This window comes from Caldanaerobius fijiensis DSM 17918 (assembly GCF_900129075.1).
GTDB lineage: Bacteria > Bacillota > Thermoanaerobacteria > Thermoanaerobacterales > Caldanaerobiaceae > Caldanaerobius > Caldanaerobius fijiensis.
Map to the genome: position 1 here is coordinate 57,672 of NZ_FQVH01000005.1, position 57,521 is coordinate 115,192.

The 57,521-nt window shown below is 38.4% G+C and carries 57 protein-coding genes and 3 tRNA genes (1 of these 60 only partly in view); 57 read left to right on the top strand and 3 right to left on the bottom strand.

Annotation, left to right across the window (positions count from 1 at the left end; translation table 11 throughout):
• From BUB87_RS03705 to adhE, 36 genes are all read left to right on the top strand, one after another.
• A protein-coding gene (locus BUB87_RS03705; RefSeq protein WP_073341877.1) for an NADH-quinone oxidoreductase subunit C crosses the window boundary here: on the top strand, positions 1–326 show its 3' portion. It extends 115 nt beyond the left edge of the window; the window shows 326 of its 441 coding nt (coding positions 116–441); its start codon lies beyond the left edge, outside the window; the stop codon is at positions 324–326.
• An 18-nt stretch (positions 327–344) separates the two neighbouring features.
• Positions 345–1,424 carry a hydrogenase large subunit gene (locus BUB87_RS03710; protein ID WP_073341879.1) on the top strand — a complete coding sequence of 360 codons (1,080 nt, stop codon included), beginning with the start codon at positions 345–347 and terminating at the stop codon, positions 1,422–1,424.
• A 10-nt stretch (positions 1,425–1,434) separates the two neighbouring features.
• On the top strand, positions 1,435–1,863 hold the full coding sequence (locus BUB87_RS03715; protein WP_234945944.1) for an NADH-quinone oxidoreductase subunit I: 429 nt from the start codon (positions 1,435–1,437) through the stop codon (positions 1,861–1,863).
• Positions 1,863–2,237 (top strand): hydrogenase maturation nickel metallochaperone HypA, encoded by a 375-nt coding sequence (hypA, locus tag BUB87_RS03720; protein ID WP_073341880.1) that lies wholly within the window; start codon positions 1,863–1,865, stop codon positions 2,235–2,237. The genes BUB87_RS03715 and hypA overlap by 1 nt, the downstream gene beginning before the upstream one ends.
• Entirely contained in the window at positions 2,206–2,850 is a 645-nt protein-coding gene (hypB, locus tag BUB87_RS03725; protein WP_073341882.1) for a hydrogenase nickel incorporation protein HypB, read from the top strand. Before hypA ends, hypB begins: the two co-directional genes overlap by 32 nt.
• Positions 2,851–2,890: 40 nt before the next feature.
• Positions 2,891–3,118: a HypC/HybG/HupF family hydrogenase formation chaperone gene (locus BUB87_RS03730; RefSeq protein WP_234945945.1), complete on the top strand. Its 228-nt coding sequence runs from the start codon at positions 2,891–2,893 to the stop codon at positions 3,116–3,118.
• 23 nt (positions 3,119–3,141) lie between these two features.
• A complete protein-coding gene (gene hypD, locus BUB87_RS03735; RefSeq protein ID WP_407641816.1) occupies positions 3,142–4,236 on the top strand; it encodes a hydrogenase formation protein HypD in 1,095 nt (364 codons plus the stop codon).
• A complete protein-coding gene (gene hypF / locus BUB87_RS03740) occupies positions 4,233–6,497 on the top strand; it encodes a carbamoyltransferase HypF (protein ID WP_073341883.1) in 2,265 nt (754 codons plus the stop codon). The genes hypD and hypF overlap by 4 nt, the downstream gene beginning before the upstream one ends.
• Positions 6,498–6,614: 117 nt before the next feature.
• On the top strand, positions 6,615–7,607 hold the full coding sequence (gene hypE, locus BUB87_RS03745; protein ID WP_073341885.1) for a hydrogenase expression/formation protein HypE: 993 nt from the start codon (positions 6,615–6,617) through the stop codon (positions 7,605–7,607).
• A gap of 51 nt (positions 7,608–7,658) precedes the next feature.
• Positions 7,659–9,338 carry a transcription termination factor Rho gene (gene rho / locus BUB87_RS03750; RefSeq protein WP_073341886.1) on the top strand — a complete coding sequence of 560 codons (1,680 nt, stop codon included), beginning with the start codon at positions 7,659–7,661 and terminating at the stop codon, positions 9,336–9,338.
• Positions 9,339–9,455: 117 nt separating this feature from the next.
• The gene (rpmE, locus tag BUB87_RS03755; protein ID WP_026486848.1) at positions 9,456–9,668 is read left to right on the top strand and encodes a 50S ribosomal protein L31; all 213 of its coding nucleotides are present in this window, start codon (positions 9,456–9,458) and stop codon (positions 9,666–9,668) included.
• A 66-nt stretch (positions 9,669–9,734) separates the two neighbouring features.
• A complete protein-coding gene (locus BUB87_RS03760) occupies positions 9,735–10,634 on the top strand; it encodes a DUF1385 domain-containing protein (RefSeq protein WP_073341888.1) in 900 nt (299 codons plus the stop codon).
• The gene (gene prmC / locus BUB87_RS03765) at positions 10,606–11,466 is read left to right on the top strand and encodes a peptide chain release factor N(5)-glutamine methyltransferase (RefSeq protein ID WP_200792754.1); all 861 of its coding nucleotides are present in this window, start codon (positions 10,606–10,608) and stop codon (positions 11,464–11,466) included. The genes BUB87_RS03760 and prmC overlap by 29 nt, the downstream gene beginning before the upstream one ends.
• Complete coding sequence (locus BUB87_RS03770; RefSeq protein WP_234945946.1) at positions 11,463–12,023, top strand: chromate transporter; 561 nt, start codon at positions 11,463–11,465, stop codon at positions 12,021–12,023. The genes prmC and BUB87_RS03770 overlap by 4 nt, the downstream gene beginning before the upstream one ends.
• Positions 12,007–12,555, top strand: coding sequence for a chromate transporter (locus BUB87_RS03775; protein WP_073341890.1), 549 nt, complete (start codon positions 12,007–12,009; stop codon positions 12,553–12,555). Before BUB87_RS03770 ends, BUB87_RS03775 begins: the two co-directional genes overlap by 17 nt.
• Positions 12,556–12,628: 73 nt before the next feature.
• Positions 12,629–12,970: a hypothetical protein gene (locus BUB87_RS14860; protein ID WP_073341892.1), complete on the top strand. Its 342-nt coding sequence runs from the start codon at positions 12,629–12,631 to the stop codon at positions 12,968–12,970.
• Positions 12,971–13,136: 166 nt separating this feature from the next.
• Positions 13,137–14,078 (top strand): G5 domain-containing protein, encoded by a 942-nt coding sequence (locus BUB87_RS03785; protein ID WP_073341893.1) that lies wholly within the window; start codon positions 13,137–13,139, stop codon positions 14,076–14,078.
• Between the two features lie 140 nt (positions 14,079–14,218).
• Complete coding sequence (gene rnmV / locus BUB87_RS03790) at positions 14,219–14,752, top strand: ribonuclease M5 (protein WP_073341895.1); 534 nt, start codon at positions 14,219–14,221, stop codon at positions 14,750–14,752.
• An 11-nt stretch (positions 14,753–14,763) separates the two neighbouring features.
• Positions 14,764–15,564 (top strand): 16S rRNA (adenine(1518)-N(6)/adenine(1519)-N(6))-dimethyltransferase RsmA, encoded by an 801-nt coding sequence (gene rsmA / locus BUB87_RS03795; protein ID WP_073341896.1) that lies wholly within the window; start codon positions 14,764–14,766, stop codon positions 15,562–15,564.
• Between the two features lie 66 nt (positions 15,565–15,630).
• Positions 15,631–16,758, top strand: a complete 1,128-nt coding sequence (locus BUB87_RS03800; protein ID WP_073341898.1) for a DUF7922 domain-containing protein — start codon at positions 15,631–15,633, stop codon at positions 16,756–16,758.
• Positions 16,759–16,830: 72 nt separating this feature from the next.
• A complete protein-coding gene (gene yabN / locus BUB87_RS03805; RefSeq protein ID WP_073341899.1) occupies positions 16,831–18,303 on the top strand; it encodes a bifunctional methyltransferase/pyrophosphohydrolase YabN in 1,473 nt (490 codons plus the stop codon).
• An 89-nt stretch (positions 18,304–18,392) separates the two neighbouring features.
• Positions 18,393–18,665 (top strand): HU family DNA-binding protein, encoded by a 273-nt coding sequence (locus BUB87_RS03810; RefSeq protein ID WP_073341976.1) that lies wholly within the window; start codon positions 18,393–18,395, stop codon positions 18,663–18,665.
• A gap of 58 nt (positions 18,666–18,723) precedes the next feature.
• The gene (locus tag BUB87_RS03815; RefSeq protein WP_073341901.1) at positions 18,724–18,963 is read left to right on the top strand and encodes an RNA-binding S4 domain-containing protein; all 240 of its coding nucleotides are present in this window, start codon (positions 18,724–18,726) and stop codon (positions 18,961–18,963) included.
• 60 nt (positions 18,964–19,023) lie between these two features.
• Positions 19,024–19,293 carry a sporulation protein YabP gene (gene yabP, locus BUB87_RS03820; protein ID WP_234945947.1) on the top strand — a complete coding sequence of 90 codons (270 nt, stop codon included), beginning with the start codon at positions 19,024–19,026 and terminating at the stop codon, positions 19,291–19,293.
• 66 nt (positions 19,294–19,359) lie between these two features.
• A complete protein-coding gene (gene yabQ, locus BUB87_RS15040; protein ID WP_407641817.1) occupies positions 19,360–19,788 on the top strand; it encodes a spore cortex biosynthesis protein YabQ in 429 nt (142 codons plus the stop codon).
• A gap of 82 nt (positions 19,789–19,870) precedes the next feature.
• Positions 19,871–20,134 (top strand): FtsB family cell division protein, encoded by a 264-nt coding sequence (locus tag BUB87_RS03830; protein WP_073341905.1) that lies wholly within the window; start codon positions 19,871–19,873, stop codon positions 20,132–20,134.
• 106 nt (positions 20,135–20,240) lie between these two features.
• Positions 20,241–20,678, top strand: coding sequence for a S1 domain-containing RNA-binding protein (locus BUB87_RS03835; protein ID WP_073341907.1), 438 nt, complete (start codon positions 20,241–20,243; stop codon positions 20,676–20,678).
• 33 nt (positions 20,679–20,711) lie between these two features.
• Positions 20,712–21,641, top strand: a complete 930-nt coding sequence (locus BUB87_RS03840) for a Ppx/GppA phosphatase family protein (RefSeq protein WP_073341908.1) — start codon at positions 20,712–20,714, stop codon at positions 21,639–21,641.
• Between the two features lie 45 nt (positions 21,642–21,686).
• A tRNA-Leu gene (locus BUB87_RS03845) sits at positions 21,687–21,777 on the top strand.
• Positions 21,778–21,792: 15 nt separating this feature from the next.
• Positions 21,793–21,865, top strand: a tRNA-Met gene (locus BUB87_RS03850).
• 42 nt (positions 21,866–21,907) lie between these two features.
• Positions 21,908–21,981 (top strand) — tRNA-Met (locus BUB87_RS03855).
• 183 nt (positions 21,982–22,164) lie between these two features.
• Positions 22,165–23,922, top strand: a complete 1,758-nt coding sequence (locus BUB87_RS03860) for an ABC transporter ATP-binding protein (RefSeq protein WP_073341910.1) — start codon at positions 22,165–22,167, stop codon at positions 23,920–23,922.
• Between the two features lie 59 nt (positions 23,923–23,981).
• Positions 23,982–25,016, top strand: a complete 1,035-nt coding sequence (locus BUB87_RS03865; protein WP_073341911.1) for a TRM11 family SAM-dependent methyltransferase — start codon at positions 23,982–23,984, stop codon at positions 25,014–25,016.
• Between the two features lie 27 nt (positions 25,017–25,043).
• Complete coding sequence (locus tag BUB87_RS03870; protein ID WP_073341913.1) at positions 25,044–27,662, top strand: calcium-transporting P-type ATPase, PMR1-type; 2,619 nt, start codon at positions 25,044–25,046, stop codon at positions 27,660–27,662.
• A 155-nt stretch (positions 27,663–27,817) separates the two neighbouring features.
• Positions 27,818–28,021 carry a 4Fe-4S binding protein gene (locus BUB87_RS03875; protein WP_073341914.1) on the top strand — a complete coding sequence of 68 codons (204 nt, stop codon included), beginning with the start codon at positions 27,818–27,820 and terminating at the stop codon, positions 28,019–28,021.
• Positions 28,022–28,263: 242 nt separating this feature from the next.
• Entirely contained in the window at positions 28,264–30,831 is a 2,568-nt protein-coding gene (gene adhE, locus BUB87_RS03880) for a bifunctional acetaldehyde-CoA/alcohol dehydrogenase (protein WP_073341916.1), read from the top strand.
• 142 nt (positions 30,832–30,973) lie between these two features.
• Here adhE and BUB87_RS03885 read toward each other — a convergent pair whose 3' ends face one another.
• Both BUB87_RS03885 and BUB87_RS03890 read right to left on the bottom strand, forming a co-directional pair.
• Positions 30,974–31,225, bottom strand: coding sequence for a hypothetical protein (locus tag BUB87_RS03885; protein ID WP_073341917.1), 252 nt, complete (start codon positions 31,223–31,225; stop codon positions 30,974–30,976).
• Positions 31,226–31,296: 71 nt separating this feature from the next.
• A complete protein-coding gene (locus tag BUB87_RS03890; protein ID WP_073341919.1) occupies positions 31,297–32,322 on the bottom strand; it encodes a YeiH family protein in 1,026 nt (341 codons plus the stop codon).
• Positions 32,323–32,468: 146 nt separating this feature from the next.
• Between BUB87_RS03890 and BUB87_RS03895 the strand changes: the two genes are divergently transcribed.
• The 5 genes from BUB87_RS03895 (at position 32,469) to BUB87_RS03915 (ending at position 39,802) form a co-directional block, all read left to right on the top strand.
• Entirely contained in the window at positions 32,469–33,287 is an 819-nt protein-coding gene (locus BUB87_RS03895) for a 5'-methylthioadenosine/S-adenosylhomocysteine nucleosidase family protein (protein WP_073341920.1), read from the top strand.
• Positions 33,235–34,260, top strand: coding sequence for an SPL family radical SAM protein (locus BUB87_RS03900; protein ID WP_073341922.1), 1,026 nt, complete (start codon positions 33,235–33,237; stop codon positions 34,258–34,260). Before BUB87_RS03895 ends, BUB87_RS03900 begins: the two co-directional genes overlap by 53 nt.
• Positions 34,261–34,406: 146 nt before the next feature.
• Positions 34,407–37,937 carry a pyruvate:ferredoxin (flavodoxin) oxidoreductase gene (gene nifJ / locus BUB87_RS03905; RefSeq protein ID WP_073341923.1) on the top strand — a complete coding sequence of 1,177 codons (3,531 nt, stop codon included), beginning with the start codon at positions 34,407–34,409 and terminating at the stop codon, positions 37,935–37,937.
• Between the two features lie 133 nt (positions 37,938–38,070).
• The gene (ku, locus tag BUB87_RS03910; protein WP_073341925.1) at positions 38,071–38,892 is read left to right on the top strand and encodes a non-homologous end joining protein Ku; all 822 of its coding nucleotides are present in this window, start codon (positions 38,071–38,073) and stop codon (positions 38,890–38,892) included.
• 4 nt (positions 38,893–38,896) lie between these two features.
• On the top strand, positions 38,897–39,802 hold the full coding sequence (locus BUB87_RS03915; protein ID WP_073341926.1) for an ATP-dependent DNA ligase: 906 nt from the start codon (positions 38,897–38,899) through the stop codon (positions 39,800–39,802).
• 524 nt (positions 39,803–40,326) lie between these two features.
• Here the strand turns inward: BUB87_RS03915 and BUB87_RS03920 are convergent.
• Complete coding sequence (locus BUB87_RS03920) at positions 40,327–40,677, bottom strand: phenylpyruvate tautomerase MIF-related protein (RefSeq protein WP_073341928.1); 351 nt, start codon at positions 40,675–40,677, stop codon at positions 40,327–40,329.
• 308 nt (positions 40,678–40,985) lie between these two features.
• Between BUB87_RS03920 and BUB87_RS03925 the strand changes: the two genes are divergently transcribed.
• The 16 genes from BUB87_RS03925 to BUB87_RS04000 all read left to right on the top strand — a co-directional run bounded on the left by BUB87_RS03925 (position 40,986) and on the right by BUB87_RS04000 (position 57,284).
• Positions 40,986–41,876: a beta-1,2-mannobiose phosphorylase gene (locus BUB87_RS03925; RefSeq protein WP_073341929.1), complete on the top strand. Its 891-nt coding sequence runs from the start codon at positions 40,986–40,988 to the stop codon at positions 41,874–41,876.
• A 12-nt stretch (positions 41,877–41,888) separates the two neighbouring features.
• On the top strand, positions 41,889–43,583 hold the full coding sequence (locus BUB87_RS03930) for a phospho-sugar mutase (protein WP_073341931.1): 1,695 nt from the start codon (positions 41,889–41,891) through the stop codon (positions 43,581–43,583).
• Between the two features lie 98 nt (positions 43,584–43,681).
• Positions 43,682–43,996, top strand: coding sequence for a hypothetical protein (locus BUB87_RS03935; protein ID WP_073341932.1), 315 nt, complete (start codon positions 43,682–43,684; stop codon positions 43,994–43,996).
• Between the two features lie 6 nt (positions 43,997–44,002).
• Positions 44,003–45,046 (top strand): V-type ATPase subunit, encoded by a 1,044-nt coding sequence (locus BUB87_RS03940; protein ID WP_073341934.1) that lies wholly within the window; start codon positions 44,003–44,005, stop codon positions 45,044–45,046.
• Between the two features lie 30 nt (positions 45,047–45,076).
• Positions 45,077–47,032 carry a V-type ATP synthase subunit I gene (locus BUB87_RS03945; protein WP_073341936.1) on the top strand — a complete coding sequence of 652 codons (1,956 nt, stop codon included), beginning with the start codon at positions 45,077–45,079 and terminating at the stop codon, positions 47,030–47,032.
• Positions 47,033–47,072: 40 nt separating this feature from the next.
• Positions 47,073–47,489, top strand: coding sequence for an ATP synthase subunit C (locus BUB87_RS03950; RefSeq protein ID WP_073341937.1), 417 nt, complete (start codon positions 47,073–47,075; stop codon positions 47,487–47,489).
• A gap of 10 nt (positions 47,490–47,499) precedes the next feature.
• The gene (locus BUB87_RS03955) at positions 47,500–47,808 is read left to right on the top strand and encodes a V-type ATP synthase subunit F (protein WP_073341939.1); all 309 of its coding nucleotides are present in this window, start codon (positions 47,500–47,502) and stop codon (positions 47,806–47,808) included.
• 10 nt (positions 47,809–47,818) lie between these two features.
• Positions 47,819–48,442 (top strand): V-type ATP synthase subunit E family protein, encoded by a 624-nt coding sequence (locus tag BUB87_RS03960; RefSeq protein WP_073341940.1) that lies wholly within the window; start codon positions 47,819–47,821, stop codon positions 48,440–48,442.
• A gap of 5 nt (positions 48,443–48,447) precedes the next feature.
• Positions 48,448–50,247 (top strand): V-type ATP synthase subunit A, encoded by a 1,800-nt coding sequence (locus tag BUB87_RS03965; protein WP_073341942.1) that lies wholly within the window; start codon positions 48,448–48,450, stop codon positions 50,245–50,247.
• Positions 50,177–51,601 carry a V-type ATP synthase subunit B gene (locus tag BUB87_RS03970; protein ID WP_200792756.1) on the top strand — a complete coding sequence of 475 codons (1,425 nt, stop codon included), beginning with the start codon at positions 50,177–50,179 and terminating at the stop codon, positions 51,599–51,601. The genes BUB87_RS03965 and BUB87_RS03970 overlap by 71 nt, the downstream gene beginning before the upstream one ends.
• Positions 51,602–51,606: 5 nt before the next feature.
• Complete coding sequence (locus BUB87_RS03975; RefSeq protein ID WP_073341945.1) at positions 51,607–52,233, top strand: V-type ATP synthase subunit D; 627 nt, start codon at positions 51,607–51,609, stop codon at positions 52,231–52,233.
• A 48-nt stretch (positions 52,234–52,281) separates the two neighbouring features.
• Complete coding sequence (locus tag BUB87_RS03980) at positions 52,282–53,991, top strand: B12-binding domain-containing radical SAM protein (RefSeq protein ID WP_073341946.1); 1,710 nt, start codon at positions 52,282–52,284, stop codon at positions 53,989–53,991.
• Between the two features lies 1 nt (position 53,992).
• Positions 53,993–54,895, top strand: coding sequence for a radical SAM protein (locus BUB87_RS03985; protein WP_073341948.1), 903 nt, complete (start codon positions 53,993–53,995; stop codon positions 54,893–54,895).
• Complete coding sequence (locus tag BUB87_RS03990; RefSeq protein WP_073341949.1) at positions 54,892–55,767, top strand: RluA family pseudouridine synthase; 876 nt, start codon at positions 54,892–54,894, stop codon at positions 55,765–55,767. The genes BUB87_RS03985 and BUB87_RS03990 overlap by 4 nt, the downstream gene beginning before the upstream one ends.
• 71 nt (positions 55,768–55,838) lie before the next feature.
• Positions 55,839–56,579: a glycerophosphodiester phosphodiesterase gene (locus tag BUB87_RS03995; protein ID WP_073341951.1), complete on the top strand. Its 741-nt coding sequence runs from the start codon at positions 55,839–55,841 to the stop codon at positions 56,577–56,579.
• A 186-nt stretch (positions 56,580–56,765) separates the two neighbouring features.
• On the top strand, positions 56,766–57,284 hold the full coding sequence (locus tag BUB87_RS04000; RefSeq protein ID WP_073341952.1) for an ABC transporter permease: 519 nt from the start codon (positions 56,766–56,768) through the stop codon (positions 57,282–57,284).
• The last annotated feature ends 237 nt before the right edge of the window (positions 57,285–57,521 follow it).

Genomic DNA, 57,521 nt, shown 5'->3' on the forward strand with positions numbered 1-57,521 from the left:
AGATTTATTATCATTTTGATAAAGATATGAAATTAGAAAACCTAAAGCTGATTGTGGATAAGAATACCAGGGTTCCCAGCATATCTTCGATTTATTTCTGCAGCATATTGTCGGAAAATGAAATGCAAGATATGTTTGGAATAGAATTCGATGGATTAGTAGTAGATTATGGTGGAAAATTCTTGCTGGGGGAAGACTCACCGTTGACTCCACAGGCCCATATTCAGGTAATAAAAAAGCCGTCTGCAGAAACAGCTGAGGATAAAAAAGGAGAAACAGATAAATCCAGTAAGGAATCAGATAACAAAAAAAGCGATTCATTATGAAGTAAAGGTGGTGGAAAAATGAGTGATAGGAGCATTATTCCCTTTGGGCCACAGCATCCGGTGCTTCCCGAGCCTATACATCTGAGACTAGTGGTAGAAGACGAGAAAGTGGTGGAAGCACTTCCTGCTGTAGGTTATGTTCACAGAGGTTTGGAAAAACTGGTGGATATAAAGAGCACTGATCAAATGGTTTATGTGGTTGAGCGAATTTGTGGTATTTGCAGTTGTATGCATGGACAGGCTTATTGTCAGGGTATTGAGCAGTTAATGGGCATTGAAATACCTGAAAGAGCAAAGTATTTAAGAGTAATATGGGCAGAATTGCACCGTATGCACAGTCATCTTTTGTGGTTAGGGCTGTTGGCAGATGCATTTGGGTATGAGAGTCTTTTTATGCAGACCTGGAGAGTAAGAGAAAAAATAATGGATATACTGGATAGGACATCGGGGAATAGAGTAATAATATCTGTAAATATAGTAGGTGGTGTCAAAAAAGATATCGATGCAGAGCTGCAAAAATGGACTTTGGAAAGCTTGAATGATGTTGAGAGGGAATTAAGAGAGATATACGACATAATGAAAGACGATTACACCATAAAAAAGAGAACGGTTGGAGTAGGCGTTATAAAAGCAGAGGAAGCTTATGAGCTGGGACTGGTAGGACCTATGCTGAGAGCTAGTGGTATTGCTCAGGATGTAAGGATGACAGGCTATGCAGCCTATAAAGACCTTGATTTTGAACCTGTTGTAGAAAAAGACGGTGACAGTTATGCCAGAATGATGGTAAGGATGAGAGAGCTGTTTCAATCCATTGATCTTATAAGAAAGGCTTTTGAAAAAATGCCAGGTGGAGAGATAAATGTAAAGGTAAAGGGTAGTCCTGATGGAGAAGTAATATCGCGTGTAGAACAGTCCAGGGGCGAGGTACTGTATTATATTAAAGCTAACGGCAGCAAAAATCTAGAAAGATTGAGAGTCAGAACACCAACTTTTGCCAATGTAGCTGCTCTTTTAAAGATCGTGCCTGGCTGTCAGTTAGCTGATGTGCCCGTATTGGTGCTTACGATAGATCCTTGCATTAGCTGTACTGAAAGATAGGGGGTGAGCTGTGGTGTTAAAGATGGGAATAAGGTTATTTAAAAATTTATTTACAGGGCCTGCTACAAGGCTTAAAATGAGGGAACCGTTTGAAAAACAAAGAGGTCATATTGACATAGATATCGAAAAATGTATATTCTGTGGCAGGTGTTCCAGAGAATGTCCATCGGGGTGTATAAAGGTTGATAGGAAAGCGGCAACGTGGGAACTAAATCCTTTTGAATGCATAATATGCGGAGTATGTGTCGATGTATGTCCTACAAAGGCCCTATCTATGCTAAAAGAGTTTAGGGATCCGTCAGATAAAAAAAGCTTGAAGGGCTATAAAGGAACACCACCTACAAGGCCTACAAAAGGTTCGAATAGCGATGATGCAGAAAAATCAGTAAAATCACCCGAAAAAAAAGCTTCTGACAGTAAAAAAAATGAGGTGGCCTGATGCACGAGTTATCAGTTACGCAAGCTCTTGTAGATATGGCTGTTTCGGAGGCTGCAAAGGCAGGGGCAACCTCTATTGATAAGATAAATATCGTCGTAGGAGAATTAACGGGTATTGTCGGTGAGAGCGTGCAATTTTATTTTGAGCTCATAAGCGCCGGTACACTGGCAGAGGGTGCACAACTCTCTTTTAGATATGTGCCGGCGGAATTCCACTGTGATAAGTGTGGTTACAATTATAATAGAAATGGCTTTTCTTTCAGGTGTCCAAAATGTGGCAATGCGGGCGTTATAACAAAGAGAGGTAATGAACTTTATATTGAAAATATTGAGGTGAGTTTTGATGGAGATAAAGGTTCTAAAAAACATACTTGATGCCAACGATAGGCTTGCCAATGAGAACCACCGTATTTTTGATGAAAAAGGAGTTACAGCTATAAATATCATAGGTTCGCCTGGTTCAGGTAAAACCAGCTTAATATTGAAGACCATAGAGTTGACAAAAGGTATATTGAATATACAGGTAATTGAAGGCGATATCGAGTCATCTATAGATGCAGAGAAAATAAATGCCACTGGTTCAAAAGCGGTACAGATAAATACCGGGGGGGCGTGCCATCTTGATGCAAACATGATAAAGATGTCCCTTGACGAGATGGAATTGAAAGAGGGAATTCTTTTTATCGAAAATGTCGGCAATTTGGTTTGTCCTGCAGAGTTTGAGATAGGCGAGGATCACAAAGTAGCAGTGATAAGTGTACCGGAGGGACACGATAAGCCATACAAATATCCATTGATTTTTTCAAAAGCTAGTGCTGTAGTACTGACTAAAGCCGACTTACTTCCATATATTGAGTTTGATATGGACTATTTTAAAGAGGGCCTAAAATCATTAAATCCAAATTATAGGCTTTTTGTTCTCAGTGTTAAAACTGGAGAAGGAGTAAATGACTGGATTGAATGGCTTAAAAAACATATAAAACATTAATGTAATAATAGCATGGCAATAGAAAGGAGGAAGCCACTTCGTGGCGCAAAACATGTGCCTAGGGGTTCCAGCAAAAATTATAGAAATTGAAGACACTATGGCTCTTGTGGAATTTGGGGGAGCCAGTAGAAAAATATCCATAGCCATGTTACCAGATGCAGCGGTTGGCGACTATGTTATCGTTCATGCAGGATACGCCATAAGTAAAGTGGATGAAGAAGAGGCTTTGGAAGAATTAAACTTATGGCGAGAGGTTATGGGTTCGTGAAGGGAAAATATGAGGCGAATATGATGAAAAGGGTGGATGTAGAACTTATAAGGAAGATAAGGCAGAAGATTGCAGACTTAAATCCTGGTATTCCTATAGTTTTTATGGAAGTTTGTGGCACCCACACCATGGCTATAGCCAGGGCAGGCATCAGGCAGATGTTGCCCGACAATATAAGGATGATTTCAGGCCCGGGATGTCCTGTATGTGTGACATCATCCCAGGATATAGACCTGGCTATAGCTTTTTCAACATTGCCCAATGTGATTTTGACAACTTTTGGTGATATGATAAGGGTACCAGGCAGTTATACGCGGTTGTCTGAGATGAGAGCTAAAGGATGCGATATAAGGGTGGTATACTCGGTATATGACGCCCTTGAGATCGCGAGAGAAAACCCGTCAAAAGAAGTGGTTTTTGAAGCTGTTGGATTTGAAACAACGGCTCCCTCTATTGCGGATGCTATAGTCAGGGCAAAAAAAGAAAAGATCATGAATTTTTCGGTTTTATCTCTGCATAAAACCGTTCCTATGTCATTGAGAGCCCTTTTAGATATGGGGGATATAAAAATAGACGGCTTTTTGTTGCCAGGACACGTGAGCGCCATTATAGGGGTAAAACCGTACAGATTTCTGCCTATAGATTATGGTATAGGCGGAGTTATATCTGGATTTCAACCTGAAGATATATTGTTTAGCATTGCGGCATTGCTTAAACAGATCAAAGAGGGACCACAGATACAGAACCAGTATAGCCGTGTAGTAAAAGAAGAAGGAAATGTAGAAGCGCTTAGAGCAATAGATGAGGTCTTTGAACCCTGTGATTCGTATTGGCGTGGAATTGGTATTATAAAGAATTCGGGGCTTAAAATAAGAGATAAATACGCGGACTTTGATGCTGGTATGCGATTTCCAGTGAAGGTATTTGATTCAAAAGAACCTGCTGGATGTCGCTGTGGCGATGTTTTGAGAGGTATAATTGAACCGCAGGAATGTCCGCTTTTTGCTAGGGCTTGTACTCCTGATAACCCAATAGGTCCATGTATGGTGTCATCAGAAGGTAGTTGTGGGATCTGGTATTCAGAAAGAGCTTATAGGGTGCGAGAGGTACAAATATGAGGAAAAAGATATATGTATATGGCATTGTTCAAGGGGTGGGATTTCGCCCCTTTGTCTATAATCTGTGTAAAAAATTTGGTATAGCTGGCTATGTAATGAATACTGCCTCAGGGGTATGTATAGACGCTCAGGGCGACCCGGATTCTCTGGAAAAGCTTTTAAAAGAAATACAGCATAATCCACCATCTTTATCCATTGTAGAGCACATAGAAGTGTACGACTGCGAAGAGAAAAATTATACGGAGTTTAAAATAATGCAAAGTGCGGATGATGGAGGGTTTATACCTGTTTCACCAGATATGGGTATTTGCGATGAATGTCTTGAAGAGCTTTTTGATCCTGGCAATAGAAGGTATAGGTATCCCTTTATAAATTGTACCAACTGTGGTCCACGATACTCCATAATAAAAGATATTCCTTACGATAGGCCTATGACCACCATGGAGCGATTTAAAATGTGCCGTGATTGTCAAACGGAGTACGATAATCCAGATGACAGGAGATTTCATGCACAACCTAATGCCTGTCCTATTTGTGGCCCACATGTGTTTTGGGTTGATGATGGAAGCGCAACGTTGGAGGGAGAAAAGGCTTTAAAGAGAGCAATTGTTTTATTGAATGAAGGACGTATCGTAGCGATAAAAGGCGTTGGAGGTTTTAACCTGGCTGTTGATGCAACAGATGAAACAGCCGTAAAGCGATTAAGAAAGAAAAAGCACAGGTATGATAAGCCACTGGCTGTTATGGTTGCAGATATAGATATGGCAAAAAGATTTGCGGTGATATCTGGTGTGGAAGAAAATGTTTTATTATCGCAGAGAAGACCTATAGTGCTTTTGAAGAAGAAAGCTTCATTAGAGCATTTTATTGCACCATCTGTGGCACCAGACATTGATACGATAGGAGTAATGCTTCCACCTACCCCTCTTCATTATCTCATAGCCCGGGACTTTGACAGGCCATTGGTAATGACCAGCGGGAATTTATCTGAGGAACCCATTGCAAAAGATAACAGCGAAGCTATGGATAGACTTAAAGGTATTGCCGATGGTTTTTTGCTTCATGATAGGGATATATTTGCTCGTATAGATGATTCAGTATCTATGGTGATTGATGGAAAAGAGATGGTTATAAGGAGGGCGAGAGGTTATGCCCCACAGCCGATTGTTTATACCAGCCCAGTAGAATCTCAAAAGTTGCATAAAGGTATAGAAGTCCTTGCATTGGGACCTCACGATAAAGTTACCATATGCGTAGCTAAAAATAATTATTTTTTTATAAGCCAGCATATAGGCGATATGGATAATGTAAAGACAATACAGTATTTTAAAGAAACCATAGAGCGATATAAAAGCCTTTTTAGAGTTCAGCCAGATATAGTGGCATATGATATGCATCCCGATTACATAACAACCCAGTATGCGTTGACAATAGAAGGGTTAAAAAAGGTAGCTGTTCAGCACCATCATGCTCATATAGCTTCATGCATGGTTGATAACGGTATTTCACAAAAAGTCATCGGTGTAGCGTATGATGGCACGGGTTATGGAGATGATGATAAACTGTGGGGCGGGGAGATAATGATAGCGGATTTGCATAGCTATCATAGACAATATCATCTCAAATATATTCCTTTAATCGGAGGAGCAACGGCAATACGAAAAATTTATAAAGTAGGGCTATCCTATATGTTTGAATCAGGGTACGATTTTGAATTGTTTAAAAAACGCATTGACAAAAAAGAAATGGAGCTTCTAAAGATTCAGTGGGAAAAGAAAATCAATGCTCCGGAGGTATCCAGTGTAGGAAGATTATTTGACGCTGTAGCAACAGTTATAGGCTTGAGAGATTACACGAGTTACGAAGGGCAGGCGGCGAGTCAGCTGGAATCATTGATAAGTTTAAGCGTTAATGGTTATTATGAATACGATATATCTGATGAAGGCATCATAAATCCTGTAAGTATAGTATTGTCTGCATATAAAGATAGAGAAGCAGGCGTAGATTTAAGTACGATTTCAACAAAATTTCATAATTCGATCGTTATGTTTACAGTTGATGCAGTTAAAAGGGTAAGGAAAGTATCAGGATTAAATGACGTTGTTTTAACAGGTGGAGTTTTTCAAAATCGATATTTGCTTGAAAATATTAAGAGCCAATTAGAACAAGAAGGTTTTTGTGTATATGTACACAGGAAAATTCCATGTAATGATGGAGGCATTTCGCTTGGACAGGCTGCAGTAGCCTTATATTCAAGCTGATTGTATCGTTATTTTATTGTCAATAGAATTGCGATATATTTAAAAAGATTAGTTAAATTTTTCATAAAAATAATTTTAAAATGATGTATTTTGTGTTATAATAAGAGAGGTGTGATGATGGAAAGGATAGAATTAAAACATGGCGGCGGAGGAAGGGCTTCACAGGATATTTTAAAATTATTTTTAAAGTATTTTGATGATGATATTTTAAAAGGTTTAGAAGATGCATCTATTCTGAATATAACAGGTGAAATCGCGTTTACCACCGATTCATTTGTGATTAAACCTCGCTTTTTCCCAGGTGGAGATATAGGCAAATTATCTATATGTGGGACTGTAAATGATCTTTCTGCTAGAGGGGCAATCCCGAAATATATTTCTGTTGCGTTTATAATCGAAGAAGGATTTGAACTTTGCGAACTGGAAAAAATAATAATGTCAATGGCTGAAACCGCAAAAGGTGCGGGAGTTAGAATAGTTACAGGAGATACTAAGGTTGTAGAAAAAGGCAAAGCAGATGGCTTATATATCAACACGTCAGGCATAGGTATCGTAAAAATACCCGGGATATCTGCGCATAACGTAAAGCCGAAGGATAAAATTATTATTACAGGAACTATAGGAGATCATGGAATTTCAGTTATGGCAAAACGAGAAGGGTTGAATCTTGATGTAGATGTTAAAAGCGATTGTGCACCATTAAATAAGGTTGTCGAGGATTTAGTACCACTAAGCAATCAGATACACGCTATGAGAGATCCTACTAGAGGTGGGTTATCAGCAACTTTAAATGAAATTGCCAGGGCCAGTCATGTGAATATGAAGATTTATGAAAGTGAAATACCTGTAAAAGATGCAGTTGTAAACGCTTGCGAAATACTTGGGTTGGACATATTGACGCTGGCTAATGAAGGAAAGCTTGTCATATTTTCATCTCCTGAAGTTGCAGATGATGTTATTAACATTTTAAAATCAAATCCGCAATGTAAAGATTCTAAAATAATAGGTGAAGTATATGATGGAGAAGGTATTGTGTTAATGGAAACTGTATATGGAACAGAGCGAATTGTAGATATGCCTGCAGGAGAAATTTTACCAAGGATATGTTGATATATTGGAAAATATGGCTATAATAATTACGAAATAGTGGAGGTGTTTTATTTGCAAATACCAAATTTAGATGAGATGGGTATATTTGAACTAAGAGATTTCGCAAAAAGCATGGGATTGAAGGGTTTTACAAAGTACAGAAAGAAAGAACTTATCGATTTCATAAAAAGCCATCTTGAAAGCATAAAAGGTTCGGCAGACACTAATAAGGATGAAGAGGCTGAAAAATCACCGGCGGAGCAAAACGAACAAGAAAAAAATCAAAACGAGGAAATAGTTTTAAATAGCAAAGAACAATTGGAAGGTGAAGAACAGCCTAAAGTTGATGAAGAACAAGAAAAACATCCTGAAAAGATTATAAAAGAACAAAAAGACACAGATTCAAAAATCCCTATTTTGGATAAAGAAATAGAAGAAGAATTGGACGCTGGAGTAAAAGAAAGGATTATAGATGAAGATGAGTTAAAAAAGAATAGGGTTAAAAGCATCAGCGAGGAAAAACAAGAAGTGCTTTCTGCTATAGATCAAAAAGATATAGATGAGGAAAATAAGAAGGAAATAAAGAGAATTGTGACTCAATTAGAGGATGAATCTATCCTGAGTATGATTGAAAGTCAAGGTGAGGCTATCGGCGAAGGTGTACTTGATATAATGCCCGATGGTTATGGATTTTTAAGGGCTGAAAATTATGTTCAGGGAGATAAGGATATCTACATTTCGCAGTCTCAGATTCGTCGCTTTGGTTTAAAGGTTGGCGATTGGGTAAAGGGCATTATAAGATTGCCTAAAGAAAATGAAAAGTACGGTGCGGTTATATATGTGCAATCGGTAAACGGAGATAAACCCGAGGCTATAAAAAATAGGGTTCCGTTTGAAGATTTGACGCCTATATTTCCTAAAAAGAGATTAAAGCTGGAGACGTCGCCAATTGACTTATCGACAAGACTTGTGGATCTCATTGCGCCTATAGGTAAAGGCCAGAGAGGTCTTATTGTAGCGCCGCCTAAAGCAGGGAAAACGACTCTTTTAAAGAAAATAGCAAATAGCATTTCTATCAATCATCCCGAAGTGCATCTTATTGTATTGCTCATTGATGAAAGACCTGAAGAAGTTACTGATATGAAAAGATCTATTAAAGGAGAAGTTGTATATTCAACTTTTGATGAATTGCCGGAACATCATACAGAAGTAGCGGAGATGGTATTGGAGCGAGCCAAGAGAATGGTGGAACAGAAAAAGGATGTTGTGATATTGCTGGACAGCATAACGAGGCTTGCAAGGGCATATAATCTTACAACACCGCCTTCAGGGAGAACATTGTCAGGTGGTCTCGATCCCGCAGCTCTGCATCCGCCTAAGAGATTTTTTGGCGCTGCGCGAAATATTGAGGAAGGTGGCAGTCTGACCATACTTGCTACCACTCTTATTGAAACAGGCAGTAGAATGGATGACGTAATATTTGAAGAGTTTAAAGGAACAGGTAATATGGAACTTCACCTGGACAGAAGATTATCTGAAAGGAGGATATTCCCGGCTATTGACATATACAAATCCGGTACTAGAAGAGAGGAACTGCTACTGTCTAGTCGCGAGCTAGAAGCCATGTGGCTGATAAGAAAAGCCATGGCTACGACACCCCCTGCGGAAGTTATGGAGCTTCTAATAAATAAGCTCATGAAGACTAAAGACAATAATGAATTTATAGAAGGAATTAAGAGCGCTATCTTATAAAATAGATTTAAAAAATAGATTTAAGCCATGTTGACGAAAAGCATAAAATAAAATATAATTATATGGTGTTATTTGATATAGGTCCATGGCCAAGTCTATGGGAGCGAGGTGAGAACGATGAAAAAGGGTATACATCCAACATATTACCATGATGCCATAGTAAAGTGTGCATGTGGAAATACGTTTGTTACCGGGTCTACAAAAAAAGAGATACATGTGGAGATTTGTTCAAAATGCCATCCTTTCTTTACGGGCCAGCAGAAGTTTGTGGATACCGGCGGACGTGTTGAAAGATTTACAAAGAAATACGGCTGGGGTGAGAAAAAATAAAAGGGAGTCTGAGAGCTCTCTTTTATTTTTTTTTATTTATGTGCTATAATGAAAACAGGCGAGGTGATGAAATTGAACAGAAAGTTTGATTACGGCGGGCAGGCCGTTATTGAAGGCGTGATGATGCGAGGCATAAACGGATACGCTATCGCTGTTAGAAAGCAGGATGGGAGTATAGAGTTATTTAAACAACGTTTTTTGCCTATTACCCGAAAGTTTCCATTTTTAAATATACCCTTTTTAAGGGGTACATTTGTGCTTCTTGATTCCCTTCTTGTAGGTATTAAGTCGTTGATGTATTCAGCTGACGTTGTTGAAGGAAATGAGCAATCAAAAGATAATTCAGTAAAAAATTTATTGTTTATGTATGCTTCGATTACTATATCGGTGGCGTTTGCTGTACTTTTGTTTTTTGTATTGCCAACATATGCCAGTTCCTTTTTAAAGGGTGCGGTAAGATCATATATTGGGTTAAATGCGATAGAAGGCATGTTAAGAGTTTTAATATTTCTGGCTTATCTTTCGTTGATATCGTTGATGAAGGATATCCAGAGGGTATTTGAGTATCATGGTGCTGAACACAAAGTGATACATTGTTTTGAACATGACCAGGAGCTGACCGTAGAGAATGCCCGTAAATATTCTACACTGCATCCCAGGTGTGGGACAAATTTTTTGTTTATAGTGATGATAGTAAGTATTATCGTTTTTTCTCTATTTCAATGGCCATCACTTAAGGATAGAATAGTACTGAGAATAATATTGTTGCCTGTTGTAGCCGGAATATCCTATGAATTCATTAAGCTGGCAGGTAGAAGTGAAAATAGATTCATAAAGGTGTTAACGTACTTGGGTCTATATTTGCAAAGATTTACTACAAGAGAACCTGATGATTCGCAACTGGAAGTAGCCATTTGTTCTTTAAAGGGTGTGCTGGATGAAGGAAAGACAATTGAGTGTCCATGAAGCCATTATATGGGGAACGGGTGTGCTAAAAGAGATAGGCATTCAGACATCACGCCTGGATGCCGAACTTCTTTTATCTCACGTTTTAAAATGTGAAAGGGCTCACCTTATAGTGATAAATAAAGAAAAATTGACTCATGATGATTTAGTTATATATCGCCGACTAATAGAAGATCGCAGGAGGGGTATTCCTGTAGCATATATCACGGGTTTTAAAGAATTTATGGGTATAGATTTTATAGTAAATCAAAGTGTATTAATTCCGCGGCCTGAAACCGAAATCCTGGTGGAGGCACTAATTCAACGGCTTAAAGGAGTAAAGAGCCCTAAAATTTTGGATATAGGAACCGGTAGTGGATGCATAGGTATAAGCCTTGCTTACTTCATAACTGATAGCTCTGTATATGCTACAGATATTTCATCTGATGCGCTGGCTGTTGCAAAGACCAATGCGCGTAGATTGGGTGTTGAAGATAGGGTGTTTTTTTATCAAGGAGATGTATATGATGCATTGCCTGACGAATATAAGGGCTATTTCGATGTTATTGTATCTAACCCGCCGTATATACCTTCTGTTGACATAAAAAATTTATCTAATGAAGTAAAAAGCGAACCCGCCCTAGCTCTTGATGGGGGAAAGGATGGTTTGCGCTTTTACAGAAAGATTATAGCAGGTGCCTTTGAGTATCTAAAAAAAGGTGGCTTATTGGCATTTGAAGTCGGGTATGATCAGGCACAAAAGGTAAAATCGATGATGATGTCATATTCTGTGGACATCATAAAGGACTTGGCGGGTATTGAGAGAGTAGTTATAGGGAGGCGAATTTCTTGACAAAACGGTTGATACAGATGTTTCTGGTTTTTTTCAAGATAGGAGCATTTACATTAGGCGGCGGTTACGCCATGGTACCGCTCATGAAAAAAGAGATTGCAGGCAAACGCAAGTGGCTTTCTGATGAAGAATTTGTGGATATCCTGGCGGTTGCTCAGTCGGCACCTGGACCTATTGCTATAAATACATCGGTATATGTGGGTTACAAAATGGGGGGCTTTATCGGCTCTATCGTTGCTACTTTAGGATCGACCCTTCCTTCTTTTATTACTATTTTATTGATTGCGATGTTTTTTACCACGATAAAAGATCAACCGCTGATAGAGGCTATTTTTAAGGGGATAAGGCCCGCTGTGGCAGCAATGATAGGTGCTTCCGTAATAACGCTGCTTAAATCGGCTAAAATAAAGAGTGGCGCGTTGACAGTTACATTTCTTGCAGCAGTGGCTATCATCGTTTTTAATTTACATCCGATACTTGTTATAATATTAGCTGCGCTGGGAGGTATATCAGCGATGGCTATTTCGGGAGGCGAAGAACGTGGCAGTACTGATTAAGATTTTGCTTTCGTTTATAAAGATAGGTGCATTCAGTTTTGGTGGCGGGTATGCGGTACTTGCCGTCATTCAAAAAGAAATAGTTAATGTGAATCATTGGTTATCAAACAAAGACTTTATAGATGTAGTGGCTATTTCTCAGGTGACGCCGGGTCCTATAGCGATAAATTCTGCAACTTATGTGGGGTACACCATAAAAGGTATTTTGGGTTCGACACTTGCTACACTAGGTGTGGTTTTACCTTCATTTGTCATTATTTTAATCATAGCCAGGTATTTTACTCGTTTTTCTGATAAACCTGCTGTTAAATGGATGTTTAAGGGGATAAGGCCTGCCAGCATTGGCCTTATAGCTGCGGCTGCCGTATCAGTTGCAGAAGGGTCGTTTATAGATGTATACAGCTGGTTGATATTTTTATTGGCATTTATACTTACATATAAAGATTTTGATCCTATTTTGCTTACTATAATTTCTGGCATTTTAGGAATTATATTTTATTACCAGCCTCTTCATGCATTGTTTAGATTATAAATCTGTAGGCTATCACACTTGTATTTTATGCAACATATACTGTAATGAATAATTCTCATGAGGAGGTATGGTTATGGATAAAGATCCTTTGACTGATACAGCTGCTGGTATGTCGCCTTATCAAATGCCAGCAATGTCTACTATAATGCCTGGAGCATCTTCTGGGGTTTCTGGAATGCCTGGTATGGCGCCTATATCCACGCTGCCGGGAATGCCTATGGTGCCAGGAACGGCACCTGTGCATGGAATGCCACCAGTCGCTATGCCTGGCATGATGCCGTTACCTGGAATGCCATATATGCCGGGTATGCATCCGATGGATGAAGAAATGATGGAGATGAGATATATAGTTGCCTTATTAATGCTTCATATTGACATGTGTATAAAGCATATGCATATGTACCATGGAATGTAAATATAAATGTAAAAAATAGAGGGGTATCCCTCTATTTTTTACAAAATGATGAATAATTTGGTATAATAATATCATACTATAATAATAGCATATTTCTATGCCCAAGGCAATTTGACATGATGTTTCTTTTGGATTAAAATAGAGGGCAATGAAAGGAGGCGATAGTATGGCAAATAAAAAGATGTACATATTTGTTATTGCCATAGCTACTATTGCTGCTATAACACCTTTTTTATTTAAAATGCGTTCTAAAGAAGTGGCATCTATTGAAAAATCGCCGCTGCGAGTTTTTATTACATACAACCTGCCTCAGCAGCAAATAAACAGGATAAATAAAGAGTTGTTTGGAAAACCTGATTTAAACCTTAAATGGGTTAATGTTGAAGTTGATGGCAAGAGATTCAGGTTGTCAACAGATAAGGAGTTTGTAGGCGATATACTTAACCAGGCAGATATAAAAATCGTGAAAGGAGACGAGGTCAGGCCATCGCCATGGGAAATCGTTAAACCTAATGAAACGATAAAAATATCTCGAATTCAGGAGCAGACTGTAACAGAAATTGCTGATATACCGTTTAAAGTGACGAAAAGTTATACAGATAGATTAGAGCAGGGAAAATCTGTGGTGGTCCGAGATGGGCAAAATGGAAAAAAGGAATTGATATACAAAGTAATATTAAAAGATGGTAAAGAGGTCGCCCGTACTTTACTTCAAGAAAAAGTTCTAAAGCTCCCGATAAACAAGGTGATAGCCGTGGGCACCATCGGCATGCTTACAACATCAAGGGGCGAGATTATAAGGTATTCAAAAGTATTAACAATGGAAGCTACAGCATATACCAGCAGTTATTCAGATACAGGAAAATCTCCAGGGGATGGAGGTTATGGTATAACAGCGTCTGGAATAAGAGTAAAACCAGGCATTGCAGCTGTAGATCCATTGGTTATACCACTGGGAACGAGATTATACGTAGAAGGTTATGGATATGCGCTGGCTGCTGATACGGGAAGCGCTATAGTAGGCAACAAAATAGATCTATATTTTAGCGACAGCGAAAAAGCACAGCGATATGGGCGACGTATAGTAAAAGTGTATGTTTTAAAGTAAAGGGATACATGCGTATCCCTTTACTTTATATCTTTATAAACAATTGTGATTTTTGCATAGACGTGATAAAATAATTCTATTGCAGAAATTCTACTGATTACTTATAATTTGGAGATATTTTGCTTCGGGGGTTGTGATTGATGTTAAAAGAAGTTATTGTGGTAGAGGGAAGGGATGATCTATACGCTGTTAAGAGAGCAGTAGATGCAGATGTGATTGTAACAGATGGATTTAGATTAAAAAGAGAAACAATAGATCTAATTCGCATGGCTCAAAGGAAACGAGGAGTAATTGTATTGACAGATCCAGATCATGCAGGTGAAGCAATCAGGAGGAAAATATCGTCGCTGGTAAAAGGTGTGAAGCACGCTTTTATACCAAGGGATGAAGCGACATTGCATGATGACGTAGGGGTAGAAAATGCTTCGCCTGAGAGCATTGTGAGGGCATTAGAAAAAGCTAGAGTAGAGAGAATAGATAAAGAAGATGTATTTACGATGGAGGACATGATAAATGCAAAACTGGTAGGTAATCAAAAGGCTTCGATAAGAAGGGCAAAGCTGGGCGCTATTTTAGGTATAGGTTATGCCAATGCCGGACAGTTTTTAAAAAGGTTAAATACTTACAACATATCGAGAGAAGAATTTATGAAGGCTTTAGAAAGTATTCAATGAAGGGATAAGGTATGGATAAAATCAAAGCAAAAAAGAGATTGGGTCAGAATTTCCTTATCGATGATTCTATTTCTAACGCTATTGTGCGAGAAGCGGGGGTAAAAGGACGTGATGTATTAGAAATTGGTCCTGGAACCGGTGCCCTTACGTTTAAACTTGCTGATGTGGCTAATAAACTGGTTGCTGTGGAAATAGATCGCAGTCTTTATGAAAGGCTAAATGACCGTCTTAAAAACAGGAATAATGTTTGTCTGATCAACGGGGATATCCTAAAGGTAAATTTGTGGGAATATTTTGATGACGTTTTTACAGTGGTAGCAAACTTGCCCTATTATATAACGACGCCGATAATTATGAGGCTTATGGAATTTAGATCAAAGATTGATAGGATTGTGGTTATGGTTCAGAAGGAGGTAGGCCAAAGGATTGTTGCTGTTCCTGGCAATAAGGATTACGGTGTTTTAACTATCGCAGTACAATACTATGCTATACCTGAAATAGTATTGGATGTTCCCAAAGAGTCTTTTAAGCCTCAACCTAAGGTGGATTCTGTTGTTGTCAGGATGGATATAAGAAAATCGCCTGCGGTAGATGTAGATGAGAAAAAATTTTTTAGAATAGTTAAAGCTGCATTTTCCAGTAGAAGGAAGACACTTCTAAACGCCCTGCATGGTGGGGATATTTTGAAGGATAAAGCTATGTTAAAAAGTATTATAGAGGAATGCGGTGTAGATCCTGAAGTACGTGGTGAAAACTTAAGTATAGAGGATTTTGCACGCTTATCGCGAAAGCTTGCCCCCATAATGTTCTAAAAATTAGAAGTATGCATATATATTTACCAGTAGTCGGCATACCTTATTTAAAAGGAGGGGGTTGGTATGCTTTTGAGGAGATTTTTCGTGACATTAAAGCCGGACGATGACAAGTATTCTATAGAAGGCGAAAAACCAGACGGTTTTTTTAAGTTTGAAAGGTTTGGCAACAGATGTAGGGTTACTATAAATGTGACAGGCCTGAAGCAGCCGGAGGATTTTTCATATAAAGGCATGCTTATTGGTTTTAAAAACAATGAGCCCGTGATGTTTGATATGGGTGTATTGAAAATTGATGATATGGGTAGGTGCATTTCTCAATGGCTTTTTGATCCTGAAAATATCGAGGGGAAAGGTATCAGATTGGAAGATCTGAAGGTTTGCGCAGTTGTGGTGGATAATCTCAATGGACAATTGATTACACCGCTGGTAGGACTTTTAGATGGTGATTATGCTGATTGGAAAAAAATGATTAAGCACGACAAAAATATAAGCATTGACGAGTCCAAATCTTCAGAGAATCTTGTGCCAGAATTACCAAATATAGATATAGGAGAAGATAGCGATAGCCAGTTAGAGCAAAAGTTAGAGCAAAATGGTGCATATGTTGAAAATTTGGATCATGATGAAGGTGAATCAGGATATGATCATGCAGAACCGCAAGAAGATAAGGAAGACAAAACAGATCAAAGTTCTGAAAAAAATATATCTGAGCAAAATAATATATCTGAAAAAAATATAGGTGAAAGTGAAGCAGAAAATCTTATTGGATTGCTGGAGTTAAAAGATCAAGGTGTGCCTGGTGAGAGCCAGTATGTACGAAATTTGAAGAAATATATTGGAGATATAATAGGACATTTGCAAGAAGTACAGCCTTTTGAAGAAAAAATGGAAGGTTATAAATGGTGGAAGATTGAAAACGGGTATGCATTTAATAAAGATCATTACTTGATGGGGTTGGTTTTTGAGCAAAACAAAGTAAAGTATATAGTTTATGCTATGCCGGGTAAATTTAATATGTTTGATCAGCCTTATGGAGGTCTTACTGGCTTTGTTTGCTGGAGGCCTGCTAGAGGTCAGCAATTCGAATATGATGCTGATGGTTATTGGCTTATGCATATAGATGCGCTGACAGGGCAAATTGTGATGCCCTTGAAGCCTACTCCGCCACCCTTGTTTAAAGGATATGATTGATCTGGTACCATCCAGGTCTTTTTTGTTGCTTTAAAGGGTTAAATGGTGGTAAAATAATTGTGGTGATGATATATGAGAATAGATGTTATAGGATTAGGGCCAGGCAGTGACGGTTTAATAACAAGGCAGACAGAAAATATTTTAAGAGGGGCTGACGAAATATATTTGAGGACTAAAATACATCCTTCTGTTAAGTGGTTGGATGAAAATGGCATAAAGTATCAATCTTTTGACTATATATACGAGGAAAGCAGATCTTTTGATGAGGTATATATTAAAATAGCTGAATTCCTTATCGGAAGGGTATTGGAAGGGGGAAAGGTGGTATATGCTGTACCAGGACATCCCCTTATCGCAGAAAGATCCGTTGATAACCTGATGCGGTTGGCACAGGAGAAAGGAATTGATGTTTTTGTATATTCAGCTGTTAGCTTTATTGATGCTGTATTAGCATCTATTAAATACGATCCAATAAATGGGCTAAAAATCCTGGATGGGCTTTCTTTAGATCGGCAGGTGCCTGATCGCGCTTGCGGGAATATAATAACACAGGTATATGACAATCTGGTTGCATCAGAAATTAAGTTAAAGCTTATGAAAATATATCAGCCAGAGCAAGATATCGTGTTTATACGATCAGCAGGCATACCCCATGAGGAAGTTGTTCGAAAGATCAAATTGTATCAGCTTGACATGCAAAAGGACATAGATCACTTAACGTGTGTATACATACCGCCAGCATCCAATTCAACCTATGATTTTGGAGATCTGATAAAAATAATGGAAAAATTAAGGAGTGATAGCGGATGCCCGTGGGATAAGGAACAGACTCACGAAACCCTCAGACAGTATCTTATTGAGGAATGTTATGAGGTTATAGAAGCTATTAATAAAAAAGATCCGGCTAAGCTACAGGAAGAATTGGGAGATGTTCTGTTCCAGGTGGTTTTTCATTCAAGGATAGCTGAAGAAAGTGGTTTGTTTAACATAAACGACGTCATCGACGGAGTGTGTAGCAAGATGATATTGAGGCATCCCCATATTTTTTCTAACATAAAGGTAAAAAGTACCGATGAGGTTTTAAATAACTGGGATGCCATAAAAAAAGACGAAAAAGGATATACTTCTATTACTGAGGTGTTGAGGGACATACCTAAAGAACTGCCTGCTCTTATGAGAAGTTATAAGGTACAGCATAAAGCTGCAAAGGTGGGATTTGATTGGGATGATGTAGATAAGGCTTTGGACAAGCTTTATGAAGAAATTGAGGAATTAAAAGAGGTATATAAATCTGGAAACAGGGAAAAAATCCAAGAAGAGATGGGCGATGTTCTGTTCGCATGTGTAAATGTGTCAAGGTTTTTAAAAGTTGAACCGGAACTAGCCCTTGCCAGTACTATAGAGAAGTTCATAGAAAGATTTAGTTATATTGAAACCAAAGCTGTAGAAATGGGCAAGATGATGCAGGATATGAGCTTATCTGAAATGGATGAACTGTGGAATGAAGCCAAGACGAATAATTTTCACAAGAATAATGAAAAATAGCTTTAAAAAGCAGGATTTTGCGATTTTTTGAAGAATATATTAAAATGCAACATATTATAAAAACAAAAATGGAAATGGGAGGTTTTAAGGTGAATAAGGCTGATATTGTTTCAAGCATGGCAGAAAAAAGTGGACTTACTAAAAAAGATGCCGAAAAAGCATTGGATGCTTTTATAGAATCGGTTATAGAAACTCTTGAGAAAGGGGATAAAGTTCAGCTGGTTGGCTTTGGGACTTTTGAGGTGAGGGAAAGAGCCGAGAGAAAAGGCATAAATCCCCAGACGAAAGAAGAAATTATTATACCTGCTTCTAAAGCTCCTGTATTTAAAGCAGGTAAATTGCTTAAGGAAAGAGTAAAATAAAAAATCGGGTCGCGTGACCTGATTTTTTTATATAATTTTAATTTAAGTAGGTGATAGTATGAGACTGGACAAATACTTAAAGGTTTCAAGGTTGATAAAACGCAGAACAGTAGCAAAAGAGGCCTGTGATGAGGGGCGCGTTTTGGTAAATGGTAAGATAGCGAAAGCAGGCACAGAAGTAAAGGTAGGAGATGTAATAGAGATTCAACTTGGTTCTCGAACAGTTAAAGCAATGGTAACACAGTTACATGAACACGCATTGAAAGAGGATGCTGCAGAGATGTATAAACTATTATAATGTCATAACTTTTATATGCCCTGCATATATTTTATATAAAGGGTTAAGAGGGTGATGCATATGGATGCGTCTCATAATATATTTATAGAGAACAGAGAAAAAGCAAAAATAAGCGGGGTCATAGAAGTTATGAGCTTTAACGAAGATAACATAAATCTTTCTACAAACCTTGGGGGATTGATCATAAAAGGTAAGGATTTACACATAAACAAGCTTAACCTAGACGATGGGGAACTTATCATCGAAGGCACTATATTAAGCCTCACTTACACCAGCAAAGAAGATATGAAAGGCCGTGGAAAGGGCCTTTTAAGTAAAATGTTTAAATAATAATATGCCTCCTTACTTTGCTTTAAGGGGGTTTTTCTATTACTTTTGGCGTGGTGGAGTGATGATATGGATTCGGCTATAAGTAATCAAGTATTAGTTTTTTTAATATGTATGTATGGAGGTATTTTCTTAGGGCTTTTTTATGATATTTACAGGATATTCAGGAGAATATTTAGACCTAAAAAAAAGGCTACGTATATTGAAGATGCGCTTTTTTGGTTAATTTGTTCGTTATTTGTGTTTTCAGTGATATTTCTTGCCAATTACGCGGAATTAAGGTTTTATACTTTCCTGGGATTTATATCGGGCTTTTATATTTACATGAAATTATTCAGTTTTGTGTTTATAAGAATTACCATAAAGACACTCAGATGTATAAAAAGAAGTATGGTTGGCCTCTTTAGCTTTATATCATCTCCATTTTTGCTTGCATATAATATAGTGGCAAGGCAAATTAACGGTGTTAAAAATTTATTAAATTTCAGAAAAAAATGAAGGGATTTTAGTAGTTGCGTCGAATATCAATATTAGATAATGCATTAATCCAAGGAAAGGATTGTTTTAGGTGAGGTTGAAGGTGAATAAAAGGAAACTGGTGATTTTTGCTATTACAGTTTATACTTCTGTGACACTTATTCAGCAACAATATACCATAATTCGATTGCATAAAGAGCAGAGAGATTTAAATAAGCGAATCGAAATGGCTAAGAAAGAAAATGAAAGGCTTCAAAAGGAAATAAAATATTCAAAAACATTAGATTTTGTAAGAAAGATCGCCAGTGATGAATTGGGCTTGGTAAAAAAAGGCCAAACCGTCTATGTGGATATTAATGGAAAATAGATTTTTATAAAAAGTTAAATCAGAGCCTCTGATGTGCTTGCATTTGGGACAAATCATTGATACAATAAAATTGTATTAAAGAATTAAAAGGAGGAATCTTTTATTTATGCCAGTTGAGGTAGGCAAAGTGGTCGACGGAACCGTGCTAAATATAACAAGCTTCGGGGCATTTGTCCAGTTACCAGAAGGGGAAACTGGATTAGTACACATATCAGAAGTCGCAGATAAATACGTGAAAGATGTGAGAGATTATTTAAAAGAAAAGGATAAGGTAAAAGTTAAAATTTTGTCGGTTAGCCCTGATGGTAAAATTAGCTTGTCAATTAAAAAGGCGAATGCGGAGCTTAAAAAATCGTCTAGACCATTGGACTTAGAATGGAATCGTAACAAATCGTCCAGCAACATGTCTTTTGAGGATAGGCTTGCTAAGTTTTTAAAGGATAGCGATGAAAGACAGCAGCAGCTTAAAAAGAACCTGGATACCAGAAGAAGGTCTGGGGGAGGATATAATAGAGGAAAAACCAATAAAATGATCGAAAAGTGATTGATCTTTATGTAATGATAGTCGAGGTGACCGATGAGATTTGGTTGTATTGATATAGGGACGAATTCGGTAAGGCTGTTAATAGCTGATGCCGATAAAAATGGTATAACTAAAATTTATAAAGGTATAAAGACGACTAGATTAGGTACTGGTGTAGATATCACCAGTACCTTGAAAATAGATGCTATATGCAGAACCGTAGATGCCGTTACAAATTTTGTAGATATAGCAAGGTCTTTTCACTGTGATAAAATTATTGCAATAGGGACCAGCGCGGTAAGGGATGCTTTAAATAAGGAAGTGTTGTTACAAGAAATATATCAGAAAACGGGCGTAAGAGTTGATGTGATATCTGGAAAAAAGGAAGCAGAATTGGCTTTTAAAGGAGTAGCCGGTGGCATAAAAAGTTGTGAAGGGAAGAGTATTTTAATTGTAGATATTGGCGGTGGCAGTACAGAATTTACATATGGGGAAAAGAACAAAATAAAGGAGAGGTATAGCCTAAACATAGGTGCTGTGAGGTTAACGGAAAGGTATTTAAATGAGAGCTTATATGATAAAAGTCATATGCAAAAATTGAGTGAAGATATAGAAATGAATTTGATGTTATTGCATCGCTTAAAAGAGATTATTTTGAGTAGGGGTAAAAGAATTGTGGCGGTCGGTGTAGGTGGCACAATAACGTCGCTGGCAGCGATAGATCAAAACCTGGATGTTTACGATTCTGAAAAAGTTCACAGCTACGTCTTGACATATCATAGAGTATATAGTATACTAAATGTGTTGTCTGGGATGAGCAGTGATGAAAGAAAGCGGGTAAAAGGTCTGATGCCTGAAAGAGCGGATATTATTGTAGCAGGCGTTATGATCCTTACAAAAGTAATGGAGTATTTTGAGCTAGAAGAAATTTCAGTCAGCGAATGGGACAATTTAGAAGGTCTGATTTTCGAAAATATTCCTTGACAAAGTGGTTGCGTTGATATATAATATATATCGTCGCTGAGGTTTGCCGGAGTGGCGGAACTGGCAGACGCACAGGACTTAAAATCCTGGGGGTCCTAAAAGACTCGTACCGGTTCGATTCCGGTCTCCGGCACCAGGTGGTGTAAAACATCGCGGGGTGGAGCAGCAGGTAGCTCGTCGGGCTCATAACCCGAAGGTCGTAGGTTCAAATCCTACCCCCGCAACTAAATTTTAATTATGATTTTTAAAAATTAATAATAAAATAGGGCGGCGTAGCTCAGTTGGCTAGAGCATGCGGTTCATACCCGCAGTGTCGGTGGTTCGACTCCACTCGCCGCTATTATATGTGTGCAATATGTAAACCGAATCGTCTATCGAGAGCCTGAAGACAACTTCAGCTCTATTGGTATAGACGATTATTTTATTTATATAAAAAACAATCAGGTGAATTTGCTTTATTTTTTTTCTTAGGATATAATATTTTTGCTGTAAAAATATCGATGATAAAGGGGTGTATAAGAGTATGCGATATTTGTTACGACTTGTGCGATATGCCAGACCTTATTGGAAATATCTCATTATAGCTGTAATAAGTACGTTTTCCATAACTGGTTTGAACCTTATAGGTCCCTGGTTAATAAGGGATCTTATTGGAGTAGTAACTAATCTTAATCGCTACACCAATGCCAAGGAACTCATTGTAAGACTTTCAATAATACTGACACTAACTTATATAGCCAGAACTGTATTTCAGTTTTTAAGCAGCTATTTGTCTCATTATGGAGCGTGGCAGTTGGTGGCCTATATGAGGGTGTTAGTATATGAGAAACTACAAAAGCTTTCATTGAGGTATTACCATGACAAGCAGACAGGGCAGTTGATGTCAAGAGTAATAAATGATACTGCTACCTTTGAGATGCTGATAGCTCATGCCTTACCAGATCTCTTTACTAATGCCCTGATACTTCTGGGTGTAACTATAATACTGTTTATCATGAATCCTATTCTGGCATTTTTATCGCTGGTGCCCATCCCTTTTTTGGTTTATGGGGGAGCAGTATTTACCAAGCGCATACTGCCCTCATTCAGGTTTGCCCAACGGGCTTTAGCTGATTTAAATGCTGATCTGCAAGATAATCTGTCGGGGATAAGAGAAATACAGGCTTTTAACCAACAGGAGCGCGAGATAGGAAAAATAAAAAATAGGGCGTATGAGCATGCAACGGCACTAATAGGTGCATTAAAGCTTAGCGCTATATTTCATCCAGTGTTGAATTTTTTCAGCTCAATAGGGACTGTTATAGTGGTGTCTCTGGGAGGTATAATGGCCATAAAGGGCAAACTACCGGTAGAGGATATAGTTGGCTTCATATTATATTTAAGTATGTTTTATCAGCCTATAACAGCATTGGGCCAGGTTCTAGAAAACCTTCAACAGGCATTGGCTGGTGCAGAAAGGGTATTTGAGGTCCTGGATACAGAACCTGATGTAAAAGAGAAGGAACATGCAATTGACTTAAAAAATATAAAAGGTAAAATAACCTTTGAACATGTGAATTTTTCTTACAATAATGAAAAACCAGTATTAGAAGACATATCTTTTACTATAAACCCGGGGCAAATGGTTGCTTTTGTAGGTCCTACCGGTGTAGGTAAAACCACTATAATGAGCCTTATAAATCGCTTCTACGATGTGGATTCAGGGTCGATAAAGATAGACGATATAGATATCAGGGAAGTATCTTTGAGGTCTTTAAGGAATAATATAAGCATGGTGCTGCAGGATGTCTTTTTGTTTAATGGAACGATTGCTGAAAACATAGCTTACGGTAATGAAAAGGCCACTATGGATGATATCATAAATGCCGCAAAAATAGCATGTGCTCATGACTTTATAATGCAGATGCCTGATGGTTATAATACCTATATAGGAGAAAGAGGTATAAAACTTTCTGGAGGACAAAAGCAAAGGATTTCTATAGCCAGGGCAGTGTTAAAAAATTCGCCTATTCTCATACTGGATGAGGCTACATCTTCAGTTGATGCAGAAACCGAAAGAGAGATACAAAATGCTATAAATAATCTGGCAGGCAGCAGAACTATCCTGATAATAGCTCATCGCCTGTCCACGGTAAAAAAAGCCGACAATATAATAGTCCTAAAAGATGGTCGCATTGTGGAACAGGGGAAACATGAGGACTTAATAAAGCGAAAAGGGTTGTATCACTATCTGTGCTCTATGCAGTTCTTGACTCAAGAGGAAAATATAAAATTAGCATAACTTATTGATATTAAAAAATGCATATTTTTTTACAATTATAAAAAAGAGGAGTGGCTGTATTGGAAAAGTACCTTATTTTGATGCATCCATACCATAACCAGGTTTACTACAATACATCTAAAAAATTAGCTTTGTTAGAATTTGAGGCTGCAGCTTATCGAATGTCTAGGACATGTGAAAATATAGCCCTAGAAAATATACACGGCATAGATTATGTAACTTTTAACGTTGATTCCTTACCTTCACAAGATCTTAAATTGATATCCAGGCTGTCTTTTGTATATGCTCTTTTTAAACAGGAGGAATATGGCGGCAAGACATGTTTAGTTCCCATGACTAAAGATTACGGGCAATATCTTGAGGATGATATCGTGAACATTTTGAAATACTCAGGTAAGACCAATGAATATTTCACAAAGCTCATGATAAATCTGGCAGTATTTGCTAGCGATTTTTATGGTCAAGATCGTATAAATCTGCTAGATCCTGTATGCGGTAAGGGTACCTCGCTTTTTCAAGGATTGATTTTTGGTTATAATGTTTCAGGAGTAGAAATAGATAAAAAGCTTGTAGACCAGGGGTTGGCATTTTTGATTAAGTATCTGGAAAACAAGCGATTTAAGCACAAAGTATCAAAGTCAAAGATGTCTTCGGAAGGGACTAAAATATGCGATATAACTTGTATAAATCTGGCAAAAACTAAGGAAGAGTATAAAAACAATAATATGCTTGAAGTAAACATGGTGCGTGGAGATACGGTAAATACCGATAAATACTTTAAAAAGAATTATTTTCATGTGATTGTTGCTGACTTGCCTTACGGTATTCAACACGGGAGCAATACTGGCACAGGTAGTTTTACGCGCAATCCAGAACTTTTGCTGCAAAAAGCTTTGCCTGCATGGACCAGTGTACTGAAAAAGGGAGGCAGTTTGGTATTGTCATGGAATACTTTTTTGCTAAAACGTCAGAACCTCCACCAACTTTTAGAGCAAGCTGGTCTGGCGGTATTAGAGAAAGAGACCTATAACCAGTTCGAACATCGTGTAGATCAGGCGATTATGCGTGATATAATAGTAGCTAGAAAAAACTGAAAAATATATTTTTTATGAAAGGAGTGAATGACAATAATATATTGGAATCAAGAATATAAGGATGTGGAGGAGTATTTAAAGACGGATATCATCAAGGGCCTTAGCAACGAAGAAGCTCAGAAGCGCTTACGCGAATACGGTTATAATCAACTTAAAGAACAAAATAAGAAATCTCTTTTTTTGATGTTTCTCGATCAATTTAAAGATTTTATGGTGCTCATATTGTTAGCGGCAACAATCATCTCGTTATTATTAGGTGAGGTAACAGATGCTGTAATTATGATAGTTGTAGTAGTATTAAATGGGATTTTGGGTATGTTGCAGGAAAACAGGGCTGAAAAGTCTCTGGAAGCATTGAAAAAATTGACTTCACCAACGGCTAGGGTCATTCGAAGCGGAAGAGTTGTCGACATTCCCACAAGCCAGCTTGTACCGGGAGATATAGTGTATTTAGAAGCGGGTAATTTTGTTCCTGCGGATGGCAGGCTTTTTGAGGCAACTAATTTAAGGATCGATGAATCAGCATTGACTGGGGAATCGGTACCTGTAGATAAGGATATAAAGGCGTTAAAAGCCGAAGAGCTTCCATTAGGAGATAGGATAAATATGGCTTATATGGGCACTGTGGTAGCTTATGGTAGAGGTCGTATGATTGTGACAGATACCGGGATGAATACAGAAATGGGTAAGATCGCTGAATTTATTGATAGCCAGGATACAGCCGCTACGCCACTTCAAAGGCGGCTTGAAGAATTGGGAAAATACCTTGGAGTTGGGGTTCTTTTAATCTGTTTTATCATTTTTATAACAGGTATTTTGAGTAGACGGCCTGTCTTTGACATGTTTATGACAGCTGTGAGCCTGGCTGTTGCTGCTATTCCGGAAGGACTACCTGCTATAGTTACGATTACCCTGGCAATAGGCGTTCAAAAGATGATAAAGAAGAAAGCTATTATAAGAAAATTACCTGCGGTAGAGACGCTTGGAAGCGCCAGTGTTATATGTACAGATAAAACCGGTACATTAACACAAAATCGCATGACGGTAATGAAATTATATACAAATGATAAAGTTTATAGCGATATAAATGCCATATTTAAATCTGAAGGCAGCACAGATAATGAAGTGAAGTTCTTATTAGAATGTGCAGCCCTTTGCACAGATGCTTTTATAGATGAGGATGGAAGGGAAATTGGGGATCCTACCGAAGTGGCTATTGTCATGGCTGCTAAATCGGCTGGTATAAGAAAACAGGATATAGAAGAGGCAAAACCGCGAGTTGACGAGGTGCCTTTTGATTCTGACCGAAAAATGATGACGACAGTACATAGAGATGAAAAAGGATACAAGGTGATAACGAAGGGTGCACCTGATAATGTAATTGATAGGTGTACAAGTTTATATTTGAATGGCGATATATTGCCGTTGGACGATAGTATTAAAGAGAAGATAAAAGCGGTTAATGAAGAAATGGCAAAAGGTGCGTTGAGAGTATTGGCTGTTGCATATAAAGATTTGGATGATATTGGATCACATGGCGAATTTGAATGTGATCTTACGTTTATAGGTTTGATAGGCATGATCGATCCTCCCAGGGAAGAAGTAAAAGAATCTGTGAGGTTGTGTAAAAAAGCAGGGATTAAGCCTGTTATGATTACAGGTGACCACTTGGTCACAGCCGTAGCAATCGGAAAAGAATTGGGCATATACAAGGCAGGGGATGAGGCTGTGACAGGTGTTCAATTAAACGAATTAACAGATGAAGAATTGGATAAACAGGTTAAGGATATTTCGGTTTATGCAAGGGTTTCACCAGAGCATAAAGTAAGGATAGTAAAAGCCTGGCAGAATAATGGAGCTGTTGTTGCTATGACAGGTGATGGGGTAAATGATGCTCCTGCTCTTAAACAGGCTGATATAGGAGCTGCCATGGGGATGACAGGTACTGATGTGGCAAAGGGTGCCGCAGACATGATATTAACAGATGACAATTTTGCAACCATTGTTTCTGCAGTTCAAGAAGGCCGGACCATTTACGAAAATATACGTAAATCAATACACTTTCTTTTATCATGCAATGTAGGTGAAATTGTAGTGATTTTTGTGGCAGTTATGCTTGGCATGCCTATGCCGCTAAAACCTATTCACATTTTATGGATAAACCTTTTAACAGATAGCTTTCCGGCCCTTGCTTTAGGCGTTGAACCGCCAGCACCTGATGTTATGGATAAAAAACCCAGGCCAAAGGGAGAGAGCATATTCGCACACGGCTTATGGTGGAAAATTACATTGCAGGGCATTTTGATAGGCCTTTTGACCTTGGTTGCTTTTAGACTTGGATTAATGAAGAAGAATCTTATAACAGCGAGGACGATGGCTTTTTCTACACTTGTTTTAACCCAGCTATTTCAAGCTCTGAATGTAAGAGCAGAGGCATCATTGCTTAAAATTGGCGTCTTTAGTAATAGATACATGACTTATTCTATTATACTATCGGCAGTGTTAATGTTTATAGTTATTTTAACGCCATTGAGGACTTACTTTGGCGTGAGCGTGTTAAATGCAACAGATTGGGGAATAGTCTTTATATTATCCCTTTCAATATTGATAATAACAGAAGTTATCAAATATTTTAAAAAACCTTGATGTGATTTTTTTCACTCAAGGTTTTTTTTACTTGATTATAAGTAAAAAATATTGTATAATGGATACAGCACCCCAGGGGGATGGGGATAGGGGAATTATTATAATGGCAATGTAATTAAATACGAAAAGATAAAAGACAGGAAGGAAGGGGAAAAATGAAAAAAGCAGTTGTAGATCAAGAGATTTGCGATAGATCTCCATTTTGTCCAGCAGCAAGGAGCTGTAAATTTGATGCTTTTAAGGTAGAACGACATGGCTTTTTTAATGTAAAAATTTCTGTGGATAGTGATAAATGTACAGGTTGTGGAGTTTGCACAAGATATTGTCCGCATAGAGCTATTACGCTGAAAGAGTTATAACGCACCGGTTATACCGGTGTTTTTTTATAAAAAAATTTCATACGGAAATCGTTATCAAGAGATAATAAGTATTGACACAAAATTAACAATAGTATATAATGAAGACGTAAAGATTGTTAAAACATTGACATATAATACGAGGAATAAAATGGCTATATATCGCAGAAAATATACTGTATACAGATAACAACGAATAAAAAATGGCCCTTACAATGTTAATAAAATAACAAGGAGGTATTGGTATGGATTATAGGCAAGCCATCGATGAGATGGTAAAAAAGGCTGAAATTGCACAAAGGGAATATTATAAGCTGGATCAAGAGCAAGTTGATGCTATAGTAAAAGCAATGGCCTTGGCGGGTATAGATAGGCATATGGATCTGGCAAGGATGGCTGTAGAAGAAACGGGTATGGGTGTATATGAAGATAAGGTTATAAAAAATATGTTTGCGACTGAGTACGTGTATCACGACATTAAGTATGTTAAAACCGTCGGCATAATTAACGAAAACGAAGAAGAGGACTTTATAGAAGTAGCAGAACCTGTAGGCGTTATAGCAGGCATAACTCCAGTCACAAATCCAACTTCCACGACGCTCTTTAAGAGCCTTATAGCCGTTAAAACACGAAATCCAATCATATTTAGCTTCCATCCTAAATCTATAAATTGCAGTATTGCTGCGGCAAAACTTATGAGAGATACAGCTGTTGCCAATGGAGCACCGGAAAATTGTATCCAGTGGATAGAAGAACCTTCTGTAGAAGCCACTCAATATTTGATGAATCACCCAGGTGTGTCTTTAATTTTAGCCACAGGTGGAGCTGGCATGGTAAAGGCCGCATACAGTTCAGGAAAACCAGCCTTAGGTGTGGGTCCTGGCAATGTTCCATGTTATATAAATAAAACTGCTCACTTGAAGAGAGCTGTTAATGACCTTATACTGAGCAAGACTTTTGATAATGGTATGATATGTGCATCAGAACAGGCAGTGATAATCGATAAAGATGTAGCAGATGAAGTAATAAATATAATGAAACAACATGGATGCTACTTCGTAAATGATGAAGAACGCAGAAAGCTGGAAAATCTGGCTATAGATAAAGAGAGATGTGCTATGAATCCACAGGTGGTAGGGCAACCTGCTACGAAGATTGCGCAAATGGCAGGTTTTAGTGTGCCTGAAAATACAAAGATATTGGTAGCACAATTGGAAGGTGTGGGACCGGAGTATCCACTTTCCAGGGAGAAACTTAGTCCAATACTGGCACTTTATATAGTAGAGGATTATAAAGAAGGGATAAAGAGATGCCAGGAAATGACGGAATTTGGAGGCCTAGGACATTCAGCAGTTATTCATTGCGAAGATGAAGCTATAATCAAGGAATTTTCTGAAAAGGTAAGGGCTGGTAGGATAATAATCAATTCACCTTCAAGTCATGGTGCTATAGGCGACATTTATAACAGCAATACGCCGTCGCTCACACTAGGTTGTGGTACCATGGGTAAAAACTCAACCACAGCTAATGTCAGTGTAAGACAGTTAATAAACATAAAAAGGGTTGCGGCCAGGAGGTATAATATGAGATGGTTTAAGGTTCCACCTAAGATTTATTTCGAACCCGGTTCAATACAATACCTTGAAAAGGTTAAAGGCAAAAAGGCATTTATCGTCACAGATCCAGCTATGGTAAAATTGGGATTTGTGGATAAGGCACTCTATCACCTTGATAAAGCGGGAATTGATTATGAGATTTTCTCCGATGTAGAACCTGATCCCTCTGTGGATACGGTTATGAAAGGTGTAGAAGCTATGAATAGATTTAACCCGGATCTGATTATTGCGCTGGGTGGTGGTTCTGCTATAGATGCGGCAAAAGGCATGTGGCTGTTCTATGAGTTCCCAGATACCAAGTTTGAGGAATTAAGGCTTAAGTTCATTGACATTAGAAAACGGGCATATAAGTTCCCGCAGTTAGGTAAAAAAGCCCTTATGATTGCGATACCGACGACCAGTGGTACGGGCTCAGCGGTTACGGCTTTTGCTGTTATAACAGATAAGACAAAGAATATAAAGTATCCGCTTGCGGACTATGAGCTTACGCCGGATATCGCTATTATTGATCCTGAATTTACCTATACTGTGCCCAGGTCAGTTACTGCAGATACAGGTATGGATGTTTTAACCCATGCAATTGAGGCGTATGTTTCGGTCATGGCGTCAGATTACACTGATGCTCTTGCGTTAAAAGCCATAGAGCTGGTGTTTAAATATCTTCCAAGAGCGTATGAGAATGGCATGGACAAAGAAGCGAGGGAAAAGATGCACAATGCATCATGCATGGCGGGTATGGCTTTTACCAATGGATTTTTAGGTATAAATCACAGTATGGCTCATATTCTCGGAGGTAAGTTTCATATACCCCATGGAAGGGCTAATGCCATACTTCTACCATACGTGATAAGATACAATGCTACCGAACCGACCAAGTTCACATCATATCCCAAATATGAGTACTATAAAGCTCCAGAAAGATATGCGGAAATTGCGAAGTTCCTAGGATTAAAGGCCGATACCGTAGAAGAAGGTGTAAAGAGCCTTATAAACGCCATTGTCGAATTGACAAGAAAATTGAATATGCCCTTGTCATTAGCTGAAGCTGGGATACCAAGAGATTCTTTCGAGAGGGAAGTGAATGATATGGCTAACATAGCGTTTTTGGATCAGTGCACAGGCTCAAATCCCAGGTATCCTCTTGTAAGTGAGCTGGAAGAGCTCTATTGGAAAGCATATGAGGGCATTATAGAATAAATAACAGACATGGAGCAGTAGTATCTTAAAGATATGCTGCTCCTTTTTTATGGTGTGCTATAATATATGTTAGGACTGAGTGGCAAGGTATAAGAGGAAATGTGCGTAAAATTATAAGGTATTGGGAAACGCGCCCAATACCTTATGCTTTGTTGCCTCTGAAAGCTCCTATAGTATTTTTCGTACCACTATATAATCCTGTTGCGGCTAGGCCAATAGCTAGACCTTCTAATATACCTTTTAGAATATCTCCTGGTGCGATGTAAAAGACTCCTACAAGGATGCCTATAATGGCTGAAGCCAGCGCAGCCCATTTTTGAGGTAAACCTAGTTGCTTAAGCAATTCTACTACGCCGACTATGAGGGGAATTATGGGTAAATTGTATATTTCCATATTTGATTTCCCCACCTTTTTAATTATTTTTGATTATATATATGAATTATCGAGTTAAAAAATGATGGAATTTAATATAATGCATTTACAAAAATATAGCCGAAAACACTTATGACGATAGAACCAATAATTCCAATAAGTAAAACTTTTAGTCCAATGGATTTAATGCTGCTTATACGCACATTAAGTCCTAGTGCTGCCATAGCCATTGTGAGCAGGAATATACTTACTTGGATTATTATGTCAACAACAGGTTTTGGCAATATATTAAAGGTATTTATAAGGCTAAAAGCCAGGAATCCCATTATAAACCAGGGGACAGAAATTTTTTTGATGCCTGAATTTTTATATATATTATTCCTGAAGATCGCATTAATAATAAAAGCAACGGGAACCAGCAAAGCAACGCGACCTAATTTTACTATTACAGCAATATCGAGGCTGGTACTTCCGCCTTTGGTGGCGGCTGCAATAACGTGCCCCAATTCATGAAGAGTTGAGCCAGAGAAAATACCATAGACATATGGATTTAAATGGAGCGCTGGAAATAAAAATGTGTATAAGATTGTAAATATAGTACCTAATATTGCTATTATAGCTATGGAAATAGTGGTTTCGTTTTCGTCTGCATCTATCAGCGGTGCCACAGCAGCTATAGCAGCGGCTCCGCATACACCTGTTCCTATGCCTACCAGTAATGATAAATTCTTTTGTACATTAAATAATTTTCCTAGCGTATAAATTAATGTTATGGCGAAGGCAATAACGAGTATGTCAAGAAGTATTACTCGATATCCTGATTCCAGGATTTTAGAAAAATTAAGTCTTATGCCCATGAGAATAATTCCGTAGCGCAATATCTTTTTTGCAGTAAAATCTATACCGGGGCTTAGAGATTCAGGGACATCGAATATACTTCGCCACGCTATTCCTGCTAATATAGCCAGTACCATTGTTCCCATTATTGATAAGTAAGGATATGTAACTAGCAATTTGGATAAAACGGCGATGATAATAGTGAGTAATATACCTTTTGCCTTTATAATGATTTGATTTTCTTTTCTTAGTTCCTGATTCAATGAAATATCTTTTTCCATTTGTTCGTTCCTCCTTTAATCTGATGAAGATGGGAAAAGTATAACATGGAAACAACTATTCGTAAAATAACAGTATTTTATAGCATATATAAAATATTTTTATAAAATATGTTATAATATAAAACAAAAAAGTAGTGGGAGATCATATGCTATATATAGTTACAGCCTTGTATAATGAAGCGAAACCGTTAATAGAGTGGTATAATTTAAAAAGAGATATGAGTGATGCTGTATTCCAGGTTTTCTCTAATAATGATATTAATCTGATTATAACAGGCGTTGGCAAAATAAACAGTGCCATAGGTACAGCTCACCTTCTGTCTACAAAGCCTGTTTCAAAAGAAGATAGTATTGTAAATATAGGCATTTGTGGTTCTTTGACAGGCAATTTGGGCGAGATATATATTATAAATAAGGTTAGGGATCATGAGACCGGAAGGGATTTTTATCCTGACGTATTGTTAAAACACCCTTTTTGTGAGGCATCTATTGAGACTTTTTCATATCCGCTGACGGATAGAAGTCAGTTATTAGAAGACCTATGTGATATGGAGGGCAGCGGTTTTTTTCAGGCAGCGTCTAAGTATCTGGATGTCCATAGAATATGTCTTATAAAAATTGTTTCGGACAGATTGGATGCTAAGCTTATTGATAAAAGATTTATAGAAAAATTAATAAAAGAGAAAATGCCGCTTATAGATTCGTTTTTATTATCATTTAAAGATACCCTTATAAGTGACCATATATTGAGCGAAAAAGAGACTCAAGAAATTAATGAGATTTGCTCTAATATGCGATTGACAGAAAGTCAAAGGTTAGAACTTATTAAGATGTGTATGCAATATAAGTCGAGAACCAGAAAAGAGCTTGACTTTTTAGGAGAATACAAAGAAATAAAGGTGATGACGAAGGATGAGAGAAGTCGATATTTCCGGTCGTTGCTTAAAAGATTTGAAACTTTTTAGTAGGTTTTCCCATGTTTATGTGGAAGAAGATGCAATAAAACATCCTGTAGCTATGGATATTTTAAATAAATTGCCAAATGCCAGGTTGATTAAAATTAAAAATTATAAAGATGTATTTAACAGGGCATCACAGGATTTTGAAGCGCAGAAAAGATCTCAAAAGCTTATATTAGCTAAGAAAAGAGCAGATTTTATTTATAAAGGTTCCCGGCTCTGCGAAGATTTTGGGAATAAAAATTTTTATTATGCCTCAAACATACTCAATTGCATATACGATTGTGACTATTGTTACTTGCAGGGTATGTATACATCTGCAAATATTGTGGTTTTTGTAAATATAGAAGATTTTTTTGATGAAGTGTCAGCTCTTACAAAGGACCAATCTGCATATCTGTCTATTTCCTACGATTCAGATTTATTGGCTCTTGAACGTTTGACAGGCCTTGCCCGCAGGTGGATTGAGTACGCTAAGTCTAACAGTAATCTCCTGATGGAGATAAAGACCAAGAGCGGTTGCTATAGCGCTATTTCAGATATGGATATACCTAAAAATGTAATATTGGCGTGGACATTGTCGCCAGATGAAGTCATAAGCCGCTATGAAAAGCTTACACCGGCTCTTGATATACGGCTTAACAATGTTCAGAAAGCTGTGTCAAAGGGATTAAAGGTAAGATTATCCTTTGAACCGATTATGATGATTGAAGGTTTTGAAACGGTTTATGCTAATTTTTTTAAAAAGATATTTGAAAGTATACCTTTAGAAAATATAAGGGATATAAATGCGGGTGTATTTCGCATGAGTGAAACCCAGGCTAAGAGATTTAATAAAAAGCGAAAATATGATGTGTTTTGTTATCCTACCGTAAAAATCGATGGCGTTGTCACATATAAAAATCATGAATATATGAAGAATTTTGTATATAATGAATTGTTAAAATACATGAGCGGTGAAAAAGTTTTTGTGAATTAATTCACTTTTTTATGCATTTATGCTATAATATATAGGGCTGTGTATTAGTGCTTTGCATACAATATGCACCGAAATATGGAGTCATATATTGTTATTATACGTGAGTTTTTAGAGTCATTACTATATAATAAAGGAAGGTGAAAAAAATGTCTAAGAAGGTTATGAAGACGATGGATGGCAATGAGGCAGCTGCCCATGTGGCATATGCATTTACTGAAGTGGCAGCCATCTATCCTATTACTCCATCATCGCCTATGGCAGAACATGTTGATGAGTGGAGTGCCCATGGAAGAAAAAATATATTTGGTCAGCGGGTAAAAGTTGTTGAGATGCAGTCAGAAGCAGGAGCAGCGGGAACAGTACATGGTTCGCTGGCCGCCGGAGCATTGACTACCACTTTTACAGCGTCTCAAGGACTATTATTGATGATACCCAACATGTACAAAATTGCAGGAGAGCTATTACCGGGTGTATTCCATGTGAGCGCTCGTGCTGTTGCATCACATGCTTTATCGATCTTTGGAGATCATTCTGACGTAATGGCATGCCGTCAGACAGGTTTTGCTCTTCTGGCTTCAGGCAGTGTACAGGAAGTGATGGATTTAGGTGGTGTTGCTCACCTATCAGCTATAAAGGGAAGGGTACCATTTTTACATTTCTTTGACGGATTTAGGACATCGCACGAGGTTCAAAAAATTGAGGTTATCGATTACGAAGACTTTGCAAAATTGGTTGACTATGATGCGATAAGGGAGTTTAGGAAGAGAGCGTTAAATCCAGAGCATCCTGTAACAAGGGGTACAGCCCAGAATCCGGATATATTCTTCCAGAATCGTGAAGCATCCAATAGATTTTATCTTGCTATACCTGAGATTGTAGAAAACTACATGGCTGAGATAAATAAACTCACGGGAAGAGAATATCATCTGTTTAATTACTATGGCGCACCGGATGCTGATAGAGTCATAGTGGCTATGGGTTCTGTATGTGAAACCATTGAAGAGACGGTAGACTATTTGATGTCGAAGGGTGAAAAAGTAGGTGTTTTGAAAGTACACCTTTACAGACCATTCTCCGTCAAGCATTTCTTAAGCGCCATGCCCAAGACGGTAAAGAAGATTGCTGTCCTCGATAGGACAAAAGAGCCTGGCGCGTTGGGTGAACCATTATATGAAGATGTATGCGCTGCATATTACGATGTGGCGGACAAGCCTGTTATAGTTGGCGGCCGTTATGGCCTTGGTTCGAAGGATACGACACCTGGACAGATAATAGCAGTGTATGAAAACTTAAATGCTAAGGAGCCAAAGAATCACTTTACTATAGGTATAGTCGATGATGTGACAAATACGTCATTGCCTTATAACGATGATATTGATACAGTGCCTGAGGGCACGGTAAGTTGTAAGTTCTGGGGCTTAGGGTCTGATGGTACAGTTGGTGCAAACAAGAACTCGATAAAGATTATAGGCGATCATACAGATATGTATGCACAGGGTTATTTTGCCTACGACTCGAAGAAATCGGGTGGCGTAACCATATCCCACTTGAGATTCGGTAAGAAGCCCATAAGATCGACGTATCTGGTAAAGAAGGCTGATTTTGTTGCATGCCATAATCCATCATATGTACACAAATATGATATGGTATCAGACCTTAAAGATGGCGGGACATTCCTTTTGAACTGCAGCTGGACTCCAGAAGAGTTGGACAGCAAGCTTCCTGCAAGTATGAAGAGATATATAGCAAGACACAACATCAATTTTTATATAATAGATGCTGTGAATATTGCAAAAGAAATCGGCTTGGGCGGAAGGATAAACACCATAATGCAATCAGCGTTCTTCAAATTAGCTAATATTATTCCTATTGACGATGCGATAAAGTACATGAAAGAAGCTATTGTTGATGCTTATGGCAAAAAAGGTGAAAAAGTTATAAACATGAATTATGAGGCTGTAGATAGGGGTGTAAATTCGCTGGTAAAGGTCGATGTGCCTGCAAGTTGGGCTGATGCTCAGGATGAGCCGCAGGAAGAAAAACCAGTGCCGCCATTTATAAAGAATATACTTGAACCTATGAATCGACAGGAAGGTGACAAATTACCCGTTAGTGCATTTGTGGGTATGGAAGATGGTACCTTCCCGCAAGGTACAGCTAAATATGAAAAGAGAGGCATAGCTGTAGATGTACCTGAGTGGATAATGGATAATTGCATACAGTGTAACCAGTGTTCATATGTATGTCCACATGCTGCTATCAGGCCGTTCTTGTTAAATGAAGAAGAAGTTAAGAATGCACCGGAGAGTTTTGTGTCTAAGAAAGCCATTGGTAAGGGCTTTGAGGGTCTGAACTTCAGAATCCAGGTTGATATACTTGACTGCACAGGTTGTGGCAATTGTGCTCAGGTATGTCCAGCTAAAGAAAAAGCCCTTGTTATGAAGCCTATAGAGACTCAGTCGGAGCAAATAGCGAATTGGGAGTATGCTATGAGCTTGTCTCATAAAGAGAATCCAGCCAATGTAGAAACCGTGAAAGGTAGCCAGTTTGAACAGCCTCTGTTAGAGTTCTCAGGTGCGTGTGCAGGGTGCGGTGAAACTCCGTATGCCAAATTAGTTACTCAGTTGTTTGGCGACAGGATGATGATCGCTAACGCCACAGGTTGTTCGTCTATATGGGGCGGCAGTGCACCATCAACGCCTTATACTACAAACAAAGATGGTCACGGACCTGCGTGGGCTAACTCATTATTTGAGGATAATGCTGAATATGGTTTTGGTATGTATCTGGCTGTAAAGCAGATCAGGGAAAGGCTGGCAGATATTGCTAGAGAGGCTCTTGAGATGAATATAAGTGATGCAGTAAAAGATGCTCTTAAAACATGGCTGGATAACATGTATGATGGCAAAGGATCCAAGAAAGCCGCTTTACAGTTGGTTTCGGTTTTAAAGGATTATGTGCCTGAAGATGAAAAAGCCAAAGCTTTACTCCATGAGATATATGACAACAGAGAGTTCCTCGTTAAGAAATCCCACTGGATTTTTGGCGGCGATGGCTGGGCTTATGATATAGGCTACGGTGGACTTGATCACGTTTTGGCCTCTGGCGAAGATGTGAATATACTGGTATTCGATACGGAGGTTTACTCCAATACCGGTGGTCAGTCTTCAAAGGCAACGCCGACAGCTGCTGTAGCACAATTTGCGGCTTCTGGTAAGAGGATAAGAAAGAAAGACCTTGGCATGATGGCTATGAGTTATGGCTATGTTTATGTTGCTCAGGTGGCTATGGGAGCTAACCAGAATCAACTTATAAAAGCGCTGGTAGAAGCAGAGGCCTACCCAGGACCGTCTTTGATAATTGCTTATGCTCCGTGTATCAATCATGGTATAAGAGGTGGCATGGGCTGCAGCCAGCTGGAGGAAAAGAGGGCAGTAGAGGCCGGTTACTGGCATCTTTACAGATATAACCCATTGTTGAAGAAAGAAGGCAAGAATCCATTTATATTGGATTCTAAAGAACCGACGGCATCCTTCAGAGATTTCTTGATGGGTGAGGTCCGTTACTCTGCGCTTACGAGGACATTCCCTGAGATTGCGGAAGAGCTGTTTAAGAAAGCAGAAGAGGATGCTAAAGAAAGGTATGAGAATTACAAGAGGTTAGCAAAAGGTGAATAATTAAAAAGGGCCTAAAAAAGGCCCTTTTTAATATGCGCTTGGCATGGGCGCGACCTAAACGGTGAAGGTCTTACTGGCAATTTTTCGAGGATATATGTCTTCTTACAGGGAATAATATTAATGAGGTGATTTTATGCGTTCCCTGTGGAAAGGCGCTATAAGTTTTGGCCTTGTAAGCATTCCGATTAAGTTGTATGCTGCAACTGAAGACCATACCACCCATTTCAGACAGTTGCACAAAGATTGTAACTCACCTATTAAGTATGAAAAAGTATGTCCGGTCTGCAATAGGCCTGTTAATGATGATGAAATTGTACGCGGCTATGAATATGAACCAGGGAAATTTGTTATATTAAGTGACGAAGATCTGGAGCGGATTCCTTCAGAAGCAGTTAAAACTATTGATATACTGGACTTTACTGATATAAAACAGATTGATCCTATTTATTTTGACAAAACATATTATATCGCACCGGAAGACATTGGTACAAAGCCTTATATTCTTTTAAGGGATTCTATGAAGAAAACCAATACTGTAGCGATTGCCAAAGCTGTTATAAGATCCAGACAAAATCTAGCGTGTATAAGGGTATATGATGACAACTACATGGTAATGGAAACCATGTATTTTCCCGATGAGATACGCAAAACTGAGCAACTTCCTCCTCTACGGCAAGTATCCCTCCATGAAAACGAAATAAAGATGTCAGAGCAATTGATAAATACACTGACGGCAAAGTTCAATCCTGAAAAGTATGAAAATACCTACAGAAAGGCCTTATTTGACCTTATAGAATCAAAAATACAGGGACATGAAGTAGAAGTACCTGTGGTAGCTCCTGCTCCAGATAACGTACTGGATTTAGTCGGTGCTCTCAAAGCTAGCATTGAAGCGGCAAAGAGGACGGGAAACCCAACGGAAAAAACAAAAGGGAGAAAGAAAAAAGGAGCATAGTTTCATGTCTATGATGGACCAAAAAATAGCACCAATGCTAGCTTTCTCCGGTGAACCTTTTGATGACCCTGGTTGGATTTTTGAAATAAAATGGGATGGCTCCAGGACTATCGCTTTTATATCCGATAGAGTAAGGCTTCAGGATAGAAGGCTTGTAGATATAACATATCAATTTCCTGAAATGGTGGACCTAAGAAAATGTCTTAAAGCGAAAGAAGTTATCCTGGATGGCGAACTGATTGTTTTAAAAAATAATAAACCTCACTACAGAAGTATCATGTCCAGAAAGCACAGCCAAAATGCTTTAAAAATCGATTTATTGAGCAAAATAATGCCGGCTGTTTTTGTCGCGTGGGATATATTATATATAGACGGAAAGTCACTGGTTGATCTGACTTTGTTAAAACGCAAAGAAATCCTACATTCTGCTGTAAAGCCGGATGATCACTTATTAATAGCAGATTTTATACGCGAGCATGGGAAAATGCTCTATGAAGAGACAGGTAAAAAAGGATTGGAAGGCGTCATGGCCAAAAAAGCCGATTCTAAATATTATATCGGAAAAAGAAGCAAATTGTGGCTAAAATTCAAACATTTTATTACCCTAAATGCCGTAATTATGGGTTATAGAACTGACAGAATCGCACTGATACTAGGGTTATATGATGAAAACGGCGATTTGATACCTATAGGCAATTGTGAATCGGGGTTGTCTCAAAAGGAATTATCTGCTTTTATGTATGTAGCTGAAAGTATAAAAACTTACAGCGAGAAAAATGTACAATGGATAAAACCCCTTTTAGTCTGCCAAGTAAGATTTATGGAGTGGTCCGAGAATATGAAGATGAGAGCACCTTCGTTTTTAGGATTTCAGTACGATGTAAAGCCTGATCAATGTAGATTTACATAGAAACCCGCTTGCAGATAATGTGACACCGTGCTGCCATTGTATCTTAATTGTACTTGTATTAGTTGCACCTGTACTATGGGGAATCATAAAAATTCAAGAGTATCTGTTTGCGCAGGTTCATATTAACGGCGTTGTTGAGGATATTGCGTGTTATTTCCAGTTGTTCTTTTTTATTCATTTTTGCCACTCCTTGGCGAAGGATAGGAACAGATATAATTTTACATCAAATACTGAATTGATACAAATAGTAACTTTCTGTGCGTTTGGCAAAATATAGGATTGAAAGTTTTTCGACACACGACGATATAACGATTTGATATGAAAATCTCAAGAGGCTTGGAATAAAAGATGGTAAGGTCTGGGAGTTGGCAAACGCAAGAAAAGGCTACTGGAGGATATCCAATAGCCATATTCTAGCCACTGTGCATAATTCTTAATGAACTGCCGTACACTGAACGGTACGTAGGTGATGTGAAAGGACGCTAAATAAAATAATCATTTAACTCCTAATCGATTTATTCACCTTAAAATGTAGAACCATTCCAACCCCAGTTGGTACCTTCATATTCTTCGATAGTTACGTATATGTTTTCTTTGTTGCAATAAGTTTCTTTTGCATAAAGTTCACAAATTTCTTTTACCAGGTTTTTCTTCTGGTTTGTGTCTAGGGAACCAATAAGCTTGATATCTATGATAGCGCCATCTTCTACCTTTGCACCTCTAAAATACAGGGTATCGTTTTCATGAAAACGTATCATCAACCATGATTCGCTTTTGCCTGCGACCTTATTCATTATATCGGCAAGGCCTGATTTAAGGATCTCTTTGGTTCTGTCATTTAAAGCCTTTGGCATGACAGAGGTGATAAGAGGCATATTTCCTCACTCCTTTTCCAGTATGTAATATTACATTATTATTTTATAATATGATGTTAGAAATTACAATAGTTTCGTACTAAAGGTTTTTAATGAATATTGTGTTTCTAAGATAATTTATCGGTTGTGTATATAAAATAAGGGATAATAGACAAAATAAGATAAGGCGATAAATACTTAATAGATAAAACTTTGGAGGACGAGAATAGAGCTTTCCCTCTTGTTTATAGTTACTTTTGCTGCTACAATACTTGGTGTAAAGGTGCCATAAATTTATACCAGTTTTCTAAAGGAAGGTTGGATGGATTGTGATTAAATTAAGAAGGTTATCTGATAAGCCAATATTGGAACCTATAAAAGAACACCAGTGGGAGAGGGAAGCAGTTTTTAATTGCGCGGCTATTTATGATAACGGGCTTTTTCACCTGATATACAGGGCGAGCGATCTTGGGCCACATGCTAAATACGGGAAGTATATATCAAGACTTGGCTATGCTGTAAGCGAAGACGGCATAAAGTTCAATAGATTGCAAGATCCCATAATGTCCAATAGTGTGCCGCAGGAACAGAGGGGGGTAGAGGACCCGAGAATAGTAAAAATTGATAACACATATTATATGATGTATACTGGATTTGGGGATAGATTTGAAGGCGATTATAGAATCTGCTTAGCTTCATCTAAAAATCTCATACATTGGGAACGAATGGGCGTAGTGTTGGATGAGCCTAATAAGGATGCATCGCTTTTCTCGGAAAAAATAGAGGGAAAATACGTTATGTTTCATAGAAGATATCCTGATATATGGGTTGCGTTTTCTGATGATCTAAAGAATTGGTATGGTCATACATCAATAATGAAACCAATACGGGGTACCTGGGAGAGTTCCAGGGTAGGTATAGCAGGGCCACCTATTAAAACCGATAAAGGCTGGTTTTTGATTTACCATGCAGCAGATGAAGCCAACGTCTACAGATTAGGGGCTGCTCTGCTGGATTTAAATGATCCTACAAAGGTGATTGCAAGACAAAAAGAGCCTATACTAGAGCCTGAACTGGAATGGGAGAAAAATGGATATATACCTAACGTGGTGTTTAGCTGCGGCCAGGCTGTGAAAGACGGCAGGATTTATGTTTATTATGGAGGCGCTGATACAGTTATAGGAGTTGCGGTATTAGATATGGACGATATAAAGTTTTAAGGAGGGTTGCATATGTATATGGATGAGTATAACTTTTGGTTAACGTCTGGTTATTTCGACGAAGCTACCAAGCAAGAGTTAAAAGCCATTGCAGGCGATGAAAAGGAGATTGAAGACAGGTTTTATAAAGACCTGGAATTTGGAACAGGTGGATTAAGAGGAAAGATTGGTGCAGGAACCAATCGCATGAATATTTATACTGTAAGGAAGGCTACCCAGGGTCTAGCTGATTATATAAGCTCATTGGGTGATGAGTATAAAGCAAGAGGGGTAGTTATTGCACATGATTCCAGGCATAAATCCAGAGAATTCGCGTTAGAGAGTGCAGGAGTGCTTAATGCCAACGGCATCAAGACATATGTATTTGACGATTTAAGACCTACCCCCGAGCTGTCTTTTGCTGTAAGAAGGTTGAAGGCGGCTGCCGGCATTGTCATAACGGCGAGTCATAACCCACCTCAGTATAACGGATATAAGGTCTATCTTGAGGACGGGGGACAGGCGGTATCGCCATATGTCAATGAGATCATGAAGAAGATAGAGGATATAAAGGATATAACGACCATAAAGCCCATGGATATGGAAGAGGCCAGAAGCAAAGGCTTATTTAATGTTTTAGACAACAGTATTGACGATGAATACATAAACATGGTAAAGTCGCAAATTTTAAATCCTGAGCTCGTACGCAAAAATGGGAATACCCTGAGCATAATTTATACGCCTTTGCATGGAACAGGTAATGTGCCTGTGCGCAGAACGCTTAAGGAATTGGGCTTTACCGATGTGAGGGTTGTGCCTGAACAGGAGGTACCAGATCCTGACTTTTCTACTGTGAGATCTCCGAATCCAGAGGATCATGATGCCTTTGAATTAGCCCTTAATATGACAAAGGAGAGGGACGCTGACATAATCCTTGGGACAGATCCCGACAGCGATAGGTTGGGTGTCATAGTAAGAGATAAAAAGGGCGAATACATTCCCCTTACAGGTCATCAGCAAGGAATACTTCTGACATACTATATTTTGAGCCAGTTAAAAGAGAGGGGTCAATTACCTCAAAACGGTGTTGTGATAAAGACCATAGCCACGACGGATATGATAGAACCTATTGCAAGGGACTTTGGCGTAGAGGTGGAAAATACCCTTATAGGATTTAAGTATATCGGAGAAAAAATAAAGGAGTATGAAAACACTGGCAAGCAGTTTATATTCGGCTTTGAAGAAAGTTATGGCTACCTAAGGGGTACTCAGGTAAGGGATAAAGACGGTGTAATTGCTTCGGCCCTTTTCAGTGAAATGGCATTGTACTACAAGCTGAAAAATATGACGTTATTGGACCTGCTGGAAGAGCTTTATAGAAAGTACGGTTATTACACAGAGTATCTTAAATCCATCGTCATGGAAGGAAAAGAAGGCATGGAAAAAATTAATAACATCATGTCCACACTTAGAAGTATGGATATTAAGGATTTTGCTGGATATAAAGTAGAGTATCGGGATGATTATCTGACAGGACAGGCTAGATTGAAGCTGCCCAAATCCAATGTGCTAAGGTACAATTTTGAGGGAGGTGGATACCTGCTGGTCAGGCCATCAGGTACCGAACCAAAAATAAAGATTTATATTTCTGCTGTAGATAGTGATAGGGAAAAATCACTCGATAAAGTTAACAAGATAAAGAGTGTTATATTGGATTTGATAAAATAGCCGCTACAATTAATAATGCGGCTATTTTCGTTGACACCGTATTTAAGTAGTGTATAATATAAATAAACGTAGAAGGGTGTGCTAAAAGAGGTGAATTTATGGAAGAAATTATAAAAAGGTTGATAGATGTGGATAATATGGTTGTTGAAACAGAAAACAAGAGAAAATCTGAGTTAAAAGAATTAGAAAAGAACTATGAAGAGAAAAAGCAAGCTCTTATAAAGCAATTGACAGAGGCAATAAATAAGGAGTCAGAAGAGGTTTTTAATGAAATTATCAGGAATGGCGAAAAAGAGGTGATCGAAATAAAAGAGAAAACCGCGGCATTATTAGAGCAATTAGAAAATCGTTTTCAAAAGATACGCCGTGATATTGTGGGTGAAGTTATAAACCAAATTTTTTTAAAGGGGTAGACCGTTATGGATAAGGTTACAACCCATGCTGCTGTCAATGCAAAAGTACGGGCCATGAAAGGTGAATTTCTAACTGATGATGATTATGAAAAAATGCTAAATATGAGATCGGTTTTTGATGTTGTGAGATATTTAAAAGAAAATACTTCATATAAAAAGCTATTAAGCGGGATGCCTTCGGAAAATGTAAGCAGAAGAGACCTTGAGAGTATATTAAAGAGAAATATGATCATAAATATTGATAGAATTATTCATTATTATAGGGGCGATTACAGAGACTTTATTAAAGCTCTTTACATAAAATACGAAATAGAAGATCTTAAACGCCTTGCAAGGGCAATATTTAATGGCAGTGATTTAGACGAATATAAAAATTTATTCGTATTTATTGGCAAGTACAGCGGTATTGATCCAGCAAAGATTTTTGCTTCTAGATCTATAGGCCAGCTCATCCAGAATATGGAAGGTTCAGACTTTTATCCATATTTAAAGCCTTTACTTGAAGGAAGAAGGGATAATTTATTTTATTATGAGATGGCTATCGACATGGCGTATTTTAGTATAATACAAAAACATTGGCAAAAGCTTTCAAAGGATGACAGAGAGGCGTTAGAGGAGTTGGAGGGAACGATTGCCGATCTGTATAATCTTCAATGGATATACAGGGGAATGAAATTTTACAGACTATCGCCTGAAGAACTTTTAAATTACACTATGGACCTTGGTAGGAGGTTGACTTACAGGGACAGAAGGGCTTTATGCTATGCAAGGAGCCTTGATGAGCTCTATAGTATGACCATGGAAACTCCTTATGCATTTTTATTTAATAAGGATACTACGAGAGACATATATATGGAACGCAGGATAAATAGATACATATTTTATACGCTTAAAAAAATAGAGAAATCTGTACAACTAAATATTATCCATGTGGTAGCATATGTTTTGCTTTTGGAATTCGAAATAAGAGATATCATTTCAATAGTTGAAAGCATAAGGTATGGCATGCCGGTGGAGGAGGCTAGAAAATTTTTGATAAGGGAGTTATAGGCTTTTAGGGAGAGGGGGTAAAAATATTATATGGCTGTCGAGAGAATGAAAGTAATAGGTATCATAGGTCCAATATCTGATCTCAATAAATGCTTGCGTGAAGTGATTTTAAACGGCAGTGTTCACATTATAAATGCATTTAATTATATCAATACTACAAACTTTGCACTATCCCCTTCAGAAGACCATGTAGAAGCATTGGAGGAGATTCCGTATCTCAAGCCATATTCATCAAAAGTAGATTTTTCTGAAGACGAAAGGATGATAAAAACTCTTCTGGATGTTTTCGAAATTGATGACAGTATAAAACAGGAATATGTAAAAGGAGATTATGATTATGGTGAGTATATAAAAGAAATAAAAGCTCTATACGCTAAAGTAGAAAAAGATATAGAGGAAATAAAAAAACAAATGGAATATATCAGAAATGCTACAAATTATATTTCTAATTTACAGCTATTAAAAGACTTTAATGTGGATATAGATTCATTGGTGAATATGAAGCATTTTTCATTCAAACTTATGAGCTTTTCTATAGAGAATTTCCAGAAATTAAGAAAAAATTACGAAAACATTCCGGCAATAGTAAAGAGAATAGCCACATCGCAGGGCAATGTAATAGCATATGCCGTTGTGCCGAAGATTTTGGAAGAGACGGCAGAACGCATATTTAGTTCATTAAATTATACTGAATTAAACTTGCCTGGTGGCTATAAAGGTAATGCCACAACCATTGTAAACGCCTTGAAAAAAGAAATTGAGGATTATAATAATGAAATAGAAAGATTGAGAGGCTCTTTAGCGGCTATAAAATCTCAATACATCGAGAGTTTAAAACAGGCTAAGGCGCGATTGACTATGGAAAAGAATATAGAGGCGTTAAAAGAAGATATAGCGTTTGGCAAAAAGCTATTTTTTATGTTTGGTTTTGTGCCGGTCAGTAAAGTTAATGGTTTAAATAAACTTTTAAATGATTTATTTGGCCCGTCTATTATTACCGTAGTTGAGGACGTAAAAGGAACCAATCCAGTTATTGTACCGCCTACAAGGTTGATAAATTTAAAGATATTTAAGCCTTTTGAATACCTTGTAAAGATGTATGGGGTCCCATCGTATAACGAGGTTGACCCTACAGCTTTTTTTGCTATTACTTATTTATTACTGTTTGGAGCTATGTTTGGTGATATAGGGCAGGGCTTTGTGATATTATTGGCGGGGTTATTGTTAACAGCTAAATTAAAAGGTAGCGATTTTGGTGGGATATTAATAGAACTGGGCGCAAGTTCCATGTTTTTTGGAATTTTATATGGAAGTGTGTTTGGGCTAGAACATGTTTTAGATGCTGTTTTGGTAAGACCTATGCTAAATATAAATACAATGTTAATGGCTGCGGTTGTCATTGGCATAATTTTAATGTCAGTGAGTTTCATTATAAGTCTTATAAATAACAAAAGAAAGGGGGATCTGGAGGAAGGCGTTTTTGGAAGAAATGGCATAGCGGGATTGATATTTTATTGGGTTTTGCTTTTGACTATTTTGTGCGTTATAAATGGGGTTCAAAAATACGTTGGATATCTGATAGTAGTTATGTTGCTGTTGCTGGCTTTAATGGTGTTTAAACAACCTATTGCCAATGGATTGAGAAGACGGGGTATTTTATATGAGGGCCCTGTTGCTGACTATTACATTGAGGAAGGCTTTGGAGTCATAGAGACGCTGTTATCGATGGTATCCAACACCATTTCGTTTATAAGGGTTGGAGCTTTTGCCTTAAATCACGTGGGATTATTTCTGGCCTTTGCTACTATGGCTAATATGATTAGCTCAAAGATAGCGGGTCTGGGTTTGCTGGTATTGGGCAATGTAGTGATAATAGCTCTGGAAGGCTTGATTGTATTTATACAGGCCTTAAGGCTTGAATACTATGAGCTTTTTAGCAAGTACTATTCTGGGGACGGTATAGAGTACAATCCTGTGCACTTGTAAAATATGATAAAATAATATTAATCTGATGGGAGGAATGAAAATGTATATGATTGTTTATATAGCCGCATTGGTGGCATTATCTACTGTGGGTGCTGGCATTTACATTTATTGTCGTGGGAAAGGATTCTTTGCGCATAAGTTCAACAGATGGTTTAAAACCAGTGTATTTTTCTTTGCTACTCTTATAGGCGTTTTTTTGATATTTTTGATCCCTGATGTAGTACAGGCAGCTACTCAAAATAATGGGACGGGATACGGCTTTATAGCAGCGGCCTTATCTACAGGTCTTGCCACCATAGGTGCAGGGTATGCCGTTGGAGCTGTGGGTTCTTCAGCATTGGGAGCGGTTTCTGAGGATCCTAAGATATTAGGTAAAACGCTGATATTTGTAGGGCTTGCTGAAGGAATAGCCATATATGGCCTTATTGTTTCAATTATGATATTGGGTCAGATGTAAGGTGTAGCTTATGAAGATGTTTTTGATAAGTGATAATACGGATACTCTTACAGGTATGCGACTGGCGGGGATAGAGGGTATTGTACTTCATCAAAGAGAAGAGGTATTAGAGCGATTAAAACAACTTATAGAAGATAAGGACATAGGGATTATACTTATTACAGAATTGCTAGCCGAGAAGATACGGGATGAATTAAAGGAAATAAGGCTCTCTACGGCTACTCCGATTATCGTGGAAATACCTGATAGACATGGGAGTAGACGGCCTCTCGACTTTATAACAGGATACATAAGGGAATCTATAGGTATAAAGATTTGAGGTGATTTATATGGCGTCAACTACTATTGAAGATAAGATAGCACTTTTCAGCAAGCTTCTTTTTGAAAAAATAGATAAAGAATACAGCGAAAAAGTTGAGAAGTTGGAGAAGAACTTTATGAAACAGTACGAAGATTTAAAAAGAGAACTGGAGAAAAAGAAAAAACAGGCTATAGAGCAGATGTCAAAAAGAGCAATGATCAAGAGACAGCAGATGGTATCTAAAGCCAGATATGATCAAAACTACGCCATTTTAAAAAAGAAAGAAGAATTTGTTGCTCGTGTTATGGAGGATCTTAAAAGCTATGCTTTGGAGTATACAAAGACAGATGAATATAAAGATTATTTAAAAAATCATATACAGCAGGTATCGGCAAAGCTGCAGCATGAGGCATTTATAACATATTATTTTACAAAGAGGGATATAGAGAATTTTGGCAATGACATCGTCAATTGGCTACAATCCATAAGAGGTAGCGATCGGTTTTCCATAGAATATGATTCTGAAAATATAATAGGAGGATTTTTGGCTCAATACGGGGAAAAAGTATTAGATGCCACAATAAAAACCGCTATTGAGGATAGTCGACAGCTAATAGGGCAACTTTTGGAAGAGAGGCTGGGAGAGGGGTGAGATAAATGGCTGAGGAAAAAAGAGGCTATATAGTATATATTAATGGGCCTGTGGTAAAAGCAAGAGGTATGCAAGGTTTTCAGATGAGGGAAATGGTTCTGGTGGGAGAAAAAAAGCTCATAGGAGAAATTATCTCCCTTGAAGGGGATATAGGCACTATTCAGGTGTATGAGGAAACATCGGGGTTAAAAACTAATGAACTGGTTATAGGTATGGGTAAACCCCTTTCTGTCAAGCTTGGTCCTGGCATAATCGGGAATGTTTTTGACGGCATAGAAAGGCCGCTATCCCAAATATTAGAGCGTGGTTCTTTCATACCAGAGGGTATAGGTTTGATATCCATTGACCCTACAAAGAAATGGGATGTGGAGGTCCTTGTGAAAGAAGGTGACGTCCTGGCAAGCGGCGATGTTTACGCAAGGGTAGAAGAAACATCGATGATCACACATAAATTACTAGTACCTCCTGGTATAAAAGGAACTGTGGTTTTTGCAGAAAAAAGCGGATCATACAATATAGAACATACCCTTGTCATCTTAAAAGATGGGTCAGTAGAGCACCGACTTCTGATGTACAGCGAATGGCCTGTCAGAATACCCAGGCCGGTAAAAGAGAGAATGCCTATTAATAAACTTCTAGTTACGGGGCAAAGGGTTATTGATACCTTTTTCCCCCTGGCTAAAGGAGGAACTGCTGCTATACCGGGTGGGTTCGGGACAGGCAAGACCATAACTCAGCATCAACTGGCTAAGTGGAGCGATGCTGATATAATAGTGTATATAGGCTGCGGTGAAAGGGGCAATGAGATAACAGAGGTATTAGAAGATTTTCCTGAGTTACAAGATCCCAGGAATGGAAAACCTCTTATGGATAGGACGGTGCTTATCGCCAATACCTCCAATATGCCGGTGGCAGCCAGGGAAGCTTCGATATATACGGGTATTACCATAGCAGAATATTTTAGAGATATGGGGTACAATATAGCTGTTATGGCTGATTCTACGTCCAGATGGGCTGAGGCGCTGAGAGAAATTGCTGGCAGACTGGAAGAAATGCCGGCAGAGGAAGGCTATCCCGCTTATCTTGCATCAAGGCTGGCTCAGTTTTATGAAAGAGCTGGTTATGTAAAGACGTTAGGAGGGGCTGAGGGGTCTATTACTATCATAGGCGCGGTCTCGCCGGCGAGTGGCGACTTTTCAGAACCAGTTACTCAGGCCACTAAAAGGATGGTAGGAGCATTTTTAGCACTTGATAGAGAGCTGGCCCATGCAAGACACTTTCCGGCTATCAACTGGCTTTCTTCTTACAGTGGTTATGTGGCTATGCTGGCGGATTGGTATAGGGAAAATGTGGCAGAAGATATGTTAGAGTTAAGAGAAAAAATGCTGGGCATATTACAAGAAGAAGATAACCTTATGGAAATAGTTAAGCTGGTAGGAGAAGATGTGCTTCCAGATGAACAAAGGCTCATTTTGGAAATTGCTAAGATTATTAAAAGAGGATATCTCCAGCAGAATGCCTATCATAGGGATGATTCTTATGTATCCTTATGGAGGCAATATAGGATGCTTAAAGTTATAGACAGACTTTATACCAGGTCTAGCATTTGTGTTAAGAAAGGTATTCCTCTTTCAAAGGTAAGAAATGATAGGTTATTTTCGCAGATCGTATCTATGAAATACAATGCTGGAGAAGACGATCCGGGATATTTTGATGGTTTAATAGATGAGATAGATGAATATTATAACAAGCTTGAAAGCACTTACGGTGAAGGCGGTGAAGACAGTGCGAACCCGGTATATTAAACTGGAGGAAGTCAAGGGCCCTCTAATCGTTTTAGACGGTGTAAGTGATGTAGCTTACGATGAAATAGTGGATATTGAGGTCAAAGGCCAGGGCCATAAGAAAGGGAAGGTAGTACAGATAGATGGTCAAAAGGTCATTATACAGGTATTTGAAGGGACGAGCGGCATTTCTTTGGACAATTGTAGTGTGAGCTTTACAGGTAAACCTATGGATATCCCTTTGTCCAAGAACATATTAGGAAGAATATTTAATGGCATTGCAGAACCTATCGATGGAGCGGGAGAAATATATTCTTCTAAGCGATATAATATAAATGGACGGCCTATGAATCCGGTGGCGCGGCGTTATCCCAGAAACTATATACAGACAGGGATATCTGCCATTGACGGTCTGACTACCCTCATAAGAGGGCAGAAACTACCCATATTTTCTGAAGATGGGCTGCCACATAATCAGCTGGCTGTTCAGATCATAAATCAGGCGAGCATATCTTCCGAAGAGGGTGATGATTTTGCTATCGTATTTGCGGCAATGGGTATAAAACATGATGAAGCGGATTTTTTTAGGGTAAACTTTGAAAAATCTGGTGTTTTAGAGAGGGTGGTTATGTATATAAACCTGGCCGATGATCCTATTGTAGAGAGAATAATAACCCCCAGGTGTGCTCTCACGGCTGCCGAATACCTTGCCTTAGAAGAGGGCATGCATGTGTTGGTGGTGATGACGGATATGACCAGCTACTGTGAGGCATTAAGGGAAATGTCTTCTGCCAGGGAAGAAGTGCCATCAAGAAAAGGATATCCCGGTTATATGTATTCGGATCTGGCCAGCTTATATGAGAGGGCAGGTATGCTGAAAGACTCTAAAGGCAGTATCACACAGATTCCTATACTCACCATGCCCAATGACGATATAACTCATCCTGTGCCTGATTTGACAGGATATATAACCGAAGGGCAGATCGTGCTGGACAGAAACTTGTTTCAAAGAGGCATATATCCACCCATCAATGTATTGCCATCTCTTTCCAGACTTATGAAAGATGGTATAGGTGCAGAGTATACCAGAGAAGATCATGGGGATGTAGCCAATCAACTTTTTTCTGCGTATTCTCATGTTCAGGAGGTAAGAGCTCTGGCTCAGGTTATAGGGGAAGACGAGCTTTCTGATATTGATAAAAGGTATATGGAGTTTGGCAGGCGCTTTGAGCAGACTTTTGTAAGGCAGGGGTTTGATGAAAACAGGGATATAATTACAACACTGGACTTGATGTGGGAGCTTTTATCTATATTGCCTAAAGGTGAACTTACCCGAATAGATCCAGTGCTTATTGATAAGTACTACAGGGGGTGAGATGTGTGGAGGAAAATATTGCTCCAACTAAATCTAACCTCATGGAAGCCCAGTATGCTCTGGAATTTTGCAAAAGAGGGTATGAGCTTTTAGATAAAAAGAGAAATGTGCTTATAAGGGAAATGATGGGATTGATGGACAAAGCCCAAGATATACAGAAAAAGGTACGTATATTATTTAAAGAAGCCTATGAAGCTCTTCAGGTAGCTAATATAACCATAGGAGTAGTAGATGTCTATGAAGTAGCTAAGTCTATTCCAAAAACAGCTGATTTTTCTATATTAACACGAAGCATAATGGGAGTGGAGATTCCTGTGATAAAATATAAGGAGGAGGAGCTTCAGCACTATTACAGCTTTTATCATACCAATACGGCACTGGATGTGGCGGTTCAAAAATTTTATGAGGTAAAAAACCTTCTATATCAGTTAGCAGAGGTGGAAGATAGCGTCTTTAAACTGGCTATGGAGATAAAGCGCACGCAAAAAAGAGCCAATGCGCTTAAGAATATTCAGATACCTAAATATACGGCTATCGTTAAGATGATAACAGAGGTTCTGGAAGAAAAGGATAGAGAGGATTTTTTCAGGCTGAAGGTGTTAAAGAGGAAATTGGCTCAGAAGGCCAGATAAAGTAGTTGATATAAAAGGAGGGACAACATAGCTGAAAGGTGGAAATAAATGAAGGTATTATTAATAGCGTTAAACGCCAGATATTTTCACACAAATCCTGCTGTAAGAATCCTGGCGGAATATTGTAAAGGCGAAGATATTGATATACAATATCAGGAATACACTATAAATGATAACAGGGATTATGTATTGGAACAAATCGCCTTATATAATTCGGATGTGGTAGGTTTTTCATGCTACATATGGAATATTGAATTTGTTCTGTATCTGTGCGAAAATCTCAAGAAAATAAGGCCCGGCGTAAAAATTGTATTGGGTGGGCCGGAGGTATCCTATGGTGCAGAAGAGCTATTGTCCAGATACGATTTTATAGATTTTATCGTCGCTGGCGAAGGAGAGGAGAGTTTTAAACGACTTCTGGAAGACATGGCTCACGGAGATGTAGAAACCAGGGACGAGATAAAGGGCACAATTATATATCCTTCAACTGAATATGTGGATTTAGATAGACTGCCTTTTGCTTATGATATAGAGGAGGATTATAGTAATAGGTATATTTATTATGAGACGTCAAGGGGATGTCCTTTTGGATGCAGCTATTGCCTGTCATCAAGGGATAGAGTTGTGAGGTATGCTGATCTGCAAAAAGTAAAAGAGGACCTCTATAAGATAGCCTCATCCAATGTTGAGGTTGTCAAGTTGGTGGATAGGTCCTTTAATTGTGACGTGAAAAGAGCTGTAGAGATCTTTAATATCATACGTGAACTGCCCAGAAATGTGGTGTTCCACTGCGAAGTAAATCCAGAGCTGGTTTCCGATGAATTTATAGACGCTGTAAAAGGCCTTGAACACAGGTTGCAGTTTGAAGCGGGCTTGCAAACTACCAACCCTGACTCGCTGAAAGCCATAAACAGAAGTCCTCGTGTAGATAAAGCTCTTTACGGGATAAAGCGGCTGGTGGATACGGGTATAAAGGTTCACGCTGATTTGATTGCGGGGTTGCCCTACGATACCTATGAGACTTTTTCCAGGTCTTTTGATGACCTCTATGTGTGTGGGCCTGATGAAATACAGCTGGGATTTCTCAAGTTGCTTAAAGGTACGCCTCTAAGGGATATGGCTGAGGAATACGGAATGGTCTACAGGTCTCAGCCGCCATATGAGATTCTCTACAATAAATGGATGAGCTATGAAGATCTCTGTGCGCTAAAAGGCGTCGAAGCCCTTGTAAACAAGTATTACAATACGGGTAGTTTTAAATACACCTTAGATTATTGTGTATCTCGATGTAAAAGTCCTTTTGCTTTTTATGAGGATTTTAGTCGCTTCTGGACAGCTAAGGGTTACTACGGCAAAAATTTATCCCTTGTAAATCATTATAGGTTGCTGTATGAATATCTCCAGGACTGTATTTATAATGACGAAAAGAGGTTTAACAAGAGCTTCATTGATGATATAATTAAGTTTGATTACATGTTAAAAAATAATACCACGTCACTGCCTGACTTCATGAATCTAAATGCAGACAAAAAAGATAGGGAGTACATTAAGGCCATTTTAAGGGACAAAAAATGGCTTGAAAAAAACATACCGGAATTAGCGGGTAGACCTATGGCTGATATTTTAAAATGCGTTACTTTTGAAAAATTTTATCATAATGTACCTGAAAGCGATGAATCGGTAAGCAAGTATGTTGTATTCATACATGGGTTGGGTAAAAGCAGATATGTGAGCATACATTGCAATCAGGAGGTATAAAATGTGGCAAACACTAGAGAAATGTAGACTATGTCCTAGAGAATGCGGTGTTAACCGCAACCAAAATAAAAGAGGAGTCTGCGGAGCAACAGGTGAAATAAAGGTAGCAAAAGCGTACCTGCACAGATGGGAAGAGCCCCCTATAAGCGGTACCAATGGTTCAGGTACGGTTTTTTTCTCTCACTGCAACCTCAAATGCCTTTTTTGCCAGAACTACAAGATAAGCCAGGAAGGCTATGGACAGACTGTAACTGTTGAAAAACTGGCTGATATTTTTATGCATTTGCAAAACAAAGGTGCTCATAATATCAATTTGGTGACACCCACCATCTATATCCCTCAAATTAGAGATGCGATCCTTTTGGCAAGGGAAAAAGGGCTGAAGCTCCCCATTGTATACAACACGAATGCTTATGAGCGCGTAGAAGCCCTAAGGCTATTAGATGGGCTCATTGATATATATCTTCCTGACCTTAAATATTATGATGATGGACTGGCCATCAGGTATTCCAGTGCTCCTGGCTATTTTTTTCATGCCACTAGGGCTATTCTGGAGATGTTCAGGCAGGTAGGAGAGGCCAGATTTGATGGAAATGGGATCATGACAGGTGGACTCATGATAAGGCATTTGTTGTTACCGGGTAAATTAGAGGACTCTAAAAAAATACTGGATTGGATAAAGGATAACCTGCCACTTGGGGTGTACGTGAACCTGATGTCTCAGTATACGCCTTATTATAAAGCGATAAAATATGCCGAATTGAATAAAAAAGTGGATGCAAAAGAATACGATGCTCTTATTGATTATTTTTTAAATATAGGCCTTGAAAATGGATTTGTGCAGGAAGGAGAATCGGCTTGCGAAGAATTTATACCCGATTTTGACCTGGAGGGACTTGAATGAGATTTAGGGTAGATTTAGATTATGATGGTATGACTGTGGGAGAATTTTTGAAAAGCAAGAGATTCTCCAGGAGGACCATAAATAGACTAAAATCAGGTGGAAGGATATTTTTAAACGGTGCTATAGCATATACAGGCGAGGTTATCAAGAACGGTGATATTCTGGATATAGATTTTACCGAGGATTGTAACATAGTACCGTCACCTATACCTCTGGATATTATATACGAAGATGAGGATATACTGGTGCTGAACAAACAACCCGGGATAGTAGTACACCCGACGGCATATCATTATGATGATACTATAGGAAACGGCGTCATGTATTATTTTAGCCAGAAAGGTTTAAAGCGAGGTTTTCATCCTGTAAACCGCCTGGACAGAGAGACATCAGGGGTATTGATAATTGCATTAAATCAACACATGCATAATATGATACAGCAATACGGACAGATGGATAAGGCCTATATAGCCGTTGTAGAGGGTGTAGTTGAAAAAGACTGCGGCACAATTGACCTGCCTATTGCCCGCAAACCAGGTAGCCTTATTGAAAGGTGTGTTTCTCAGGATGGCCAGAGGGCAATTACCCATTTTTGCACTGTCAAAAGGCTCGAGAATATGACAGTGCTTTTATTAAAACTGGAAACAGGGCGAACCCATCAAATAAGGGTTCATTTAAGTTATATAGGTCATCCTATTATAGGAGACACTTTATATGGTAAACTATATGGTAAACCCAATGCGGAGATAAATAGACATGCTTTGCATTGTTCTGAGATGTCATTTCTACATCCCTATACTGGCAAAAGGGTATTTTTTAAAGCTCCATTGCCCCAGGACATGGAAAACCTTATAGTAAAGCAACAAAAATAACAAAGATTTAACATTAGTAATGTTTTATCACATTAAAGTTATGGTAGAATTAATTGAGGGAGAGTGAGAATATGAAGCCATTGGTAATTGCCCATAGAGGGGATTCTGTCAATGCCCCTGAAAATACAATAGCATCGTTTCAGAGGGCAATAGATATAGGAGTGGATGGTATTGAGCTGGATATACACATGAGCAAAGATGGATATCTTGTGGTTATTCACGATGAACGGGTGGATAGAACCACTGACGGTACTGGATATGTAAAGAATTTTACATTGAAAGAGTTGAAAGAGCTGGATGCAGGTATTAAATTTAGCGCTAAATTTGCAGGTGAAAGGATACCAACCCTTGAAGAGGTTTTAGAGCTTATAGGTAATAGGGATTTGCTGCTGAATATCGAGGTAAAAAGTGGCGTTATTATGTATCCGGGTATTGAAGAAAAACTTATAGAGGTTATAAGAAAGTATAACTTTACCGAAAGAGTTGTTATATCGTCTTTTAATCATTATAGTATCAGGGATATAAAAAAACTTGCCCTCGAACTAAAAGTTGGTCTTTTATACGAATGTGGTCTGGTGGAACCATGGTATATAGCCGAGAGAATGCACGCCTATTCCCTTCATCCATTTTATTTCAATATCATACCAGAGGTGGTAGAAGGCTGTAAGAAAAACGATATCAGGTTATTCCCATGGACAGTGGATAAAGAAGAGGATATGCTGAGAATGATTGATATGGGTGTTGATGGCATCATAACAGATAACCCCGGTTTGCTAATAGAGGTATTAAATAGCATGGAGATGGGTAGTTGATAGTAAAGATAGGGGGATATGAATGTTTGTTAAGGTAAAAAAAACGGCCGCGGATTATTGCCGTCCATTGTTGATGTTTTAACCAGGTCGTGTATAAACATGCTTTCAATAGGTATAAAAGAACCAAATCTGGAGAGTGTGTTTTTGAAGCTGACCGGTAAGGCATTGAGGGATTGAGGTGGTATTGTGAAAGCACTTTATATAGGTATAAAGGATACCCTCATAACCTTGAGGGATTATAAGGCCCTTGCACTTATAATCATGATGCCCTTGATCCTAATACTTGTGCTGGGAATGGCTTTAGGGCCTGTTTTTAACAGCGGGGGCCTGAAATCTTTTGAAATAGCATTGGTGGATAACGATAAAGGTGAGATGTCCAGGGTGTTTAAAGAAAAAGTCCTAGACAACAAAGAGGTCAAAAAATTTGTAAGGTATAAAGAGATGAGCGAAGAAAAGGCGAGGGAAGATATAAAGGAGGGTAGATTGCCGGCGGCCATCATCATCCCAGCTGGTTTCAGTGATGATTTCAAAAATGGCAAAAAGACAGAGATGATCGTGCTCAAATCTCCTGCAGAAGAATTAAAAGCTTCTATAGTCGAACAATTGGCCAGAAGTTTTATCGAAACAGCATCTTCAGCCAAAATATCCACTGATGAGGTTTTAAAAAAGCTTTGTTTTAGGAAAACCGGCGGGAATCCTCTCTAATTTATTAGAGAGATGAAAGCCGGTTATTTAATTGTAAATTGCATTGGTATATACTATATGTATAAAAAAATAAGCTTAAAAAAGCGAAAGACAAGGGGTTGAAAAAGTGAAACTACAGAAAAGCAACCCTGATTTTAAACAAAGGGTTATACAATTTAAATTAAACCCTGATAAAAGACAGAGCATAATACTAAATTCCTTGACGTATGCCTCATCAAAATTATGGAATGTAGCAAA

Coding starts and splice junctions, on each gene's coding strand:
- BUB87_RS03930 (WP_073341931.1), top strand. CDS start 41,889: ATGTATATGGATGAGTATAACTTTTGGTTAACGTCTGGTTATTTCGAC.
- BUB87_RS03800 (WP_073341898.1), top strand. CDS start 15,631: ATGCTTTTGAGGAGATTTTTCGTGACATTAAAGCCGGACGATGACAAG.
- rnmV (WP_073341895.1), top strand. CDS start 14,219: ATGTTAAAAGAAGTTATTGTGGTAGAGGGAAGGGATGATCTATACGCT.
- hypB (WP_073341882.1), top strand. CDS start 2,206: ATGGAGATAAAGGTTCTAAAAAACATACTTGATGCCAACGATAGGCTT.
- BUB87_RS03960 (WP_073341940.1), top strand. CDS start 47,819: ATGGCGTCAACTACTATTGAAGATAAGATAGCACTTTTCAGCAAGCTT.
- BUB87_RS03970 (WP_200792756.1), top strand. CDS start 50,177: ATGAATATTATAACAAGCTTGAAAGCACTTACGGTGAAGGCGGTGAAG.
- ku (WP_073341925.1), top strand. CDS start 38,071: ATGCGTTCCCTGTGGAAAGGCGCTATAAGTTTTGGCCTTGTAAGCATT.
- BUB87_RS03815 (WP_073341901.1), top strand. CDS start 18,724: ATGAGACTGGACAAATACTTAAAGGTTTCAAGGTTGATAAAACGCAGA.
- yabQ (WP_407641817.1), top strand. CDS start 19,360: ATGGATTCGGCTATAAGTAATCAAGTATTAGTTTTTTTAATATGTATG.
- BUB87_RS03955 (WP_073341939.1), top strand. CDS start 47,500: ATGAAGATGTTTTTGATAAGTGATAATACGGATACTCTTACAGGTATG.
- BUB87_RS03710 (WP_073341879.1), top strand. CDS start 345: ATGAGTGATAGGAGCATTATTCCCTTTGGGCCACAGCATCCGGTGCTT.
- BUB87_RS03990 (WP_073341949.1), top strand. CDS start 54,892: ATGAGATTTAGGGTAGATTTAGATTATGATGGTATGACTGTGGGAGAA.
- hypD (WP_407641816.1), top strand. CDS start 3,142: ATGAAAAGGGTGGATGTAGAACTTATAAGGAAGATAAGGCAGAAGATT.
- BUB87_RS03885 (WP_073341917.1), bottom strand. CDS start 31,225: ATGGAAATATACAATTTACCCATAATTCCCCTCATAGTCGGCGTAGTA.
- BUB87_RS03870 (WP_073341913.1), top strand. CDS start 25,044: ATGACAATAATATATTGGAATCAAGAATATAAGGATGTGGAGGAGTAT.
- BUB87_RS14860 (WP_073341892.1), top strand. CDS start 12,629: ATGGATAAAGATCCTTTGACTGATACAGCTGCTGGTATGTCGCCTTAT.
- BUB87_RS03995 (WP_073341951.1), top strand. CDS start 55,839: ATGAAGCCATTGGTAATTGCCCATAGAGGGGATTCTGTCAATGCCCCT.
- prmC (WP_200792754.1), top strand. CDS start 10,606: ATGAAGGAAAGACAATTGAGTGTCCATGAAGCCATTATATGGGGAACG.
- BUB87_RS03835 (WP_073341907.1), top strand. CDS start 20,241: ATGCCAGTTGAGGTAGGCAAAGTGGTCGACGGAACCGTGCTAAATATA.
- BUB87_RS03895 (WP_073341920.1), top strand. CDS start 32,469: ATGCTATATATAGTTACAGCCTTGTATAATGAAGCGAAACCGTTAATA.
- BUB87_RS03760 (WP_073341888.1), top strand. CDS start 9,735: ATGAAATTGAACAGAAAGTTTGATTACGGCGGGCAGGCCGTTATTGAA.
- BUB87_RS03950 (WP_073341937.1), top strand. CDS start 47,073: ATGTATATGATTGTTTATATAGCCGCATTGGTGGCATTATCTACTGTG.
- rpmE (WP_026486848.1), top strand. CDS start 9,456: ATGAAAAAGGGTATACATCCAACATATTACCATGATGCCATAGTAAAG.
- hypE (WP_073341885.1), top strand. CDS start 6,615: ATGGAAAGGATAGAATTAAAACATGGCGGCGGAGGAAGGGCTTCACAG.
- BUB87_RS03840 (WP_073341908.1), top strand. CDS start 20,712: ATGAGATTTGGTTGTATTGATATAGGGACGAATTCGGTAAGGCTGTTA.
- BUB87_RS03945 (WP_073341936.1), top strand. CDS start 45,077: ATGGCTGTCGAGAGAATGAAAGTAATAGGTATCATAGGTCCAATATCT.
- BUB87_RS03785 (WP_073341893.1), top strand. CDS start 13,137: ATGGCAAATAAAAAGATGTACATATTTGTTATTGCCATAGCTACTATT.
- hypA (WP_073341880.1), top strand. CDS start 1,863: ATGCACGAGTTATCAGTTACGCAAGCTCTTGTAGATATGGCTGTTTCG.
- yabN (WP_073341899.1), top strand. CDS start 16,831: ATGAGAATAGATGTTATAGGATTAGGGCCAGGCAGTGACGGTTTAATA.
- BUB87_RS03860 (WP_073341910.1), top strand. CDS start 22,165: ATGCGATATTTGTTACGACTTGTGCGATATGCCAGACCTTATTGGAAA.
- yabP (WP_234945947.1), top strand. CDS start 19,024: ATGGATGCGTCTCATAATATATTTATAGAGAACAGAGAAAAAGCAAAA.
- BUB87_RS03965 (WP_073341942.1), top strand. CDS start 48,448: ATGGCTGAGGAAAAAAGAGGCTATATAGTATATATTAATGGGCCTGTG.
- BUB87_RS03875 (WP_073341914.1), top strand. CDS start 27,818: ATGAAAAAAGCAGTTGTAGATCAAGAGATTTGCGATAGATCTCCATTT.
- nifJ (WP_073341923.1), top strand. CDS start 34,407: ATGTCTAAGAAGGTTATGAAGACGATGGATGGCAATGAGGCAGCTGCC.
- BUB87_RS03915 (WP_073341926.1), top strand. CDS start 38,897: ATGTCTATGATGGACCAAAAAATAGCACCAATGCTAGCTTTCTCCGGT.
- BUB87_RS03890 (WP_073341919.1), bottom strand. CDS start 32,322: ATGGAAAAAGATATTTCATTGAATCAGGAACTAAGAAAAGAAAATCAA.
- BUB87_RS03935 (WP_073341932.1), top strand. CDS start 43,682: ATGGAAGAAATTATAAAAAGGTTGATAGATGTGGATAATATGGTTGTT.
- rsmA (WP_073341896.1), top strand. CDS start 14,764: ATGGATAAAATCAAAGCAAAAAAGAGATTGGGTCAGAATTTCCTTATC.
- BUB87_RS03920 (WP_073341928.1), bottom strand. CDS start 40,677: ATGCCTCTTATCACCTCTGTCATGCCAAAGGCTTTAAATGACAGAACC.
- hypF (WP_073341883.1), top strand. CDS start 4,233: ATGAGGAAAAAGATATATGTATATGGCATTGTTCAAGGGGTGGGATTT.
- BUB87_RS03985 (WP_073341948.1), top strand. CDS start 53,993: ATGTGGCAAACACTAGAGAAATGTAGACTATGTCCTAGAGAATGCGGT.
- BUB87_RS03900 (WP_073341922.1), top strand. CDS start 33,235: ATGAGAGAAGTCGATATTTCCGGTCGTTGCTTAAAAGATTTGAAACTT.
- adhE (WP_073341916.1), top strand. CDS start 28,264: ATGGATTATAGGCAAGCCATCGATGAGATGGTAAAAAAGGCTGAAATT.
- BUB87_RS03980 (WP_073341946.1), top strand. CDS start 52,282: ATGAAGGTATTATTAATAGCGTTAAACGCCAGATATTTTCACACAAAT.
- BUB87_RS03940 (WP_073341934.1), top strand. CDS start 44,003: ATGGATAAGGTTACAACCCATGCTGCTGTCAATGCAAAAGTACGGGCC.